This is a genomic window from Streptomyces rugosispiralis (genome assembly GCF_024505145.1).
Classification (GTDB): domain Bacteria; phylum Actinomycetota; class Actinomycetes; order Streptomycetales; family Streptomycetaceae; genus Streptomyces; species Streptomyces rugosispiralis.
Genome location: NZ_JANIAA010000001.1, coordinates 857,568 through 915,238, shown reverse-complemented (window position 1 = coordinate 915,238; position 57,671 = coordinate 857,568). Strand labels below are relative to the sequence as shown.

General features: G+C 73.5%; 22 protein-coding genes (2 of these 22 cut by a window edge). 13 read left to right on the top strand and 9 right to left on the bottom strand.

The window, feature by feature from the left end; translation table 11 throughout:
* Together NP777_RS03955 and NP777_RS03950 are read left to right on the top strand one after the other, a co-directional pair.
* Nucleotides 1–2,015, top strand: partial view of an NHLP family bacteriocin export ABC transporter peptidase/permease/ATPase subunit gene (locus tag NP777_RS03955; protein WP_391858449.1) — the 3' portion only. It extends 268 nt beyond the left edge of the window; only the last 2,015 of its 2,283 coding nucleotides appear in the window; its start codon lies off the left edge, out of view; it ends in the stop codon at nucleotides 2,013–2,015.
* 1 nt (nucleotide 2,016) lies between these two features.
* Nucleotides 2,017–4,890 carry an NHLP bacteriocin export ABC transporter permease/ATPase subunit gene (locus tag NP777_RS03950; protein WP_256648581.1) on the top strand — a complete coding sequence of 958 codons (2,874 nt, stop codon included), beginning with the start codon at nucleotides 2,017–2,019 and terminating at the stop codon, nucleotides 4,888–4,890.
* 109 nt (nucleotides 4,891–4,999) lie between these two features.
* On the opposite strand, the gene NP777_RS03945 is transcribed toward NP777_RS03950, so the two are convergent.
* Nucleotides 5,000–6,565, bottom strand: coding sequence for an MDR family MFS transporter (locus NP777_RS03945; protein WP_256648580.1), 1,566 nt, complete (start codon nucleotides 6,563–6,565; stop codon nucleotides 5,000–5,002).
* 156 nt (nucleotides 6,566–6,721) lie between these two features.
* On the opposite strand from NP777_RS03945, the gene NP777_RS03940 reads away from it, so the two are divergent.
* The 3 genes from NP777_RS03940 to NP777_RS03930 all read left to right on the top strand — a co-directional run bounded on the left by NP777_RS03940 (nucleotide 6,722) and on the right by NP777_RS03930 (nucleotide 9,944).
* A complete protein-coding gene (locus tag NP777_RS03940) occupies nucleotides 6,722–7,291 on the top strand; it encodes a TetR/AcrR family transcriptional regulator (RefSeq protein WP_256648641.1) in 570 nt (189 codons plus the stop codon).
* A gap of 218 nt (nucleotides 7,292–7,509) precedes the next feature.
* The gene (locus NP777_RS03935; RefSeq protein WP_256648640.1) at nucleotides 7,510–9,072 is read left to right on the top strand and encodes an ArnT family glycosyltransferase; all 1,563 of its coding nucleotides are present in this window, start codon (nucleotides 7,510–7,512) and stop codon (nucleotides 9,070–9,072) included.
* 350 nt (nucleotides 9,073–9,422) lie between these two features.
* Complete coding sequence (locus NP777_RS03930) at nucleotides 9,423–9,944, top strand: CAP domain-containing protein (protein WP_256648579.1); 522 nt, start codon at nucleotides 9,423–9,425, stop codon at nucleotides 9,942–9,944.
* 1 nt (nucleotide 9,945) lies between these two features.
* On the opposite strand, the gene NP777_RS03925 is transcribed toward NP777_RS03930, so the two are convergent.
* Complete coding sequence (locus NP777_RS03925; protein WP_256648578.1) at nucleotides 9,946–10,629, bottom strand: TetR/AcrR family transcriptional regulator; 684 nt, start codon at nucleotides 10,627–10,629, stop codon at nucleotides 9,946–9,948.
* Nucleotides 10,630–10,719: 90 nt separating this feature from the next.
* Here NP777_RS03925 and NP777_RS03920 point away from each other — a divergent pair, with 90 nt between their 5' ends.
* Together NP777_RS03920 and NP777_RS03915 are read left to right on the top strand one after the other, a co-directional pair.
* On the top strand, nucleotides 10,720–11,679 hold the full coding sequence (locus NP777_RS03920; RefSeq protein WP_256648577.1) for an NAD(P)-dependent alcohol dehydrogenase: 960 nt from the start codon (nucleotides 10,720–10,722) through the stop codon (nucleotides 11,677–11,679).
* A 137-nt stretch (nucleotides 11,680–11,816) separates the two neighbouring features.
* Nucleotides 11,817–14,111 (top strand): HelD family protein, encoded by a 2,295-nt coding sequence (locus NP777_RS03915; RefSeq protein WP_256648576.1) that lies wholly within the window; start codon nucleotides 11,817–11,819, stop codon nucleotides 14,109–14,111.
* Between the two features lie 116 nt (nucleotides 14,112–14,227).
* Here NP777_RS03915 and NP777_RS03910 read toward each other — a convergent pair whose 3' ends face one another.
* Nucleotides 14,228–15,745, bottom strand: a complete 1,518-nt coding sequence (locus NP777_RS03910; RefSeq protein ID WP_256648575.1) for a glycoside hydrolase family 28 protein — start codon at nucleotides 15,743–15,745, stop codon at nucleotides 14,228–14,230.
* Nucleotides 15,746–15,968: 223 nt separating this feature from the next.
* On the opposite strand from NP777_RS03910, the gene NP777_RS03905 reads away from it, so the two are divergent.
* From NP777_RS03905 to NP777_RS03890, 4 genes are all read left to right on the top strand, one after another.
* A complete protein-coding gene (locus NP777_RS03905; protein WP_256648574.1) occupies nucleotides 15,969–16,403 on the top strand; it encodes an SRPBCC family protein in 435 nt (144 codons plus the stop codon).
* Between the two features lie 186 nt (nucleotides 16,404–16,589).
* Entirely contained in the window at nucleotides 16,590–18,539 is a 1,950-nt protein-coding gene (locus tag NP777_RS03900; protein ID WP_256648573.1) for a beta-N-acetylglucosaminidase domain-containing protein, read from the top strand.
* Between the two features lie 73 nt (nucleotides 18,540–18,612).
* Nucleotides 18,613–19,959 (top strand): NAD(P)/FAD-dependent oxidoreductase, encoded by a 1,347-nt coding sequence (locus NP777_RS03895; protein WP_256648572.1) that lies wholly within the window; start codon nucleotides 18,613–18,615, stop codon nucleotides 19,957–19,959.
* 147 nt (nucleotides 19,960–20,106) lie between these two features.
* Nucleotides 20,107–22,791 (top strand): discoidin domain-containing protein, encoded by a 2,685-nt coding sequence (locus tag NP777_RS03890; RefSeq protein ID WP_256648571.1) that lies wholly within the window; start codon nucleotides 20,107–20,109, stop codon nucleotides 22,789–22,791.
* A 41-nt stretch (nucleotides 22,792–22,832) separates the two neighbouring features.
* On the opposite strand, the gene NP777_RS03885 is transcribed toward NP777_RS03890, so the two are convergent.
* Nucleotides 22,833–23,426, bottom strand: coding sequence for a TetR/AcrR family transcriptional regulator (locus tag NP777_RS03885; RefSeq protein ID WP_256648570.1), 594 nt, complete (start codon nucleotides 23,424–23,426; stop codon nucleotides 22,833–22,835).
* 132 nt (nucleotides 23,427–23,558) lie between these two features.
* Between NP777_RS03885 and NP777_RS03880 the strand changes: the two genes are divergently transcribed.
* Together NP777_RS03880 and NP777_RS03875 are read left to right on the top strand one after the other, a co-directional pair.
* Nucleotides 23,559–24,749 carry a cytochrome P450 gene (locus NP777_RS03880; RefSeq protein ID WP_256648569.1) on the top strand — a complete coding sequence of 397 codons (1,191 nt, stop codon included), beginning with the start codon at nucleotides 23,559–23,561 and terminating at the stop codon, nucleotides 24,747–24,749.
* A 5-nt stretch (nucleotides 24,750–24,754) separates the two neighbouring features.
* Nucleotides 24,755–24,970, top strand: coding sequence for a ferredoxin (locus tag NP777_RS03875; RefSeq protein ID WP_037953950.1), 216 nt, complete (start codon nucleotides 24,755–24,757; stop codon nucleotides 24,968–24,970).
* Between the two features lie 22 nt (nucleotides 24,971–24,992).
* On the opposite strand, the gene NP777_RS03870 is transcribed toward NP777_RS03875, so the two are convergent.
* The 5 genes from NP777_RS03870 to NP777_RS03850 all read right to left on the bottom strand — a co-directional run.
* The gene (locus NP777_RS03870) at nucleotides 24,993–25,856 is read right to left on the bottom strand and encodes an SAM-dependent methyltransferase (RefSeq protein ID WP_256648568.1); all 864 of its coding nucleotides are present in this window, start codon (nucleotides 25,854–25,856) and stop codon (nucleotides 24,993–24,995) included.
* A gap of 149 nt (nucleotides 25,857–26,005) precedes the next feature.
* A complete protein-coding gene (locus tag NP777_RS03865; RefSeq protein ID WP_256648567.1) occupies nucleotides 26,006–26,209 on the bottom strand; it encodes an MbtH family protein in 204 nt (67 codons plus the stop codon).
* A gap of 110 nt (nucleotides 26,210–26,319) precedes the next feature.
* Entirely contained in the window at nucleotides 26,320–27,570 is a 1,251-nt protein-coding gene (locus NP777_RS03860; RefSeq protein WP_256648566.1) for an MFS transporter, read from the bottom strand.
* Nucleotides 27,567–47,567 carry a non-ribosomal peptide synthase/polyketide synthase gene (locus tag NP777_RS03855; RefSeq protein ID WP_256648565.1) on the bottom strand — a complete coding sequence of 6,667 codons (20,001 nt, stop codon included), beginning with the start codon at nucleotides 47,565–47,567 and terminating at the stop codon, nucleotides 27,567–27,569. The genes NP777_RS03860 and NP777_RS03855 overlap by 4 nt, the downstream gene beginning before the upstream one ends.
* 11 nt (nucleotides 47,568–47,578) lie before the next feature.
* A protein-coding gene (locus NP777_RS03850; RefSeq protein ID WP_256648564.1) for a non-ribosomal peptide synthetase crosses the window boundary here: on the bottom strand, nucleotides 47,579–57,671 show its 3' portion. Its footprint extends 8,606 nt past the window's final position; 10,093 of the gene's 18,699 nt are visible here — the last part of the coding sequence; its start codon lies beyond the right edge, outside the window — the gene reads right to left on this strand; it ends in the stop codon at nucleotides 47,579–47,581.

Below are 57,671 nucleotides of genomic sequence, written 5' to 3'. Positions count from 1 at the left end.
ACGGCTCGCGCGCCAGCAATCTCCTCAAGGCCGCCCGGAGCTACGGCCTGCGCGCCAAGGGCATGCAGATGGAGCCCGAGGCCCTGGTGGAGGTCCAGGCCCCGGCCATCCTGTTCTGGGAGTTCAACCACTACGTCGTCTACGACGGCATGGGGCGGCGGTTCGGCAAGCGCGGCGTCCACATCAACGACCCCGACAAGGGGCGCCGCTTCGTCCCCATCGAGGAGTTCGACACCAGCTTCACCGGTGTGGTCCTGGTCTTCGAACCCGAGGACTCCTTCCGCCGGGGCGGGCGCCGCCCCGGGGTGCTGGGCGCCCTGCCCGCGCGCATGCGCGGCACCACCGGCACCCTGCTCGCGTCGCTGCTGGCCAGCCTGCTGCTGGTGGCGGTGGGCGCCGCGGTCCCGGCGCTCAGCCGCACCTTCATCGACACCTTCCTGATCGCCGGCCAGGACTCGACGCTTCAGCCGCTGTTCGCGTCCATGGCGGTGGCGGTGGTCCTCACCGCCGTGCTCACCGGTGTGCAGCAGGCGAACCTGCTGCGCGGGCGCATCATCTCCTCCACCCTCAGCAGCGCGCGGTTCCTGCGCCATCTGCTGCGGCTGCCCGTCACCTTCTTCGCCCAGCGCAGCCCGGCCGACCTGGTCCAGCGGCTGCGCTCCAACGACACCGTGGCCGAGACGCTCGCCCGTGATCTGGCCGCCGCGGCCGTCGACGGGGTCGTCGTGGTGCTCTACGCCGTGCTGCTGTGGACCTACGACCCCCAACTCACCGGCGTGGGCGTCGGGTTGGCGCTGCTCAACGTGGTGGCGATACGGGTGGTGGTGCGGCTGCGGGCCACCAGGACCCAGAAGCTGCGGGCCGACACCGCGCGGCTGACCACCACCTCGTACACCGGTCTCCAGCTCATCGAGACGGTCAAGGCCACCGGTGGCGAGGCGGGCTACTTCCGCCGCTGGGCCGGTCAGCACGCCATCACCCTGGAGGAGCAGCAGCGCCTCGGCGTGCCCAGCTCCGTACTGGCCGTGGTCGCCCCCACCCTCGCCACGCTCAACAGCGCCCTCATCCTCTGGATCGGCGGGCTGCGGGCCGTCGAGGGCCATATCTCCATCGGTCTGCTGGTCGCCTTCCAGGCGCTGGTGACCCGCTTCACCGCGCCCATCACCCGGCTCAACGGGGTGGCCGGGCGCATCCAGGACTTCTCCGCCGACGTGGCCCGGCTCAAGGACGTCGAGAACTTCCCGGTGGACTCGCTCTACACCCGCGACGAGCCGCGCGAGGACACCCGCCGGCTGACCGGGCAGGTGACCCTGGAGAACATCACCTTCGGCTACAACCCGCTGGACGAGCCGCTGCTGCGCGACTTCTCGCTGTCCGTCGGCCCCGGCCGGCAGGTGGCGCTGGTCGGCGCCTCCGGCAGCGGCAAGTCCACCGTCTCCCGGCTAGTCTCCGGCCTCTACGCTCCCTGGGAAGGGGTCATCCGCATCGACGGACAGCGCCTGGAGGACATCCCCCGCGGTGCGCTGGCCGCCTCCGTCTCCTTCGTCGACCAGGAGATCTTCCTGTTCGAGGGGACCGTGCGGGACAACGTGGCGCTGTGGGACCCGTCGATCCCGGACGAGGCGGTGGTGGAGGCCCTGCGGGACGCCGCGCTCTACGACGATGTGATCGCACGGCGCCCGGAGGGGATCCACTGCCGGGTGGAGCAGGACGGCCGCAACTTCTCCGGCGGCCAGCGGCAGCGGCTGGAGATCGCCCGCGCCCTGGTGCGCCGCCCCAGCGTGCTGGTGCTCGACGAGGTCACCAGCGCCCTGGACGCGCGGACCGAGCAGCTCGTCATGGACAACCTGCGGCGCCGCGGCTGTGCGTGTGTGGTGATCGCCCACCGGCTCAGCACCGTGCGGGACAGCGACGAGATCCTCGTCCTGAACCGCGGCACGGTCGTCGAACGCGGACGGCACGAGGACCTCGCCGCCGCCGGAGGCCCGTACGCCGAGCTGATGAAGGAGCACTGACATGGCGTCCGTTCACCCGGCCGCGGCGGTGGCCGCGGACGGCGGCGACGCGGTGGTGCAGGCGCTGGGCGCCCTCGGCACGCCCGTCGACTGCGCCGGGCTGCGCAGCCTCCCGCTGGAGGGCCCGCAGGTGCTCTGGCTCGTCGTCGGCGGCGCCCTGGACCTGTTCGCGGTGGACGCCGCCGAGGAGGGGCAATGGCACTTCCTCGGCCGCCTGGAGACGGGCGCGGCGCTCCCCGGCCCGGTCGAGGGACCGCGCCACACCCTGCTGGGGAGGCCCTCGCAGGACTGCCTGGTGCGCCGGATCCCGCTGCGCGAGCTGTACCGCCCGGAGGCGTACGACGCGTACGGCACGGCCCAGGCCCACGATCCGTACGGCGCCTACGGGGACGGCGGATTCCAGGACACCCCGCCCACCCCGCTGGAGCACGCCGTGGCGCTCGGGGTGAGCCGCAGCCTCGGCGTCCTCTTCCAGGCCCCGCTGGACGGTGGTGCCGCGTCCGAGGCGGAGGCGGCCGACGAGGATCTGCTGTGGCTTCCGGTGCCGCCCGGCAGTGTGCGCTACGGCGCCGAGTACAGCGCCCAGGCCGCCGGTGACCTGCTGATCGACGGCGCGCTGTGGCAGCGGATGGTCAACCAGCAGTACCGCCTCGGCACCGCCGTGGACCGCTGGATCGAGACCATGGAGCGGGCCCACGCCGACCGTACGGCGGCCGGCATCCGGGCCGGTGAGGCCGTGCGCACCCGCGCCGACCAGGCGCTGATCGCCTCCATCGGAGGGCCCCGGCGGGACCGGCGGCCGTCGGAGGAGAGCACCGACGACGCCGTGCACGCGGTGTGCCGCGCCGTGGCGGACGCCGCCGGGATCAACCTGCCCGACCCGCCGAGGGGCCGCGCCACCGACGACCGTACGGACCCGGTGGAGCGCATCGCCGCCCACGCCCGGATCCGCACCCGCGCCGTCCGGCTGGAGGGCCAGTGGTGGCGGGACGACGCCGGACCGCTGGTGGGCTACCGCGCCAAGTCCGGGGCGCCGGTGGCGCTGCTGTGGCGGCGCGGCCGGTACGAGGCGGTCAACCCCGCCTCCGGCCTGCGGATCCGGGTGGGCGGCGGCAACGCGGAGGAGTTCGAGCCGCGCGGCGTGATGTTCTACCGTCCGCTGCCCGACCGGCCGATGACGGTCTGGCGGCTGATGCGCTTCAGCGTGCGCGGCGCCGCCGGGGACGTCCGCAACCTCCTGATCAGCGGGCTGGTGACGGTGGCGCTCGGCGCGCTGGTGCCGCTCGCCACCGGCCAGGTGCTGGGCGGCTTCGTACCCCGCGCCGAGAAGAGTCCGATCGTCCAGATCTCCCTGGCCCTGATCGTCGCCGGTGTCGTCGCGGCCGCCTTCATGCTGCTGCAGAACCTGACGCTGCTGCGTCTCGAGGGGCGGCTGGAGTCCACCCTCCAGCCCGCGGTGTGGGACCGGCTGCTGCGGCTGCCCACCACCTTCTTCGCCCAGCGCTCCACCGGAGAGCTGGCCAGCGCGGCACTGGGCATCAGCACCATGCGCCGGGTGATGTCCGGGATCGCCCCGACGGTCCTCCAGGCCGGCACCGTGGGCGTGATGAACCTCGCCCTGCTGCTGTACTACAGCGCCTCGCTGGCGCTCGCGGTGATCGCCGTACTGCTGGTGGTCTCCGGGGTCTTCCTCGGCATGGGGCTGTGGCAGGTGCGCTGGCAGCGACGGCTGGTGGAGAGCGAGAACAAGCTCAACAACCAGGCGTTCCAGACCCTGCGCGGTCTGCCCAAGCTGCGGGTGGCCGCGGCCGAGAACTTCGCCTACGCGGCCTGGGCCCGTGGCTTCGCCCACTCCCGCGATCTGCACCAGCGCACCGGGCGCATCAAGAACCTCACCCAGGTGCTGGACTCCGTCTACCTCCCGCTGGTCTCCCTGGCCGTGTTCATGCTGCTGGCCGGTCCGGCGCGGGGGAGCATGTCGGCGGGCGCCTTCCTGACCTTCAACACCTCCGTGACCATGCTGCTCACCTCGCTCACGCAGCTCACCAACTCCCTGGTCTCCGTGGTTGCCGTCCTGCCCATGTTCGAGCAGGTCAAGCCGATCCTGGACGAGCCGCCCGAGGTGCGCGGCGGCAGCGCCCAGCCGGGGCAGCTCTCCGGTGACCTCCGGGCCCGAAGCCTCACCTTCCGCTACGGCGACGACGGGCCGCTGGTGCTCGACGACGTCTCGCTGGAGATCCGGCCGGGCGAGTTCGTGGCCGTCGTCGGCCCGAGCGGCTGCGGCAAGTCGACGCTGCTGCGGTTGCTCATCGGCTTCGAACGGCCGGTGTCCGGCAGTGTGCTCTACGACGGCCAGGACCTCGCCGCCCTGGACCAGGCGGCCGTGCGCCGCCAGTGCGGGGTGGTGCTCCAGAACGCCCAGCCCCTGGGCGGCACGATCCTCGACTGCATCCGGGGCGCCGAGCCGTACACCCCCGAGGAGGCCATGGAGGCCGCCGAACTGGCGGGTCTGGCCGAGGACATCCGGCAGATGCCCATGGGGCTCCAGACCATGATCTCCGGCAGCGGCGCCATCTCCGGCGGCCAGCGGCAGCGGCTGATGATCGCCCAGGCCCTCATCCGCCGTCCGCGCGTCCTCTTCTTCGACGAGGCCACCAGCGCGCTGGACAACGAGACCCAGCGCATCGTCATCGACAGCACCCGCCGGCTCAACGCCAGCCGGCTGGTGATCGCCCACCGGCTGTCGACCGTCATGGACGCCGACCGCGTACTGGTCATGGAGGACGGCCGGATCGTGGAGCAGGGCGCCCCGGCCGAGCTGATGGCCATCGCGGGCGGCAAACTGCACGAGCTGGTGCGGCGGCAGACGCTCTAGCGCGGCGCGGCGCGGCGCGGCGCGGCCCGGCCCGGCTCGGCCCGGTGCGGGCCAGCTCGGCTCGGTGCGGGCCAGCTCGGCTCGGCGAGACTACGGGCCGGCTGGGGCGCTACGGGGCGGCCGGGGTGGCGGCCTCCTCGGCCTGCTGCGGCTGGGCCGCCGGACCCGGCCTGCCCCGCAGCGGGACCTCCTGGACGCACAGGGCGGCGATGAAGGCCACGGTGCACACGACGGCCGCGGTCAGGAAGATCCGCTGGGTGCCGGTGGCCACCGCGTGGAGGTAGCCGTCCCGGACGGACTCCGGCAGCCGGGCCAGCGCCGCCGGATCGGGCCGGGCCTCGCCCGTCTCCGCCCCGGCGGGCGCGTGGCCCCGCACCGCGCCGGTGAAGAGCGACCCGAAGACCGCCACGCCCAGGGAGCCGCCGATGGTGCGGAAGAGGGTGACCGACGCGGAGGCGGCCCCCATGTCGCGCATCTCCACACTGTTCTGCGCGATCGTGGTGACCATCTGCATCTGGCAGCCCATGCCCGTGCCCACCAGGGCCATGAAGCACCCGGTGGCCGCGCGGGAGGTCGTGGTGTCCATGGTGGCCAGCAGGAACAGACCGACGGCCATGCAGACCGTGCCCACGATGGGGAACACCTTGTACCGGCCGGTGGCGGACATGACCTTGCCGCCGACCTGGGACATGATCACCACGGGGATCATCAGGGGGAGCAGCAGCAGACCGGAGCGGGAGGCGGAGACGCCCTGGACGGTCTGCTGGTACAGCGGCAGGTACAGCGAGCAGCCGAACATCACCACCCCGCCGACGAGGATCAGCGAGGACGCCAGGGAGAAGTTGCGGTGTCCGGTGAAGATGCGCAGCGGCATGAGCGGTTCGGCCGCGCGCCGCTGCCGCGCCACGAAGGCGGCCACGCCCACCGAGGCCAGGGCGAACAGGCCCAGGATCTGCCATGAGGTCCACGCGTAGGTGGAGCCCGCCCAGGTGGCGGTGAGGGTGAGGGCGCATACGGTCGTCGTCATCAGGGTGATGCCCGGCCAGTCGATCCGGGCCTTGGCGCGAGTGGCGGGCAGCCGCAGCATCAGCTGACACCAGACCAGCGTGAGCACGCCGAGCGGCAGATTGATGAAGAAGGCCCAGCGCCAGCCGAGGTGGCCGGTGATGAAGCCGCCGAGCAGCGGGCCGCCGATGGTGCCGATGGCCATGATGGAGGCGGTCATGCCCTGGTAGCGGCCCCGCTCCCGGGGCGGCGCCAGCGAGGCGATCAGGGCGAAGGCACCGGCGCCGATCCCGCCCGCGCCCAGCCCCTGCAGCGCCCGGAAGACGATCAGCTGGGTCATCGTGTGGGCCGCGCCGGACAGTGCCGAGCCGAGCACGAAGACGACGACGGCGATCAGATACATGTGCTTGCGGCCGTACAGATCGCCGAACTTGCCCCAGACGGGGGTGGAGGCGGCGGTGGCCAGGGTGTAGGCGGTCACCACCCAGGAGATGTGCTCCAGGCCGCCGAGATCGCCCACGATCGTCGGCATCGCGGTGCCGACGATCGTGGAGTCGAGCATCGACAGCAACATCGCGAGCAGCACACCGAGCAGGGCCGGACGGACGCTTTTCGGGGCGGTCTCCGGCGGGGCGGGACTGCCGGACGGCGGTGCGTCGGATACGGACATGGGTGATCACTTCCTTTTCACCGGGGTTCCGGAAGACGGGAGCCGAAGGGCCGGGTCCTCGCCCCGAACAGAAGAGCACACTGACTAAAAAAGTGCAACGACTCAACTTTTCAATTCGGTCCACCTGCGGGTAGGGTGGTCCCCGTGAGCGAGACGATGGGGCGCCGTGAGCGCAAGAAGGCCGCCACCCGCCAGGCACTGGCGGACGCGGCACTGAGGCTGTTCCTCGACCGCGGTTTCGACCAGGTGAGCGTGCGGGACATCGCGGAGGCCGCCGACGTCTCCACCACCACGGTCTTCAAGCACTTCCCCAGCAAGGAGGCCCTGCTCTTCGACCTGGACTCCGACCGGGAAGCCGCCCTCATAGCCGCCGTGCGCGACCGGCCCGAGGGGATGTCCGTCCCCCGCGCCCTGTGCGAGCACACGTTGCGGATGCACTCCGACGGCACGGACGACCCCGAGATGGCGCGGTTCGTCGAGCTGACGGAGAGCACCCCGGGGCTGCGGGAGTACGGCCGCCGCATGTTGATGCGCCACGAAGCCGCTCTCGCGGCCGCCATCGCCGAGACCACCGGCGTCCCCGCGGACGACCCGGGATGTGCCGCGCTCGCCCACTTCGCGCTGGAGACCGTCGGCTTCGCCCGGGGCCGGGCCGACGCCCGGCGGTCCATCGAGGCGGCCTTCGCCCTCCTCGAACACGGCTGGCCCGCGGCCGGTCAGCGATAGCCCACCGCAACGTCCGGACCGGTTTGCGGACTTGGCGCAAGTTTCGGGCGGATGCCGGATGCGGGGCCACGAGGGCGTTAGCGTCTGTCGCTATGCGGTGGGCCGGTGTGATCGACAGCGTGACCAGGACCGTCGGCGGGCCGAAGGGCCGGTGGTCGGCGGCGCCCGCCCGGCGGCGGTGGCCGGCGGTGGCCGCCGTCGCGGCGCTCCTCGTCCAGATGGCCGTCGCGATGGTCACCACGGCGGTGGAGCAGACGCCGACCATCGACGAACCCGTGTACGTCGGCGCGGCGGTGGACTCCCTGCACCATCACCGGGTGCGCTACAACCCCGAACACCCCCCGCTGGGCAAGCTCGTCATCGAGGTGGGGGTGGCGTTCGCCCGGCCGCACCTCGACGCCGGGTTCACCGGTGACCAGACGGCGCTCGGGCGGCATGTGCTGTACGAGGCGGGGAACGACCCCTGGCGGCTGATGCTGTGCGCACGGCTGCCGATGATCGCGCTGACGCTGCTGTTCGGGCTGGTGGTGTTCGCGTTCGCCCGCGAACTGACCGGCCCCGCGGGCGGGGCGGTGGCGCTCGCCCTGTACGCCTTCTCGCCGGACATCATCGCGCACGGCTCGCTCGCCACGCTCGACGTGCCGGCGGCCGGGTTCCTGCTGACATCGGTCTGGCTGCTGTGGCGGGCGCGGCGGCGGCCACGATGGCACCTTCCGCTCGCCGGGGTGGCGCTCGGCGCCGCCCTCGCCACGAAGATGAGCATGCTGGCCGCGGTCCCGGTGCTGCTGCTCCTGGCCGTGTTCTCCGTCTGGTACGCCCGCGGTACGCACCACCGCACACCGCGCGACCATGTGCGGTCGCTCGGGATCGGAGTGGCGGCGGCGGTGGCCATGGCGCTGATCGCGGTGGCCGTGGTGTGGGCCACCTACCTCCTCGTCGACCCCCGGCTGCGCTGGACGCCCACCGGGCCGGTGCCCGCCGTCCACGGGCTGCGCGGGCTCGCCGTCCGCTGGCTGCCGCTCCCGGAGGCGTACCGCGACGGGATGCGCATCCAGTTCGGTTTCGAGCAGGACACCTGGCATGGGTTTCTGCTCGGCCGCCGCTACCTCGGGTCGCTGTGGTACTACCTGCCCGTCGCGCTGCTGGTGAAGACGCCCCTGGGCATGCTGGCGCTCTGGTCGGCCGGGGCGGTCACGATGCTGGTGGTGCCCCGGCTGCGGCCCGCGGCGCCGTATGTGCTCGTCCCCGCGGCCGTGCTGCTGCTCGCCGCCCTGGACGGGGCCCGCAACCTCGGGGTGCGGTACGCCATCTTCCTGCCGATGTTCCTGGGGGTGGCGGCGGCCGGGCTGATGGCCGTGCGGCGGCGATGGGTGTACGGGGCCACGCTGGCGCTGGTCCTGTTCGTCGCGGTCAGCTCGCTGCGGACGTATCCGTACTATCTGCCGTACTCCAACGAGGCGTTCGGCGGCCCGTCCCGGACCCATCTGCGGCTGCACGACTCGAACGTGGACTGGGGGCAGGACCTGGGGCGGCTGGCCGACCGCCTCCGGGAGCGCTACCGGGGTGAGCGGATCTGGCTCGTCTACAAGGGCGGCGGTGTGCCGTCCGCCTACGGCGTCCACGCCTCCGACCCGCGCCGGGTCGCCCCGGACGAGGTGCGCGGGCTGCTGGTGGTCTCGGACTCCTCGATCGCCCAGGCCACCGGGCGGCTGGCGGCGCTGATCGACGGCAGCGAGCCGATCGACGAGGTCGGCCACTCGATCACCATCTACCGCCGCTGACCGCCCACCGCCATGTCATGACATCTCTCACATCGAGCGCAGGAGTAAAGAGGGCGTAGCGGTGCATAGCGACTAGGCGGCATAGTGGTTTTTGTCTGCGCTGTCGGACATGGTGGATTCCGTATCGCCGCGACCCACGCCACTTCGGTCCCGCCACCCACTCGCCTGGTTGTCGCGATTTCTGATGGCGAGTCGGGCCACCGTGGCCCTCCGCGGAAACCGCTCAGCATGACTCGCCGCTGAGCGCAAGTTCCGTCGTCGCTACGAAACTGTGTCGTACGAACACGTGTGTTGCCCGTGTGGCGGACGGCTCCAAGAATGACGGGCCTCAACCGAGTGTGAGGTCCCGAATGAGCAAGCACCGCAGCAGCACGACGCACCGCCGCAAGATAGCCATCGCCACGCTCGCCGTGGCCGCCGTGGGCGTTCCCTCGGCCGCGATGGCGTCGCAGTCCGCCGCACCCGCCGGAACCCGCTCCGCCACCTCCGCGGCCGCGAGCGACCAGCAGGAAGTGGTGGATCTCGTCAACAGCGAGCGCGCCAAGGCCGGTTGTGAGCCGCTGACCGTGAACGAGAAGCTGACCAAGGCCGCCCAGGACCACAGCGAGGACATGGCGGCCCACGGCAACATGTCGCACACCGGCTCCGACGGCTCCTCCCCGGGTGACCGGATCGAGCGCGCGGGCTACTCCTGGCGCGCCTACGGCGAGAACGTGGCCTACGGCTATGACTCGCCCAAGAGCGTCATGGAGGGCTGGATGAACAGCTCCGGTCACAAGGCCAACATTCTGAACTGCGACTTCAAGGAGATCGGCGTCGGCCTGGCGCAGCCCGGCAACTACTGGACGCAGGACTTCGGCACCGCCCGATAGCTCATCCCTCGGCTGTCCTGGGCAACCGGCCCAGCCCCAGCGGGGCGGGTGGCGGGAGGGGGCGGGCCGGTTCGGCCCGCCCCGCCTCGAAGGACCGCAGCAGGTGGGCGACCAGCCGCCGGGACGCGGCCGGTGCGGTCGCCGGGTCGCCGATGACACCCCGGTTGGCCAGGAAGACGAGGCTCAGGTCGGACACGTCGAAGTCCTCGCGCAGCCGCCCCGCGGCCTTGGCGCGCCGGACCACCTCGGCGAAGCCCTCTTCGATGCGCGGCAGCTCTCCCTCGAAGCCGGCCACGTCGGAAAACGACGACAGCAGGGCGTCGTTGAACTCCTTGTCCCGTGTCTGTGAAGCACACACCGTCTCGATGATCCGGCGGAAGGCCCGCCACGCGTCGTCGTCGGCCAGGGCGTCGTCGACGATCGTCGCACAGGCGGTGAACTCGTCCGAGAACACCTCCGTGACCAGCGCCTCCCGGGTGGGGAAGCGCCGGTAGAGCGTGGCCACCCCGACCCCGGCGTGACGGGCGATGGTGGCCATCGGCACATCGAGCCCACGTGAGACGAACAGCGCCCTGGCCGCCTCGAGGACACGCCGGCGGTTGGACGCCGCGTCGGACCGCAACCCCGGGCTCTCGGTGTCCCGAACACCGGTGGCGGACGCTATATGAGAGACGTCAGCAGGCATGTTTCTCACCTTACGCCGACCGGGCGGTTTCCCCCTTCGCGCGCATTAGCGTGACGACGACCCCGATGTGCGAAAGGGAAGATGAGGGCGATGAGCGAGATGCGCGCGGCGCGGTACGACCGGTACGGACCTCCCGAGGTGCTGTACGAGGGCACACTGCCGAAGCCGGTGGCCGGTCCGGGCGAGGTGCTGGTGCGGGTGCACGCCACGAGTGTGAACGGCGGCGAGCTCTCGGGCCGGGCGGGCAAGCTGAAGCTGGTGACCGGGCGGAAGTTCCCACAGCGCACCGGCATCGACATCGCCGGGGAGATCGCCGAGGTGGGCTCCTCCGTGCACCATCTCGCGGTGGGCGAGCGGGTGTGGGGCACCATGCCGCACTTGAGGTTCGGCGCGGCCGCCGAGTACGTGGCCGTCCGGCCCCGTCAGCTCTCCTACGCCCCCGAGGGCATCGACCTCGTCCGGGCCGCGGCCCTGCCCGGCGTCGGCACCACGGCCATCACGGCGCTGCGCGACAAGATCGGCCTGATGGGTGGCGAGCGGCTGCTGGTGCGTGGGGCGGCCGGCGGTGTCGGCAGCGTCGCCGTCCAACTCGGACACGCGCTCGGCGCCCATGTCACCGCGCTCGCCGGTGCGAAGGCGCTCGACTTCGTCCGGGAGCTCGGCGCCGACGAGGCGCATGACTACCGGACCACCGGCCCGGCCGACCTCGGGCCGTTCGACGCCGTGCTGGACACCGTGGGCACCGACCTCGGCGCCTATCGCGGGCTGCTGGCGCCCGGCGGGCGGATGGTGGGCATCGCCTTCGACACCGACCGCCCGCTGTCCTCGCTGGGCGCCGTGCTCCTCTCCACCGTGCACGGCACCCGGCGGGTGCGGTCCTTCACGGGAAACCCCCTGCACCAGCTCTTCGCGGATCTCGCCGCGTATGTGGAGAACGGGGCGATCCGGCCGGTCGTCGACACCGTCCATCCGCTCTCCGACATCGCAAAGGCCCATCGCGCCATGGAAGCGGGCGGTGTCCGCGGTAAACACGTCATCCAGGTGAAATGAGGCCGTAAAACAGAGAAACGCCCCGGCTGCCTTGACGGCCGGGGCGTTTCTCGGCGTATATTGGGGATTTCCTTGTGCCATTGAATTTGCGGCATGAGGAAACCTGATGAAGTCATCGTATCCCGGCGGGAGTCGAATTGTCAAACGAGGAATGGGCCCATGAGCAAGAATTCCTTGATCTGCTCAACGGGCGCCTCGCCGAGCTCAGGACACGAGCCGAGGAGTCGGTGACCGAGGCCCTGTCCTTGGAGGGCACCACCTTCCAGGCGCGGCTGGAGCGCGATGTGCTGGTGGCCGAGCGGTCCGGGCTGCTCGCCGCGTTCGAGGCGGGGGAGCGGGGGCTGTGTTTCGGCCGGCTGCTGTTCCGCGACGGCCACGACTACCACATCGGCCGCATCGGCATCCGGCGCGATGACGCGGACCGCACCCCGCTGGTCATCGACTGGCGGGCCGATGTGGCCCGTCCGTTCTACCTCGCCACCGGGCACACCCCCATGGGGCTGCGCCGCAGGCGCCACATCACCACCGAGGGACCCAAGGTCACCGGGTTGCACGACGAGATCCTGGACCTCTCGGACACCATACGGACCGGACATGAGGGATCCGACGCGGACGCCGTGCTGCTCGCCGCGCTCGACGCCGCCCGCACCGGCCGGATGCATGACATCGTGCAGACCATCCAGGCCGAACAGGACCAGATCATCCGCGCCCCGCACCACGGCGTCCACGTCGTGGAGGGCGGCCCCGGCACCGGCAAGACCGTCGTGGCGCTGCACCGGGCCGCGTATCTGCTCTACGCGCACCGGGAGTCGCTGGCCCGCCGCGCGGTGCTGATCGTCGGGCCCAACCCGGCGTTCCTCGGTTACATCGGCGAGGTGCTGCCGTCGCTCGGCGAGACCGGTGTGCTCCTGGCCACGCTCGGCGAGCTCTTCCCCGGGGTGACGGCCACCGGCACCGACACCCCCGAGGCGGCCGAGGTCAAGGGCCGCGCGGAGATGGCGGATGCGCTGGCCCGCTACGTACGGGACCGGCAGACGCTGCCCGACCCCGCGATCGTCATCGAGCACGACGACGGCGATCTGGTGCTGGACAAGGACATCGCGTCCGAGGCGGGCCACAAGGCCCGGGAGACCGGGCTGCCGCACAACCTCGCCCGTCCGCACTTCGCCTTCCGCGTCATCGACTCCCTCACCGACCAGCTCGTGGACCGGATCGGCGCGGACCCCCTCGGCGGGCCCAACCTCCTCGGCGCGGACGACGTCGCCCAGCTCGGCAAGGCGATCGCGGTCAACCCCGAGGTGCACGCGGCCATCGCGGAGCTGTGGCCGGTGCTCACCCCGCAGCGGCTCGTGGCCGACTTCCTCGGCGACCCCGTCCACCTCTCCGACGCCGACGCCGCCGCGATCCGCCGCACCGACGGCGAATGGACCCCCGCCGACGTGCCGTTGCTGGACGAGGCGGCCGAACTCCTCGGCCATGACGACGCGGCGGCCCGCGCCGCCGCGGAGGCCGAGCGCCAGGAGCGCATCGAGTACGCCCAGGGCGTCCTCGACCTCTCCTACGGCTCCCGCACCCTGGAGTTCGAGGACCGCGAGGACGAGGAGTCGGAGGTGCTGGCCGCCCACGACCTCATCGACGCCGAACGGCTGGCCGACCGCGCCGAGGAGCGCGACCACCGCAGCGCCGCCGAACGCGCCGCCGCCGACCGCACCTGGGCCTTCGGCCACATCATCGTGGACGAGGCCCAGGAGCTGTCCGCGATGGCGTGGCGGCTGCTGATGCGGCGCAGCCCGACCCGTTCGATGACGCTGGTCGGCGACCCCGCGCAGACCGCGGAGCCGGGTGGCTGCGGCTCCTGGTCCTCGATCCTGGAGCCGTACGTCGGCGACCGCTGGGAGCACAGCCGGCTCGGTGTCAACTACCGCACCCCGACCGAGATCATGGACGTCGCGGCGCGGGTGGCCCGTACCGTCGACCCCGCCTTCCAGCCGCCCCGCTCGGTCCGCGCCACCGGGGTGCGGCCCTGGGCGGAGCACACCGGCGATCTGCCCGGCGCGGTGGCCGCGGCCGTGGCGCGGGAGACCGGAGCCGAGGGCCGGCTCGCGGTGATCGCCCCCAAGGACCGCCATGACGTGCTGTCAGCCGCCCTTCCGCAGGCGTCCACCGGCCGGTCCCCGGACCTGACCAGCGCGGTGGTGCTGCTCGACCCCCGGCAGGCCAAGGGTCTTGAGTTCGACACCGTGATCGTGGCCGAGCCCGCGGAGTTCGGCACCAGCGACCTCTATGTGGCGCTCACCCGGGCCACCCAGCGGCTGGGCGTGGTGCACACCGGGCCGCTTCCGGAGGGCCTGCGCGACCTGGTCGGCGTGCCGGATCCGGCCGGTCTGCTCGACGCGGCCGGTCGGGAGGCGGCCGACGGCTCCGAGGGGTGAAGCCCACCGGCGAGACCGCCCCACGGCCGGCCCACACCCCCATGGCAACCCCGCCGAGCAGACGCTGCGCCGCCGGTGGCGGGGGATACCCGGGGGCGCGGGCCGGCCGCCGTGGGTCACGAGGAGCAGTTCTCGCCGGATCCGCTGGAACTCACCCGCAGCGCTCCGCCGGAGGTGTTGGCGCTGTCGGCGAGGCAGTAGCCGGACACGTTCTGGACGATGACGTCCGCCGGGCTGTCGCTGCCGCGCTGTGCGGTGAAGTGGTCGAAGCGCAGCGCGCTCCCGGAGTTGGCGATGACCGCCGGACGTCCGTCGTTCTTGGCGAACCGCACCGAGCTGTCCTTGAAGGTGATGTGATCCGCGTTGTGCAGATACCAGCCGAAGGCGGGGCGGGTGCCGATGCTCTTCGGGTTGTAGTCGTCGGAGTCGTTGCTGGGAACACCGGTGGACATGGTGGCGTTGCCGCCGGGCACGGTGAGATTGACGTTGTCGAAGGTCACACCGCTGATGTGGTTGCCACCGGACTCACCCCACAGCGTCGGGCTGAAGGAGGGGGTGTTCCCGGTCCCGGTGATGTTGTCGTAGGTGATGTCGCTGATGTGGCCGACTCCCGGATTTCCCCCACACCGTTTTCTCGTCCCGATCTTCTGCATGATGGGGGAGTGCACATTGGTCATGGTGATGTCGCGATAGTGCACATCGGAGATGTTGGCGCCGTCCATCGAGACCATGCCGAGCCCGGACTTGTCCGCACCGTTGATGGTGATGCCCTGGAAGTCGTAGTCCGAGAAGTCACCACAGGTCTCGGAGCCGAACATCAGGGCGTTGCAGCACTTCGCGGAGAGCCGTGAATCGGTCACCTTCACATGGCCGTTGGACAGCTTGGCACCCAGGGCGTAGTCGCTCTTGAAGACGAGCGCGTCGTCGTTGGCGGCGATGTCGGCATGGGTGATGGTCACATTGGTGGTGCTGATGATGTTCCAGCCGTCGCGGTCGCTCGCCGTGTCGATGGTGAGATGGTCCGAGGTCACGTTCTTGCAGCCGTTGATGAGGGCCGCGAAGTGGCCACCGCGCCGCAAGGTGATCCCGTCGAGGGTCAGCCCGTCGCAGCGGGTCAGCGAAATGATCTTGTCCGCCTCGCCGGAGTCGGGGTTGCCGGTGATGAGGTTGCCCGCGCCGTCGATGGTGCCCGAACCGGTGAACCCGATGTTGGTGAGCTTGTCGCCGTAGAACATCGCGTTGTGGAAGTGACTGTGGCCGTAGTCCTGGTAGTCGTCGTTCGGATTGGACTCGGGCTTGTCATAGGTGTCCGCGCTCGACCCGAGGATCGTGGCCCCGGAGTCCAGCTGGAGCGTCACCTCGCTCTTGAGGTGGACGGTGTTCTTGGACTTGTACTGTCCGGACGGGAAGCGGACGATTCCGCCCCCGGCGCCGTTGGCCGCCGTGATGGCCTTCTCGATGGCGGCCGAGTCATTGGACGAACCGTCGGCCTTCGCGCCGTAGTCCATCACGCTGAACACGGGTGCCGCGGTGGTGGCCGTCTCCGGTGTGGGGGCGGCGGCCGCCTGGGGCACCTGGGATAACCCGAAGACGGCGGCGAGGGCGAGCGCCGCGCCTGCGGCGAGTCTCTTCATCTCTCGTTCTCCTTCTCCTGCGGAGCCATGGAGATCCGACGTGTTGGAAGGTCTGGACCTGCTTGAGCTGGGAGGATCCCTCTGGCGGGGCGGTATTGGTCTGCGCCGAGCCAGAAAGGTAGGATCTCTCTCCTGCTGTGGAAGGTAACAGGCAGATCCGAGCTGTCAATGGCCTCAGCCGCCACGACCGCCTCCCCGGCCGTCGATCGCCTACGATCCCGCCGTGGCCACCTTCCGCATCGAGCGGCGCTCCCCGCTGCCCGTCGACGAGACCTGGCGACGGCTCACCGACTGGCCGCGCCACGGCGCCCATGTGCCGCTGAGCGGCGTCACCGTCCGCCCGGCGGGGCCGACCCGGGTGGGCACCGTGGTCGTGGTGCGCACGGGCGTCGGCCGCGCCGGATTCGACGACCCCATGGAGGTCGTGCGCTGGGACCCGCCCACCGGCGACGCTCCCGGCGGCTGCAGGCTCGAGAAGCGCGGCTCGGTGGTCCTCGGATGGGCCGAGATCGAGGTGCGCCCCCGGGACGGCGGATCCGAGGTGGTATGGCGCGAGGAGGTGCGACTCCGGGGACTGCCCCGCCTGTTCGACCCGCCCACGGTCTGGTCCGGCCGCCTGTTCTTCGGCCGAGTGGTCGACGCGTTGCTCAGGGGGTGACGGCCACCTCGGGTTCGCCGGTGGCCCCGCTCCCGCGCCGATCATCCGGGCTCATCGCTGGGTAGGGATAGGCCGGGCCCGGCCGCGGGCCCGCTCCGGGTACGGCACACCGCGCACCACCCCGGCATCACCGCACGGCACCGCACCGCCCCCGAAGGCCACCGAACGCCACGGAGGAGATGTCCCATGCGCAGTCGCTTCAGAACCCTGGCACCCGTCACGGTGTTGTTCACCCTCCTCGCCCTGCTGCTGCCCACCGGCGCGGTCGCCACCGCGGCCGCCACCACCCCCGGGCCGCTGCCGGTCGTCACCCCGCGCCCGCAGGAGATGTCCCGCGTCGGAGCGGACATCCAGGTCCCCTCCCGCGTCCGCCTCGTCATATCGGACGGTGTGGACCGTCCCACCCGCGATCTCGTCACCTCCGTGCTGCGCCGCGCGGGGGCCGCGCGGATCCAGGACGGCCCCGGGCCGAAGCTGACCGTGACCGTCGGCCGGATCGCCGATCCACGGGTCGCGCGGGCGCTTCGGGCCGCCGGGGGCCGGGTGCCCGCCCAACTGCCCGCCGAGGGCTACGCGCTCGCCGCCGGACGCGCCTCGGTGGCGCTCGCGGGCGCCGACTCGGACGGGACGTACTACGCGGCGCAGACGCTGCGTCAGCTCGTGTCCGGCCACCGCACGATCGCGTCCGTCTCGGTCACCGACCATCCGCTGATGCCGCTGCGCGGGGTGATCGAGGGCTTCTACGGAAGCCCCTGGACCCACGCCGAGCGCATGGACCAACTGGCGTTCTACGGGGACGTCAAGATGAACACCTACATCTACGCGCCGAAGGACGACCCGTACCACCGCGAGAAGTGGCGCGAGCCGTATCCGGCCGCCAAACTCGCCGAACTCGGCCGGCTCGTCCGGCAGGCCGCCGACCACCATGTGCGGTTCACCTTCGCCGTCTCCCCGGGCAACTCCATCTGCTACAGCGACCCCGCCGACCTCGCCGCGCTGGAGGCCAAGCTGGACGCGGTCCACGGCCTCGGGGTGCGCAGCTTCTCCATGCCGCTGGACGACATCAGCTACACCCGCTGGAACTGCGAATCCGACCGCGCCGTTTACGGAAACCCCTCGTCGGAGGCCGCCGCCAAGGCCCAGTCCGACCTGCTCAACACGGTGCAGAAGACCTTCCTGGACGAGCGGGCGGACACCAATCCGCTCCAGATGGTGCCGACCGAGTACGGGGACGTCACCGACACCCCGTACAAGCGTGTCCTGCGCGAGCGGCTGGACTCGCGGGTCGAGGTGATGTGGACCGGAACCGATGTGGTGCCGCCGCGGATCACCGTGGCCGACGCGGAGCGGGCCGCCACCGTGTGGGGGCGCAAGGTCTTCGTCTGGGACAACTACCCGGTCAACGACTACGGCCAGGCCGAGGGCCGGCTGCTGCTCGCTCCTTACGACGCCCGTGAGTCCGGGCTGCACCGGCAGCTCTCCGGTCTGGTCCTCAATCCGATGAACCAGGCCGCCGCCAGCAAGGTCGCCCTCTTCGGCGGCGCGGACTTCGCCTGGAACGACACCGGCTACGACGCCACCCGCACCTGGGAGGCCGCCGCCCGCTACCTCGCCGGGGACGGCCCCGGCGCGCACCCGGGCCGTACGGACGGGACCGTTCGCTCACTGCTCGCCTTCTTCGACACCCAGCACCTCGCGCCCACCTTCGGCGCCGAACCCTGGCAACCGCAGGCCCCCGAACTCGCCGCCCGGCTCGACCGGTTCCACACCGCCTGGGAGGCGGGGCACGAGCGCGCGGCCCTGCGGGAACTGCGCCCGTACGCCCGGCTGCTCGCCGCGGCGCCCGAGCGGATCAGAGCCGGTGTCGCGGACCCGGGATTCGTGGCGGACTGCGCGCCCTGGCTGGACGCGCTGTCGCTGTGGGGGCGCGCCTTCGAGCGCACCCTGGACGCACTGGGCGCCCGTCTCGACGGCCATGACGCCCAGGCGGCACAGTGGTTCGCCGAGGCGGCGGCCGACGCGCGGCGGGCCGGGGAGATCCGCACCATCCCGGGCGAGACCCGCCCCGAGGGTCCGGTGCGCATCGCCGATGGGGTGCTCGACACCTTCCTCACCGAGGCGGCCGGAGGCGCCTGAGCCGTCGAAGCGCTTGAATTCGCCACCCTTGGAGGTGGTGACGCTCGGATGGTTCTGCACTACGCTCCGTAGCATGGGGGTGCCGGGGGAAGGTACGGAGCGAGGGACCGCGGTGGTGATCGGCGGAGGTCTCGCCGGGCTGCTGGCCGCATGGGCGCTGCGGGGATATGCCGAGCGCATTGTCATGGTCGAGCGTGACCGCTATCCCGAGGGGCCCGCGTTCCGCTCGGGCGTTCCGCAGGCGCGGCACGCACATCTGCTGCTGGAGGCCGGGCATCGGGCGCTGGATGAACTGATGCCCGGCGCACGCGAGGAGTTGCTGGCCGCCGGCGCGGTGCGGGTGCCGATGTCGGGCGTGCGCTGGCTCAGCGCGGCCGGGTGGCTCGCGGAGTACGAGAGCGAGGTCGCGTTCCTCTCCTGCACCAGACCGCTGCTCGACCACGCGGTGCTGCGCCGGGTGCGCGCCGAGCCCTCGGTGCGCTGGCTGGAGAACACCGACGTCGTCGGAGTCCTCGGCACCCCGGGCGAGCTGACGGGCGTCCAGGTCCGGGCGCGGGGTGACGCCCGCGCCCGGGTGCGCGAGCTGCGCGCGGAGATGGTGGTCGACGCCTCCGGGCGCACCTCCTCGGTCCCCGCCTGGCTGGCCCGGCTGGGCTGTCCGCCCACCCCCGAGGAGCGGGTCGACGCGGGGGTGTCGTACGTCAGCCGGATGTACCACCGCCCCGCCGGGGCGGATCCGGGCTTCGACGCGCTCTATCTGCAGACCAAGGCCCCCGGCGCGCCCAGGCTCGGCGTGGTGCTGCCCGTGGAGGACGGCCGGTGGATCGCCAGCGTCGGCAGTATGCGGGGAGCGCAGGCCGAGCCGGGCGCGGCCGGTTTCGACCGGCAGTTGCGTCTGCTGCGCGACCCGAGCCTGCGCGAGCTGCTGGCCGGGGCCGAGCCCGCCGGTGCGGTCCGCGGCTTCTGGCCCGGCCCCGGTCTGCGGCGGCACTACGAGCGCCGGGCGCCGCGCGGGCTGGTCGTCATCGGTGACGCCGTATGCACCTTCAACCCGGTCTACGGCCAGGGCATCACCGTGTCCGCGCTCGGCGCCCGCGCCCTGCGGGCCGCGGCCGAGCGCCACGGCGGCATCGGCCACCGTACGGCGCACACCGCCCGTAAGGGCATCGCGGCCGCCGCGGACACCGCGTGGATGCTGTCCTCCAGTGAGGACGTGCGCTTCCCCACCACCACGGGCGGTCCCACCGGAGTGGGGGTGCGGGCCCAGCACCGCTATCTGGACCGGGTCATCCGGCGTGCCACCGTCGACCCGGGGGTCTGCAAGGCCCTGCACGAGGTGATGTCGATGGTCGCGGCGCCCACCGCGCTGCTGCGCCCCGCCGTCCTCGGGGCCGTGCTGCGCGGGGGAGGGAGGGGCTGACCCGCATCCCCCTAGTGATCGTCGCGGATCACGGACGGTGCCGGTCGGCCGCCCTAGCATCGGCAGCATCCGGGTGTTGTGAGACCACCCGCACCCATGCCCCGACGACATGTCAATGGACCAGACGGCCCTATCAGGAGCACAGCGTTGCGAGCGACTTTTGCGGATTTCACCATCGATCCGCCTCGATTCGGCAATGGCACGGCCCGGTACATCCGGTGCCATCCCGACCGGGACCGGCTCGCGATCGGCGCGGGCGGACGTGTCGAGCTCGACTTCGCGCTGGACGGCGGCGAACTGCCGGAGCAGCTCACGTTGACCCTGATCGCGCGGGTCTCACCGCTGGGGGAGTCCCTGGGATGGGCGCCCATCGACATCACCGTCAACGGGCATGCGGTGATCTCGCGGTTCACCGTGCCCGGTGGTGCCCGCCGCCGGGAGGTGGCCTTCGCGGTTCCCGGTGAGGCGCTGGTGGCGGGCGTGAACACGCTGTGCGTCCAGGGGCGCGCCGAGGCGCGCGGGCTGCTCTGGCTGTACCGGATCGCCGTCGAGCCGTCCCGCATCTGCGCCCGGATGCACCTCATGGCGGAGGAGCGGCCCGCCGAGGCGGCGGTGTGCGCCTACCGCACCGAGTGGCGCGCCCCGGGCTCCGCCGAATGGCGGCCCGCCCCACGGCTGCTGGTCCATCTCGACCGGGGCGAGGGCTCGCTGCCGGTCCGGCTCGCCTGGCGCGGGCAGGACGGCGCGGAGGCGTCGATCGGCTTCCCGCCGGCGATGACGGAGTTCTACGGGCACCGCAGGGCGGCCGACGGCACGCTCACCGAGTACCGGGGGGTGCTGGAGGGCCGCTCACCGCTGCGGGACAGCGCGCTGGAGGAGGTGATGCACCGCTTCCACACGGTGGAGGGCTGTGGCGCCGGGGGTCCGGGCGCCCGTCAGGAGCTGCGCCTGCTGATCGAGGACGGGGGGTCGCCCGTCGAGCGGGTGATCTGGGGCGATCCGTCGGGGCACTCGGGCACGGTGTCGCTGCTCGCCGCCGAACCCGGTCCGGAGGCCGAGGTGACCGACCTGGTCACCAAGGTCCGGGCGCACGGCGAGTTCGCCGAGGTGGGCGAGGTCGCGGAGAATCTGCTGCACGACTCATGGCACAAGTGGCTGGGCCATGGCGACCGCGCCTGGCTGGAGTTCACCCTGCGGCGGCCGGTGGCGGTCGGCCACTACGTCCTGACCTCGGCCAACGACGTCCCGGGCCGCGACCCGAAGGACTGGACCCTCAAGGGCTCGAACGACGGGGAGCACTGGGTGGACCTGGACTCCCGCGTCGAGGAGGGCTTCGCGCACCGCCATCAGCCCCGGGGATTCACCTTCGCCGCCACCACGGCCTACCGCCACTACCGCCTGGAGATCACCCGGAACGCGGGGGAGGACCAGATCCAGCTCTCCCAGGTCCGCCTCTTCACCTCCGCCCCCCAGCCGAAGGGCTTCATCGGCCACTACCAGCGGGCGGGCGAGGCGCCCACCCGGTACCGGGGCACAGCGGTGTCGGCCACCCCGGACCGGGAGTCCATGACGGCGCCGCCGCGCACCGTCGAGCAGTGGCGGTCCTATCTGGCCGATTACAGCGCGACCATCCTGCGGGTGGCCGACGAGGAGGAGCTGAGCCAGGTCGACGACGGGCAGCGGGCGGCCGGGTGGCTGGGGTTCGAGGGCGCGGACGAGGAGAGCGTCCTCGCCCTGGAGGAGCGGCTCGGCACCCGGCTCCCGCCGAGCTACCGCACCTTCCTGGGCGCCTCCGACGGCTGGCTGAACATCAGCCCGTTCATGTGGCGGATGCGCCCGGCCAAGACCGTCGGCTGGCTGCGCGAGGCCGACCCCGAGACCTGGAGCGTCATCCGGGGCGGCGACGGCGAGGACTGGGACGACACCGCGTTCATGGACCGGGCGCTGCTGGTCTCCGAGGAGGGCGACGCCCAGCACTGGCTGCTGGACCCCGCCGATGTGTCCGAGGACGGGGAGTGGGCCGCGTACATCTGGGCGAGCTGGTACCCGGCCCTGGGGGACCGGCACGCCTCGTTCGCCGAGTTGGTCGCCGAGGAGCGCAAGGGCTTCGAGGACCAGGTGGCCCATGAGGTGCGCATGGGGCGTCCCGAGACCGCCGAGGATCTGGTGGCCGAGGGCAGGGCGCAGGCCCTGCGGGGCGAGGTGCGCAAGGCGATGGCCACCTTCGAGCAGGCCGCGGTCAAGGGCTCGGGCGCCGGTGCGTATCTGGGCATCATCCTGGGGGCGTTCCTCGACATCAGCGCAGCCCACCACTGGATACGCACCGGCATCCTCGGGGACCCGCGGGTTCTCGAGGCGATCGGCATGGAGCAGTTACGCGCCGAGGCCGCCCCGCTCTATCTGCGCTGCGCGGCCGAGGAGTGGACCGGCGCCCCCGGTGGCTATCTCTCGGCCCTCGGCGACATCCTGCCGCGGCTCCCGGCCGGCGTGGACGGTGTCGTGGGCGTGGGCGGTGTGGCCGCGAGCGGCGCCGCCGCCGAGGGCGCCGACACCGCCGCCTGGATGGCCAGGGCCGCCGCCTTCGCCCCGCCCGCCCTGCCCGAGTCCCGCACCTTCCAGCAGGCTCTGGACCTGGCCAGGGCGCTGGCCGACCGTGGCGCCACCGATCAGTCCTGGGCCGTGATCGAGGCCGCCCTGCCGCACTGGCACAGCGACTCCCCGCACCGCATCGCCCCGGTCGTCCTGCTCACCGATCCGGCCTTCCGCGAGGTGGTCACCCCGGCCCGGGCCCGGCGCGTGGTCACCACGCCCCGCGGGGAGTTCCGCGAGTAGCGCCCGGCCTCCAACGCCACGGCCCGCTCCGACATGGCGTTCTACCGCCTGCCGTCCGCCGCCGGAAGGCCGTCCAGGAGGGTGCCGAGCGCGGCCGTGACCAGCGCGCACACCTCGTCCGGGTCCGCGTCCGCCAGCGGCTCCTTGCCCACCAGCACCCGCATCATCCCTATGCCGAGCAGCCAGGACAGCGCCAGATCCGCCCGCAGCTCGTGGTTGTCGGCGCTGGACAGGGAGGCCAGCACCCGCGCGTAGTCGTCGCTGATGGCGCGCACCGCCGTACCGATCTCGTCGCCGCTGTCCACCGAGCGCAGCAGCGTGGCCAGCGCGCGGCTGCCCGGTTCCCTGCCGCCGTGGCCCAGCAGCCCGCGCAGGGCGGCCTCCAGCAGCTCATCGGGTGGGGTGGTGCGCAGCTGCTCCTCCCCGTTGTGCGAAATCACCTCGCCGAACAGCGCTCCCTTCGAGCCGAAATAGCGGAACAGCAGCGCCTGGTTGACCCCCGCGCGATCGGCGATGTCCCGGACCGTCGCCCGTTCATAGCCCCGCTCCGCGAACAGCGCCGCCGCGGCCTCCAGCAGCCGCCGACGTGTGTTCCGCGCGTCCCGGCGCTGCCCCTCGGACACGGTCGTCCCCATCACGACACCCCTCTCGTCTGCCTCCGGCGATTACCCTCCGGCCCGTCGGATCAACGGCGCAAAGGGGCCGTTGACCGTACCAGCAGCCGCCTCCTACGTTTGTAAGCACGTGCTTACGCAAGGGAGGTCACGGTGACCACAGCGGAGACGACACCCATCGCCTATCCCTTCAACTCCGCCGAGGGGCTCGCGCTCAGCGAGGCGTACGACCAGGCCAGGAACCACACCGGATTACTCCGGGTGCGCATGCCCTACGGCGAGCCCGCCTGGCTGGCCACGCGGTACGCCGACGCCCGGCTGGTGCTCGGGGACCGGCGCTTCAGCCGGGCCGCGGCGCTCCACCACGACGAGCCACGGCAGTCCGAGGGCCGGCGCGACAGCGGCATCCTGACCATGGACCCGCCCGACCACACCCGGCTGCGCACCCTCGTCGCCAAGGCGTTCACCGTCCACCAGGTGGAGAAACTCCGCCCGTGGGTCCGGCAGTTGACCCATGGCCTGCTCGACCAGCTCGAGGCCGCCGGGCCACCCGTCGATCTCGTCGACCGCTACGCCCTGCCCATTCCGGTCGGGGTCATCTGCACCATGCTCGGCGTCCCGGAGGAGGACCGGCCCAAGTTCCGCGCCTGGAGCGACGCCGCGCTGTCCACCAGCTCCCTGAGCGCGGAGGAGTTCAGCCGCAACACCGATGAGCTGCGCGCCTATATGGCCGGGCTGATCGAGGACCATCGCATCAGCCCGCGGGACGACATCATGACCTCGCTGATCGAGGCGAGGGACGCGGGCGACCGGCTGTCCGAGCTCGAGCTCGTCGATCTGTGCGTGGGCATCCTGGTGGCCGGGCACGAGACCACGGCCACCCAGATCCCCAATTTCGTGCTGACGCTGCTGGACCACCCGGACGAACTGCGCCGGCTGCGCGAGGAGCCCGCTCTCCTCCACGGCGCCGTCGAGGAGCTGTTGCGCTTCGTCCCGCTGGGCATGGCGGCCTCCATGCCCCGTTACGCCACCGAGGACGTCGAGGTGGGCGGCACCCTGGTGCGCGCCGGGGAGCCCGTGCTCGTCGCCGTCGGCTCGGCCAACCGCGACGCGCTGCGCTTCGACGAGCCCGGCACCCTGAACGTCGCCCGCCCCGCCACCCAGCACCTGGGCTTCGGCCACGGTGTGCACCACTGCCTGGGCGCGCCCCTGGCCCGGCTGGAGCTCCAGGAGGCGCTCGGCGCGCTGATCGCCCGCTTCCCGACCCTGCGGCTGGCCGGGGATGTGGAGTGGAAGGGCCGGATGCTGGTCCGCGGGCCCCGCGTCATGCCCATCGGGTGGTGAGCCGGATGACCTGGAAGGCGGAGGTCGACGGCGGCCGGTGCATGGCGTCCGGCATGTGCGCCGGTATCGCCCCCGACCTGTTCGCCCTGGACGAGGAGCACGCCCGGCCGCGACGCGAGGAGGTCCCGGAGGAGGAGCGGGTGCTGGACGCGGCGGACTCCTGTCCCGCGCTGGCGATCACCATCCGCGACGGCACCACGACCGTCGGACCGCGTCCCTGAACCCTGTCCGGGAGACCCCGCGTCAGGACTTCCGCGCGACGCCCGCCCAGAAGGAGACCTCTTCGTCGGTCACATCGCCGGTCTCCACATGGGAGTCCCTTTCGGCCAGGTCGGTGCGCCAGCGGTGCGGCACCTCCAGACCCGGTTCGACCAGCTCCAGACCGGTGAAGAAGCGCTCCACCTCGTCCCTGCTGCGGATCTGCCCCTGGATGCCGCCGCTGTGGTAGACCTGCACGGTCTTCTGGGTGGCCTCGGGGTCGAAGTCCGGGGTGATGTGGCTCAGCACCAGGAACGAGCCGGGGGCGAGCGCGTCGACCAGCCGCTGGACGAGGTCGTACGGGCCCCACTCGTCGGGCACGAAATGCAGGAGCGAGACCAGGCTCAGCGCGACCGGCTGGGAGAGGTCCAGCACCTCGGTGAGGTCGGGCGAGGCGAGGATGGCCTCGGGCTCGGTGACGTCCCCGTGCACATAGGCGGTGCGGCCCTCGGGGCGGCTCTTGAGCAGGGCCTGGGCGTGGGCGAGGACGATGGGGTCGTTGTCCACGTAGACGACCCGGGCCTCCGGGGCGATCCCCTGGGCGACCTCGTGCAGATTCGGCCGGGTGGGAATGCCGGTGCCGATGTCGAGGAACTGGCGGATGCCCCGCTCGGCGGCGAGGAACCGGATCGCGCGGTGCATCCAGGCCCGGTTGGTCCGGGCGGCGATCATGACACCTGGCCACAGGGTGAGCACCTTGGCCGCGGCCTCACGGTCGGCGACGTAGTTGTCCTTGCCGCCCAGGAAGTAGTCGTACATCCGGGCGCTGTGCGGTCGTCCCTGGTTGAGGGGGGTGTTGGGGGGCTCCGGCCCGCTTCCGGTCTGGGATGCTACCCCTTGCGCGGTCACGTGGTGTTCTCCTCCGTATCCGGGCGTGATCCCTCACGCCGCGGCCGACTGTCCAAAGGATGGTAACCGCGTGATCGTACGGGGAAGTTGAGGGGCCCGGTGCGGCCGGCGCCGGCACGCGCCGGCCGCGCCGTGTTACGAGGCCCGGGTCAGGAGGCCGCGTTGTCCATGCGTTCGCGCAGGCTGCGCGGCCGCATGTCGGTCCACACCTCGTCGACGTACGCGGAGCACTCGTCCTTGGTGCCCTCCTTGCCGACGGCGTGCCAGCCCTCGGGCACCTCGAGGTTGGCGGGCCACAGCGAGTACTGGTCCTCGTCGTTGCGCAGCACCTGGTAGCGGGCGTTGTCGTCCATGGTCGGTCTCTCCTGTCGATGATCGGTCAGGTCGGTCAGGTCGGTCAGGTCGGTCGGATCGGTTGGATCGGTCAGGCCGGGAAAATGGTCGGTGAAGTGGCGGATGGCGGTCAGTCGGCCGGCCGCCCGGCCTCATGGCGGCGGGACAGCGTGCGCAGGGTCGGGCTGACGGTGGCCAGGACGGCCGCGACGGCCATCCCCGCCGAGCAGAGCAGGATCGCCCGGTCGCCCGGCAGGGCCTGGGCGAGCGATCCGCCCAGCGCGGGGCCCGCCGCGCCCGCGGCACCGCAGGCCAGGACGAGTGTGCTGGTGAGCCTGCCGCGCAGCTCGTCCGGGGTGCGCAGCAGTTGGTCGGTCATGATCGCGGTGTTCGCCGTCGGCGGGAACAGCGCGATCAGGGCGAACAGCACCCCGATGAGATAGCCGCTGTCCATCAGCACGGTGACCGGGGCGAGCACGGCCAGCGCCCAGAACGCCGCGATGATCCCGCCGTACGCCCCCAGCCGGCGGTGCAGTACGGGCGCCAGCAGCGCGCCCGCCACCCCGCCCACCCCGAGCATGGCCGCCATCACGCCGACCTCCCCGGAGGGCACCCCCCGGGACTCGGCGAGCACGATGACGACGAGGTAGAAGGCGCTGAAGAACAGGTTGAGCACCACCGCGCACACCACCGTGACCCGGATCCGGCGCTCCCGCCACACCCACCGCAGCCCGGCCAGCGCCTCCCGGCCCAGCGGGCCCGCCCCGACCGCGGACCGCTCCCGCCGGGGCAGCCGGACGAAGAACAGCGCGACGAAGGAGAGCGTGTGCGTCACGGCGTCCACCAGGAAGGGCACGAACCGCCCCACGGCGAACAGGAACCCGCCGGTCGCGGTGCCCGCCAGCTGCCCCATCGAGGCCCGTGCCGTGTTCATCGCCACCGCCGTGGGCAGATGCTCCTCCGCCACCAGACCGGGCAACGACGCGCTCTCCGCCGGTTCGAAGAGGGCCGCGCTCGCCCCGAACACCGCCGCCACGACGACCATGTGCCAGACGGTGACCGCGCCCGCCCACACGGCGGCCACCAGGCTGATGGCCGAGACCGCCTGGGCCGCCTCACAGCCCAGCATGATGGCCTTGCGGTCGTAGCGGTCCACCAGGACACCCGCCGGGAGCCCGGCCACCATCTGCGCGGCGGCGATGGTGCCCATGACCAGACCGGAGGCGGCGCCCGAACCGGTGAGCGCGAGGACCAGCAGCGGAAACGCGATCAGCGCCGTGTGGAAGCCGAACTCCGAGAGCGCCTGACCGCCCCACAGCAGCCGGTAGTCCCGGTTGCGCGACAGCGGAACCGGCGGGGACACCGGCGGGGCCGCGGTCATACGGCGCCCCGGCAGTCCCCGGCGATCCGGCGCAGTGCCTCCGCGAAGTCCCCGGCCACCGCCTCCACGGTCCGCCTCTCGTGCACATCGGGGCGGTAGCGCCAGGTGAAGCCGAGCCGGCCGTCCTGCACCGCGCCCACCACCTCCAGCAGATGGGAGCCGCCCTCGCGTGGATCGTGGTCCTGGCCGAACGAGCCGTGCTCGGCGTGGACCAGACCGCCCTGGGACTCGGCCGACCGGGCGTCCCACTGGCCGAGGTAGTTGAACACGATCTGCGGCCCGGTGCCGTGCCGGGACAGCCGCTCGCGCGGCTCGGGCGGGCCGAAGGCGCGCAGCGCCCCGAAGCCGAAGCCGTTGCCGGGGACGGTCCGCAGCCGCCGCCGCACCGACTTCACCAGCCCTCGCCAGTCGGCGGGTCCGCCCTCGGGGATGTCCGGCAGCTCGAAGGAGACCGGATACATGGTGGTGAACCAGCCCACCGTACGGGAGAGATCGACACCGTCCAGGATGTCCTCGCGCCCATGGCCCTCCAGCTCCACCGACACCCGCTCCTGGCCCGTCCAGCGGGACAGCGCCAGCGCGAGCGCGGCGAGCAGCACATCGTTGATCCGGGTGCGGTAGGCGGTGGGCGCCGAGCGCAGCAGCGCCTCGGTGTCCCGCTCGTCGAGCTCGACCGGCACCGTACCGATCTCGGGCCCAGGCGCGGCCACTTGATGGTCGACCGGCAGCGGCCGGGCGTCGAGGGCCTCGCACCAGTGGTCGGCCTCGTGGTCCAGGCCGCCCCCGGCCACATGCTCCGCGAGCCGCCGCGCCCAGTCGCGGAAGGCGGTGGTCTTGGTGCCGAGGTCCACCGGTTCGCCCCGTACGCCCTGCTGATAGGCGATGTCCAGGTCGTCCAGCAGGATCCGCCAGGACACCCCGTCGATGACCAGATGGTGCGCGGTCAGGAAGAGGAACGGCCGCCTGGCCTCGCCGAAGCGGAACAGCGCGGCTCGCAGCAGCGGCCCCCGGCCCAGGTCGAAGCCCGCGTGGAGGGCGTCGGCCGCCTGCTCCATGGCCGCGTCCGCCTCCCGGGCCGGCAGCCCGGACAGGTCGTGGCGGTCCAGGACGGCGCCGTCGCCGTCCGGTTCCGGGACGTGGCCGTGCCACTCGCCGCCCTCCTCGGTGAACCGGGTGCGCAGCGCGTCATGGTGGGCCAGGAGCGCGGCCAGCGCCCCCTCCAGCGCCTTCTCGTCCGGCTCCTGGTGCAGCTCCAGCAGTGTGGACTGGTTGAAGTGGCGCGGGTTCACGGTGTGGGTGGCGAAGAACCAGCGCTGGATCGGGGTGAGCGGAAGCGACCCGGTCACCGGCTCCGCGCGGCCCTCGTCCCGCTCGGCCGTGGTCACGGTGGCGAGCGCCGCCACCGTCTGATGGGTGAACAGGTCCTTGGTGGTCATCCGCAGCCCGGCCTGCCGGGCGCGGGAGACCACCTGGATGCTGAGGATGGAGTCCCCGCCGAGTTCGAAGAAGTTGTCCTCCACGCCCACCCCCTCCAGGCCGAGCACATCGGCCCAGATGTCCGCGATCCGGTGCTCCATCGGGGTGCGCGGGGCGACATGTCCCGCGCCGGAGGTGACGGGCACCGGGTCCGGATCGGGCAGTGCCCCGCGGTCCACCTTGCCGTTGGCCGTGAGCGGAAGGGCGTCCAGGGTGGCGAACGCCGACGGCACCATATGGGACGGCAGGGTCCGCCCCAGGACGTCGCGCAGCGAGGCGGCGGTCGGCGAGGTGCCCGGCGCCGGGACCACATAGCCCACCAGGCGCTTCCCGCCGGAGGGCTGCTCCGGTGTCGGGGCGGTCTCCCGTACGGCGACCACCGCTTCCCGCACCTCCGGGCTGCGCCGCAGCGCGCTCTCCACCTCGCCCAGTTCGATCCGGAAGCCCCGCACCTTGACCTGGTCGTCGGCCCGGCCCAGGAACACGAGTTCACCGTCGCCGGTCCACCGCACCACATCGCCGGTGCGGTACATCCGGCCGCCCGCCGGGCCGAACGGATCGGCCACGAACCGCGCGGCGGTCAGCCCCGGACGGCCCAGATAGCCGCGCGCCAGGCTCGTGCCCGCCACATACAGCTCCCCGGCCACACCCACCGGCACCGGGCGCAGCGCCTCGTCCAGTACGTAGACCCGGGTGTTCGGGATCGGCCGGCCGATCGGCGGCACCCCCGACCCGGCGGTCAGCGGTCCGGACCAGGTGCTCACCACCGTGGCCTCGGTCGGGCCGTAGGAGTTGACCATCCGCCGCCCAGGTGCCCAGCGGTCCACCAGCTCGGCGGAGCAGGCGTCGGCGCCGACGATGAGGGTTCGCAGATCCGGCAGCGCGGTCCGCCGATCCGTCTCCTCCACGGTGGCCAGCGCGGCCGGGGGGATCAGCGCATGGGTGATCCGCTGCCCGCCGAGCACCTCGGCCAGCCGCTCGCCCAGCAGCGGGCCCTCGTCGCCGATCACCAGCGTCGCGCCACGGGGCAGCGAGACACACAGCTCCAGGACGGAGGCGTCGAAGCTGGGGGAGGAGAACTGCAGCACCCGGTCCCCGGCCCGTACGTCGTAGTGCGCGGCCGCGGCGGCCGAGAAACCGGCCAGCCCGGCATGGGTGACCACGACCGCTTTGGGCACACCGGTGGAGCCGGAGGTGTAGATGACATACGCCGGATGGTCCGGCGTCAGACCACGGAGTGGCGGCGGCCCGGCGGGGCCCTCCTCGGCCCACACCGAGGCCGCGTCGCCGAGCACCACCGAGGGCGCGGCGTCCCGCAGCATGAACGCCACCCGCTCCTTCGGATAGCCGGGGTCGACCGGCAGGAACGCGCCGCCCGCCTTCGCCACGGCCAGCTGCGCCACCAGCATCTCCACCGAACGCGGCAGCACCAGCGCCACCAGCCGCTCCGGCCCCACGCCCCGGCCGATCAGCCGGTGCGCCAGCCGGTTCGCGGCCGTGTCCAGCTCGGCGAAGGTGAGATCGCCCTTCCCGTACCGCACGGCCGTGGCATCCGGCGAGACGGCCACCTGCCGCTCGAACAGCTCGCGCAGCGTGGCCCGGTCCGCCTCCAGCCGGGTGTCGTTCCACTCGACCAGGGTGCGCCGCAGCTCGGCCGGGGTGGCCAGCGGCAGCGCGCCCACCGGCCGCTCGGGATCCTCCGCGATCCCGGCGAGCAGCGCCCGCAGGGCCGTGCCCATCCGCTCCACGGTCGAGGCGTCGAACAGATCGGTGCTGTAGCCGATCAGCCCGCGCAGCACACCTCCCTCGGCCTCGGCGAACTCGAAGGTGAGGTCGAAGGCGGCGGTCCGGCTGTCGAGCTCCACGTCCGCCAGCTCCAGACCGGGCAGCTCAAGCGCCTGCCCCGGGGCGTTCTGCAACACCACCATCGCCTGGAACAGCGGTGTCCGGCTGGTGTCCCGCACCGGCCGCACCTCGTCCACCACCCGCTCGAACGGCACCGCCTGATGGGCGAAGGCGTCCAGCACGGTGCCGCGCACCTCGGCCAGGAAGTCGCCGAAGCGGGCGTGCGGATCGACCGTGGAGCGCAGCACCAGGGTGTTGACGAAGAAGCCGATCAGCCGCTCCACCTCGGGGCGCTCCCGACCCGAGGTGACGGTGCCCACCGCGATGTCCCGTCCGCCGGACAGCCGGGCCAGCAGGATCTGGGCCGCCGCCACCAGCGTCATGAACAGGGTGGTGCCCCGCGCCTGCCCGAACTCCTTGAGGCGTGCGCTCACCCCGGCGGGCACCGTGAACTCCACGGTGTCGCCGTTCTTCGTCCGCACCGCGGGGCGGGGCCGGTCGGTGGGCACCTCCAGCGGCGGCACCCCGGTCAACTGCCGTGTCCAGTAGGCCAGTTCCTCATCCGCCCGGGGAGCCGTGAGTTCGGTCCGCTGCCAGGCTGCGAAGTCCGCGTAACTCACCGGGAGCGGGGGCAGCGCCACGGGCTCGCCGCTCAGCGCCGCCCGGTACAGCTCCCGCAGATCGCCGGTGAGCACACCGGTGGACCAGCCGTCCGTGATGATGTGATGCAGCGTCAGGCTCAGCATGTGCTCCTGGGCGCCGAGCCGGATCAGCCCGGTCCGCAGCAGCGGGCCGCGCCGCAGATCGAACGGGCGCGCCCGTTCGTACGCCAGCAGCTCCCGCAGCTCCGCCTCCCGCTCGGCGGCGGGGAGATGGGACAGGTCGTACGGGTCGAGCCGGATCTCCCGGGGGGCGTGCACGATCTGCACCCCACGGCCGTCCACCGCGTCGAAGGTGGTCCGCAGCGACTCGTGCCGGGCCACCAGCGCGGTCAGCGCCGCACTGAGCGCGGCCACATCGAGGGCTCCCCGCATCCGCAGCGCCAGCGGGGTGATGTACTCGGCGCTGTCGGGGGCGAAGGAGTCCAGGAACCACAGCCGCTGCTGCGGATACGACAGCGGCAGCTCGCCGTCCCGGGCCACCGGTGTGATCGGCGCGGGCCGGTCCGCGCCGCGGCCGTCCGCGCCACCGAGCGCCGCGGCCAGGGCGGCGACGGTCGGATGGGTGAACACCAGACGGGGCGACGGCTCCACCCCGAGCACCTCCCGCAGCCGTGAGGTGAGCCGGATGGAGAGGATCGAGTCGCCACCCAGCTCGAAGAAGTTGTCCCCGGCGCCGACGCGTTCCACCTCCAGCACCTCGGCCCAGACCGCCGCCACGGCCCGTTCGGCCCCCTCGCGCGGCGCCCGGTAGGGCGTCCGGCGGGTGTCCGGGGCGGGGGCGGGCAGCGCCGCGCGGTCCAGCTTCCCGGTGGGGCCGAGCGGCAGCGCCTCCAGCGGGACGACGGCGGACGGCACCATGTAGTCCGGCAGGCGCTCGGCCGCGTACGCCCGCAGCCGGTCACCCTCCACCGGAGCGTCGCCGGCGGCCACCACATAGGCCACCAGCCGCTTGCCGCCGGGGCCGTCCGCGCGGGCCACCACCGCGACATCCGCCACCTCGGGATGCCCGGCCAGCACCCCCTCCACCTCGCCCGGCTCGATCCGGAAACCACGCACCTTGACCTGGTCATCGGCGCGGCCGAGGAACTCCACCGTGCCGTCCGGCCGCCGTCGCGCCAGATCGCCGGTGCGGTACATCCGCTCCCCGGCGGGCCCGTGAGGATCGGGGAGGAACGCCGCGGCGGTCGGTCCTGGGCGGCCGAGGTAGCCACGGGCCACCCCCTCACCGGCGACGAAGAGCTCGCCGACCACACCCGGCGGCACGATCCGCATCCTGGAGTCCAGGACGTGGACCCGCATGTTGTCCAGCGGCCGGCCGATCGGCACCACCTCGGGCACCTCGTCGGCGCGGGACATCGGGAAGTACGTGGCGAAGGTCGTGGTCTCGGTCGGCCCGTAGCCGTCCACCACGGTCAGCCCCGGGCAGCGCTCCAGCACCCGGCGCACCGAGGCCGCGGGCACCACATCGCCGCCGGTCCACACCTCGCGCAACCCCGTGAAGCAGTCCGGCGCGTCCCTGGCCAGCAGCCGGAACAGCCCGGCGGTCAGCCAGAGCCCCGTCACCCCCTGCCCGGCCACCAGACGGCGCACCGCGGCGGCGTCCAGCTCGCCCGATGTCACCACCACCCGGCCACCGTTCAGCAGCGGCACCCACATCTCGTAGGTGGCGGCGTCGAACGCGACCGGCGAATGCAGCGGCACCCGAGCGTGCCCGCCACCGGCGAAGGCACGGTCGAGGGCGAGCGCCGCCACATCGCGATGGCGCACCCCCACGGCCTTCGGCACACCGGTCGACCCGGAGGTGAACATCACATACGCCAGCTGGTCCCGGTGCACCGGCACCGCGGGCGCCACCGGCTCGCCCTCCCGGGCGGCGGCCACCTCCTCCGGCGTCAGCACGACCGCCGCGCCCGCCTGGTCCAGTAGCGTCCGCCGCCGGTCGCGCGGGGCGCGGGCGTCCACCGGTACGTACACCCCACCGGCCCTGACCACCGCGAGCTGGGCCACGACCAGTTCCACCGACCGGTCCATGAGCAGCGCCACCCGGTCCTCGGGACGCACCCCGGACCGCAGCAGATGACCGGCCAGCCGGCCCGCCCACTCGTCGAGTCGGGCATAGCTGAGCGAGGTGGCGCCGTCGGCGACGGCGACGGCGTCCGGGGTGTGGCGGACCCGCTCGGCGAACAGCTCGGCCAGCGAGCCCTCCGGCAGCGGCCGGGCGGTGGCGTTCCACTCGCCGGCCGCCCGCAGCCGCTCCGCCTCCGTCAGCAGCGGCAGCTCGTCCAGCGACCGCCCGGCGCCGTCCGCGATCCCGGTCAGCAGCGTCTCCAGCTGGGCCGCCGCCCGCTCGACCGTGGCCGCGTCGAACAGCGCCGGATCGTAGGCGAGGTCGAAGCCCAGCCGGTCGCCGAGATAGGCGCGCAGACACAGCGGGAAACTGGTGGAGTCCTCGGCCCGCACCTCCCGAACCCGGATCCCGGCCCCGGCCGCCGACGCCTCGTCGAAGGGGTAGTTCTCGAACACCACCATGCTGTCGAAGAGCGCCTCACCGGCCGGGATCGCGCTGAGCGCCTGGATCCTGGGGAGGGCGACGAAGTCGAAGCGGCGGGACTCGCTCTGCTGCTCCTGGAGTTCCCGCAGCCACGCCACGACCTCACGGCCGCCCTCGGCCACGGCCCGGGTGGGGACCGTGTTGATGAACATGCCGACCATCGTCTCCACGCCCGGCAGCCCCTCCGGACGGCCCGAGACGGTGGTGCCGAACACGACGTCGCGCACACCGCCGTACCGTGAGAGCAGCAGCGCCCACGCGCCCTGCACCACCGTGTTGACCGTCAGCCCGCCACCGCGCGCGGTCTCCCGCAGCCGGGCGGACACCTCCTCGGTCAGCTCCAGCCGGGTCAGCGCGGTCGAGGTGGTGCGATGCGCCTCCCGGGGCGGCCGGTCGTACGGCAGCGGCGTGCGGGTGCCGAACCCGGCCAGCACCTCGCGCCAGTGGCGCTCCGCGCGCTCCTGGTCCTGCTCACCCAGCCAGCCCAGGAAGTCCCGGAAGGCCCGGCGCGCGGGCGGCCGGGGCGAACGCCCGGCCACGAGTGCCGCGTAGGTCCCGCACACCTCGGCGAAGACCTGGCCGGTGCTCCAGCCGTCGAGCATCAGATGGTGCGAGGTCCACACCAGCATGACCTCGTCGTCGGGCAGCCCGGCCACCGCGATCCGGCTCAGCGGGGCCGAGGTGAGTTCCATCCCGGCGGCGCGGTCCTCGGCCAGCAGCCGCCGCAGCGCCTCCTCCCGCGCGGACGGCGTCAACTCCCGCCAGTCCAGCCGGACGGTGGGCAGCTCGGCCCGGCGGTGGACGACCTGGACCGGTTCGGCCAGCCCCTCCCAGCGTACGGAGGTGCGTAAGCCCGGCGTACGGTCCACCACCCGCCGCCAGGCGGCCGCGAACGCGTCCGGGTCGGCGATCCCGCCGATCCGGATGGCGATCTGGTCGAAGTAGGCGCCACCGGTGTCCACCAGACCGTGGAAGAGCATGCCCGCCTGGAGCGGGGTCAGCGGATACACGTCCTCCACCGCGCCGCCGTCACCGGCGATCAGATCCACCTGGCGCTGGTCGAGCCGGGCGAGCGGGAAGTCGGACGGGGTGCGCCCGCCCGCGCCGGGCTCCGCGCAGTGCGCGACGATCTCCTTCAGCGCGGCCAGGCAGTCGTCAGCGACCCGGCGCACGGTCGCCTCGTCGTACATCCGGGCCGGATAGCTCCAGCCCAGCTCCAGCCGGCCGTCCTGGACCGCCCCGGTGACCTCCAGCAGACACGGGCGGGTCTCCCCGGGCGCGGCGTCCTGGCCGGTCACCGGGAGGGCGGCGCGGTACAGGCCCGGGGCGCTCTCGTCGGCCGCGGCCACGTCCCACTGGCCGTGGTAGTTGAAGACGATCTGCGGCGACGGACCGTCGCGCAGCTCCGCGGCCGGGGAGCCCTCGGGGGCCGGCTGGCGCAGCGCTCCGTGGCCGAGCCCGTGGTGCGGAACGGCCCGCAGCTGCTCCTTGACGGACCGGAGGGTCTCGCGCCACCCCGCCCCGGCGTCGACGGCCAGCGCGAGCGGGTACTCGGCGGTGAACCAGCCGACCGTACGGGAGAGGTCCAGGTCCTCGAAGAGATCCTCGCGACCGTGTCCCTCCACGCCGATCAGCACGGTGTCCCCGCCGGTCCAGCGCGCCAGGCTGCGGCCGAGCGCGGCGAGCAGTACGTCGTTGATCCGCGTCCGGTAGACGCCGGGGACCTGGCGCAGCAGCGCCTCGGTCTCGGCCCGGCCGAGGACCGTGGTCACCGTGGCCGCCGTCTCATGGGTGTTGGGACCCTCGCGGTCGACGGGGAGCGCGGCGGGCGCGGAGCGCGCCACGCCCGTCCAGTACGCCAGGTCGCCGTCGAGCCCGCCGGAGCGCACATGGTCCGCCAGCCGGGCGGCCCACCGGGTGAAGGCGCTGCTCGGCGGGGGCAGGGCGGGCGCGCCACCGGCGGCGGCGCCCCGGTACGCGGTTTCCAGATCTCCGAGCAGCACCCGCCAGGAGACGCCGTCCACCACCAGATGGTGGGCGGTGAGCAGCAACTCGGGCGCCTGCCCGGGGCCGAAGGTGAACAGCAGCGCCCGCAGCACGGCCCCCTCGGCGATGTCCAGCCCCGTCTGGGCCGCGACCGTGGCCTCCCGTACGGCTTCGGCGCGCCCCGCGTCGTCCAGTCCGGACAGATCGTGCCGCTCCAGAACGCCACCGGGGGCGGTGGGCAGAACCTCCTGCCGCCACTGCCCGTCGACGACCAGGAAGCGGGTGCGCAGCGCGGCGTGGTGCGCCACCAGGGCGTCCACCGCCTGCCGCAGGGCGCCCTCGTCGAGGTCGCCGGTGAGCTCCAGCCGGTGGCTCATGGTGAAGTGGTGCCGGTCCCCGGGCCGCCGCCCGTCCAGGTACCAGTGCTGGATGGGCGTCAGCGGCGCCGGTCCGGCCACCGCCCCGGCCGTCTCGGCGGGCGGCTGCCGCCGGGCCGTCTCGACGCTCAGCGCGAGCTCCGCGACGGTCTGGTGGCGGAAGACGTCCTTGGAGGTGAGCGTCAGCCCGGCCTGGCGGGCGCGGGAGACGATCTGGATGCTCAGGATCGAATCGCCGCCCAGGGCGAAGAAGTTGTCCTCCACCCCCACCGCGGGGACGCCCAGCACCTCGGCCCACACGCCCGCCAGCACCGTCTCGGCGGGGGTCCGGGGCGCCACGTACGGCGAGCCCTGCTCCGGGCGGTCCGGGGGAGCGGGCAGCGCACGCCGGTCCACCTTGCCGCTGTCGGTGCGGGGCATCCGGTCCAGCGTCACGAAGGCGGCCGGGACCATGTAGTCGGGCAGGGTGCGCTTGAGCAGGGCGCGCAGCTCCACCGGGTCGGGAGCGTGGGTCGGGACGCCGGAGCAGGTCACCAGATAGGCCACCAGCCGCCGGTGGCCGGTGTCCTCGCGGGCCACCACCACCGCCTCCTGCACCGCCGGATGGCCCAGCAGCGCGGCCTCGATCTCGCCGGGCTCGATGCGGAACCCGCGGATCTTGAGCTGTTCGTCCGCGCGGCCCAGGAACTCCAGCGTCCCGTCCGCCGTCCAGCGCGCCCGGTCGCCGGTGCGGTACATCCGGCTGCCGGGAGGGCCGTACGGATCGGCGACGAAGTGCGCCGAGGTGAGCCCGGGGCGGCGCAGATAGCCGCGGGCGACCTGCGCCCCGGCCAGATGGAGTTCACCGGGGACACCGGGCGGCACCGGCCGCAGCGCGCCGTCCAGGACGTACGCCCGCAGATTGCGGCCGGGCCGTCCGATGAGCGGACGGTCACCGAGACCGGCCAGCTCGCCGTAGACCGCGTCCACGGCGCATTCGGTGGGCCCGTAGAAGTTGTACGCCGCCACGCCCGGCACCGCGCGCAACTCCCGCCACAGCGCCGCCCCGAGGGCCTCGCCGCCCACCATGACGATCCGGGGACGGTGGCGGTCCCCGGTGAACAGCCCGGCCGCCATCAGCTCATGCAGGTACGACGGGGTGACGTCCAGGAAGTCCAGGCCACGGTCCTCGACCAGCGCCACGAGGGCGGCCGGGTCGAGCCGTATCGCGTCGTCCACCAGATGCACCTCCTGGCCCGAGGCCAGGAACACCGCGCCCTCCCAGGAGGTGTCGAAGGAGAACGCGGCGGTCAGCGCCGAGCGCAGCGGACGGCCCGCCTCGGCCTGGTGTGGGGCGATGAGCCCGGCCCGGTGGTCGAGGCAGAGGTTGACCAGCTGGCGGTGTTCGACGGCGACCCCCTTGGGGCGGCCGGTGGACCCCGAGGTGTAGGTGATGTACGCGGTGTGCTCGGGCAGCAGCGGGGACAGCCGGTCCGCGTCGGTGGGATCGGTGTCCGGCAGCCCGTCGAGGGGCGCGTCGCGCAGGGTTTCGGGGGTGAGGACGACCTCGGGCGCCGCGTCGTCCAGCAGGAACCGCGCGCGTTCGGCGGGCAGTCCGGGGTCCACGTACAGCTGCGTACCGCCCGCCTTGAGGACCGCGAGCAGGGCCACCATCAGATCGGCGGTGCGCGGAAGCCGGACCGCGACCACCTTCTCCGGGCCCACGCCGAGGGCGATCAGATGGTGGGCCAGCCGGTTGGCGGCCGCGTTCAGCCCCGCGAAGTCGTAGGAGGCGTCGGAGGCCACCAGCGCGGTGGCTCCCGGGGCGCGGGCGGCCCGCTCCTCGAAGAGCCCGGGGAAGGTGGTGTCCGGCACGGCGAGCGCGGTGCCGTTCCACTCCTCCAGCACCGTCCGCCGCTCCCCGGCGGTCAGCAGCGGCAGTTCGCCCACCCGCCGCCCGGTGTCCTCGGCCACCGCTCGCAGCAGCAGCCGGAGCTGACGGACCATCCGCTCCACGGTGGCCGCGTCGAACAGATCGGTGTTGTACTCCACGAAGCCGGTCAGGCCGCCGGGGCCCGTCACGAAGTCGAAGCCCAGGTCGAAACCGGCGGTCCGGCCCGGGACCCGTACGGCCTCCACGGTGAGACCGGGCAGGTCGGGCACCTCGGCGCCCAGGTTGTGCAGCGCCACCATGACCTGGAAGAGCGGGGTGCGGCTGGTGTCCCGCTCCGGCTGGAGCGCGTCCACGATCCGCTCGAACGGCACGTCCTGGTGGGCGAAGGCGTCCAGCACGGTGCCCCGCACCCGGGTGAGCAGCTCCTCGAACGGCTCGTCGGCGGCCACCCGGGTGCGCAGCACCAGCGTGTTCACGAACATCCCGACCAGATGCTCCAGTTCGGCCCGCTCCCGCCCCGAGGTCACGGTGCCCACCGCGATGTCCTCCTGCCCCGACCAGCGGGCCAGCAGCACCTGGCAGGTGGCGAGGAGCGTCATGAAGAGGGTGCCGTCGCGGCGCCGCCCGGCCGCGCGCAGCCGCTCCACCAGCGCGGCGGGCAGGGTGAACTCCAGCAGCGCCCCGCATCTGGTCTGCACGGCCGGCCGCGGACGGTCGGTCGGCAGCTCCAGCGGCGCCAGATCCGCCAGCCGCTCCCGCCAGTACTCGAGCTGCGGCTCCATCCGTGCCGCGCCGCCGAGCGGATCACGCTGCCACGCCGCGTAGTCGGCGTACCCCAGCGGCAGCGGGGCGAGCGCGGGCCGCCGCGCCATGACCGCCGCGCCGTACAGCTCGCTGAGGTCGGCGCTGATGACGGCCGTGGACCAGCCGTCCGTGACGATGTGGTGCATCGTCAGGGTGAGCACGTGCTCCTCGTCGTCCAGCCGGATCAGGGACGCCCGCAGCAGCGGCCCGGTGCGCAGGTCGAAGGGGGTGGCGCCGTCCCGCTCCAGCAGCCGCTCCAGCTCCCGCTCGCGCTCGGCGGCGGGGTGGTCCGTCAGGTCGTGCACCGGCAGTGCCACCGGATACGGGGCGTGCACCCGCTGCACCCCGCGGCCGTCCACCTCGGCGAAGGTGGTGCGCAGCGGCTCGTGCCGGGCCACCAGGGCGTCCAGTGCGGTGCGCAGCGCGGCGGTGTCCAGGCGGCCGCGCAGCCGCAGCGCGAACGGCGTCACATACTCCGTGCCGCCGCCGTCGAAGGAGTCCAGGAACCACAGGCGCGCCTGCGCGAAGGACAACGGCAGCTCACCGTCCCGTGGCACGGCCGGGATGGCGTCCGCCGCCCCGCCGTCATCCGGCGTTCCGTCCGTCTCCGGCGCGCTCAGCGCGGCGGCGAGCTCGGCCACGGTGGTGTGGGTGAACAGCGCGCGGGGGGTGACCTCGGCGCCGAAGGCCGCCCGCAGCCGGGAGGCCACCCGGATGGCCAGGATCGAATCGCCGCCCAGGGCGAAGAAGTCGTCCGTCGCCCCGGCCTCCTCGACCGGGAGCACCTCGGCCCACACCCGCGCCACCGTGCGTTCGGCCTCGGTGCGCGGGGCGATCCGCTCGGCGCTCGCCGCGAAGCCGTCGAGGCCGGGCGCCGGCAGCGCACGCCGGTCCAGCTTGCCGTTGGCGGTCAGCGGCAGCGCGGCCAGCGCCACGAACGCCGCCGGGATCATCTGCGCGGGCAGCGACCGCTGGAGGAACTCCCGCAACTCACCGGCCTGTGGTGGCGCGGCCGAACCGGCGGCCACCACATGGGCCACCAGCCGCCGCACCCCGGGCTGGTCCTCCCGCACGGTCACCACCGCGTCGCCGACCCCCGGATGGGCGGCCAGCGCGGCCTCGATCTCCCCGGGCTCGATCCGGAAGCCACGGATCTTCACCTGGTCGTCGGCGCGGCCCAGATACTCCAGCTCGCCGTCCGCGCTCCAGCGGGCCAGGTCGCCGGTGCGGTACATCCGGCTCCCGGCGGGTCCGTACGGATCGGCCACGAAGCGGGACGCGGTCAGGCCCGGACGGCGCAGATAGCCCCGGGCGAGCCCGGCCCCCGCCACATACAGTTCGCCGACCGCCCCCGGTGGCACCGGCTGCAGCGCCTCGTCCAGCACATGGACCCGCAGATCGGGGATGCCGGTGCCGATGGCGCTCGCCGCGACGGACGTGGCGGCGCGGTCCAGCGGGGCGTAGGTGACATGCACGGTGGTCTCGGTGATCCCGTACATGTTGACCAGCACCGGCGAGGTGTCCGGATGCCGGGCGTACCAGCCCGCCAGCCGCCGCGCGTCGAGCGCCTCACCGCCGAACACCACCCGGCGCAGGGCCAGTTGGGCACCCGGACGCTCCTCGTCGGCGCGCATCAGCCCCTGGAAGGCGGACGGCGTCTGGCTGAGCACCGTCACCCCCTCGTCCGCCAGCAGCCGCAGGAAGTCCTCGGGTGAGCGGGAGACGGCGTACGGGACGACCACGAGCCGGCCGCCGTGCAGCAGCGGCCCCCAGATCTCCCAGACGGAGAAGTCGAAGGCGTAGCTGTGGAACAGCGTCCACACATCGCTCGTGTCGTACGCGAACCACTCCCGGGTCCGGGAGAACAGCCGGACCACATTGGAGTGCGGGATCACCACGCCCTTGGGCAGGCCCGTGGACCCGGAGGTGTAGATGGCGTAGGCGGGGCTCTCCGGCAGTGGCCCGGAACCGGCCGGGAGAGTGGCGGGGCGGCGCTCCAGATCGGCGAGCAGGGCGGGGTCGTCCAGGCACAGCCGGGTCACGCGGGGGTCCGCGCCGTCGTCCCCACCCAGCCGTGCCGCGAAGGCCGCGGTGGTCAGCAGGGTCACCGGTTCGGCGTCGGCGAGCATCCGCGCGATCCGGCCGGACGGCTGGTCCGGGTCGAGGGGCAGATAGGCCGCCCCCGTCTTCAGCACCGCCACGATCGCCACGATCATCTCCGGCGAACGGGGCAGCGCCAGCGCCACATACCGCTCCCGCCCGGCGCCCTCGGCGATCAGCCGATGCGCCAACCGGCCCGCCCGCGCGTCGAGTTCGGCGTACGAGAGCGACACTCCGGCGCAGGAGACGGCGATGGCCCCGGGGGCGCGGGCGGCCTGCTCCTCGAACAGCTCCACCAGCGTCCGCTCCGGCGCCTCACCGGCCGCGTCGCCGCCGCCCCAGTCCACCAGGATCCGCCGTCGCTCCTCGGCGGTGGTCCACGGCAGCGCCCGCAGCGGACGGTCGGGGTCGGCCGCGATCGCGGTGAGCAGCCGGCACAGCCGGTCGGCCAGCGCGGCAGCGGTCCGGGCGTCGAACAGCCCCGGGTCATAGCCGAGGTCGAAGCCCAGCCGGTCGGAGAGATGGGCCCGCAGACTCAGGCCGAAGTTGGTGGCGTCGATCGAGCGGACCTCGACGATCCGCAGACCCGCCTCGCGCGCCGAGGAGTCGTCAAAGGGGTAGTTCTCGAAGGCCACCATCGAATCGAAGAGCGGAGTCCCGGCCGGGATCTCGCTCCAGCCCGCCACCTGTGCCAGCGAGACGGATTCGTGACGCCGGGACGCGGACTGCGCCATCTGAAGGTCCCGCAGCCAGTCCCCGGTGTTGCGGGCGGTGTCCACCCGCACCCGGGTCGGCAGGGTGTTGATGAACATCCCCACCATCGACTCGACCCCGGCGAGCTCCGCCGGGCGGCCCGAGACGGTGGTGCCGAAGACCACGTCCTCCTCACCGCCGTACCGGGACAGCAGCAGCGCCCAGGCGCCCTGCACGATCGTGTTGACGGTCAGGCCGCCGCTCCGGGCCGTACGGCGCAGCTCCTCCGACACCTCGGGGGTGAGCGACACCGCCACGGTCGCCGAGGACCGGGCCCGGTGGGACTCCATGGCCTCGCGGTCGGCGGGCAGCGGGGTCGGGGCGGTGAAACCGGCGAGCACATCCCGCCAGTGGCGCTCGGCCTCCTGTCCGTCCCGCCCGTCCAGCCACTGCAGGTAGTCGCGGAACGGGCGGCGGGCGGGGAGCGCCGGAGCACGTCCCTGAGCGGCCGCGGTGTACCGCTCGCACACCTCGGTGAACACCTGCGCCAGGCTCCAGCCGTCCAGGACCAGATGGTGCGAGGTCCACATCAGCGCCACCCGGGCGTCGGTCAGCCGGGCGACGGCCAGCCGCATCAGCGGCGGCGCGGCCAGATCGATGCCCCGGGCCAGATCCTCGGCCCGGAACCGCTCCAGCTCGGCCTCGCGCCGCTCCTCCGGCAGCCCGCGCCAGTCCAGCAGGGTCACGGGCACCCCGGCCCGGTGGCGCACGATCTGCAGCGGCCGCTCGACGCCCTCCCAGACGACGCCGGTACGGAGCACCGGTGTCCGGTCCACCGTCTCCTGCCAGGCGCGGGCGAACGCCTCCGGGTCGCCCACCCCGTCCAGGATCAGCGTGGCCTGGTCGAGGTAGACGTCCTCCTCGCCGCCGACCAGCCGGTGGAAGAGCATGCCCTCCTGAAGCGGGGTCAGCGGATAGACGTCCTCGATCTGGCGTCCGTCGCCCACCAGCCGGTCGACGGCGGCCTGGTCCAGCCGGGCCAGCGGGAAGTCGGAGGGGGTCCGGCCGCCCGCGTCCGGTCCGTCGCAGTGCGCCACGATCTCCCGCAGCGCCGTGAGCATCCCGTCCGCCAGCCCCCGCACCGTGGCCACGTCGTGGACCCGGTCGGAGTACAGCCAGGTCAGCTCCAGCTCACCGTCCGACACCACGGCGGACACATCGAGCGGATACACCGACGGCTCGTCGGCGGCCAGATCCCGCCCCAGGCTCTCCCCGGTGAGCGTGAACGCGCCGCCGTCCCCGCCCGAGTCCCACTGGCCGTGGTAGTTGAAGCAGATGCCCGGCAGCGGCGCGCCGGCGAGCGCCCGCGCGGGGGAGTCCGGGGCGCTGAGATACGCCAGCGCCTCATGGCTCAGCCCCCGGTGCGGCACCGCGCGGAGCTGCTCCTTCACCGACTTCAGCACCGCGCCCCAGCCGTCCCCGGGCAGCGTCAGCGCCACCGGGTACTGGGTGGTGAACCAGCCCACGGTCCGGGACAGGTCGACGGCCGCGTCCAGCTCCTCCCGGCCGTGGCCCTCCATGGCCACCAGCACCCGGTCCTCGCCCGTCCACCCGGCGAGCACCCGCCCCAGGGCGGCGAGGAGCACATCGTTGATCTGCGTGCGGTACGCCCCGGGCACCCGGCGCAGCAGCCCGTCGGTGACCTCGCGGTCGAGCGTCACGCGCACGGTGCGGGTGGACCCGGCGGTGGCCGTGCCGGGACGGTCCACCGGAAGGTCCGTACCGCCCGCCCGCAGTACCCCCTCCCAGTACGGCAGATCGCCGTCCAGCTCGCCCCGCCGCACCCGCTCGCCGAGCCGATGGGCCCAGGTGGTGAAGGAGGTGGAGGCGGGCTCCGGACGCACCGGCTCCCCGGCGGCGGCCTGCCGGTAGGCGCTCTCCAGATCGCCCAGCAGAACGCGCCACGAGACGCTGTCCACGGCCAGGTGGTGCACGGTGAGGAACAGCCGCGGCCGGGCCCCCGCCCCGCGCCGCAGCAGGGCGCCCCGCAGCAACGCCCCGGTGGCCAGGTCGAGTTCGGCACGGGCGGCCTCCGCGGCCGCCTCTGCCGCCGCCGTCCCCTCCGCGCCGCCCAGCCCGGACAGATCGTGGCGGCGCAGCACCGGACCGCCCGGCGCGCCGTCCGCGAGCTGCCGCCACCCGCCGTCCTCGCCCTGGACGAACCGGGTGCGCAGGGCCGGGTGGTGCGCGACCACCGCGTCCAGCGCGGCCTCCAGCGCGCCCTCGTCCAGCTCGTGCGGGAGATCGAGGACCATCGACATGGTGAAGTGGCGCAGCGGGCCGTGGGTGGCGAAGAACCAGTGCTGGATCGGTGTGAGCGGCGCCGGACCCGCCACCTCGGCCGGCTCGTACGCGGCGGCTTCGGGCGCGTCGCGCGGCGCCACGGCCGCGGCCAGCTCGGCGATGGTCTGGTGCAGGAAGACATCCCGCGAGGTGAGCGCGAATCCGGCCTGGCGGGCGCGGGAGACGATCTGGATGCTGAGGATCGAATCGCCGCCCAGCTCGAAGAAGTTGTCGTTCACCCCCACGGTCCGGGCGCCCAGCGCCTCGGCCCAGATCCGCGCCAGCTCCCGCTCCGCCTCGGTACGCGGCGCGGTGGTGTCCCGCTCCGGCCGGTCCGCGTCGAGCCGCGGCGCGGGCAGCGCCCGGCGGTCCAGCTTGCCGCTGGTGTTGAGCGGCATGGCGTCGAGGGCGACGAAGGCACCGGGGACCATATGGCCGGGCAGGGTCCGCCCGAGGGCCGCGCGCAACTCACCGGAGGCGGGCGGCTCACCGCCGGGCGCGGGCACGTAGTAGGCGGCCAGCCGGACGTGGCCGCGGTCGTCGGTCACCGCGACGACGGCCGCCTCGGCGACGGCCGGCAGATCCAGCAACGCCGCCTCGATCTCGCCCGGTTCGATCCGGTGGCCCCGGATCTTCACCTGGTCGTCGGCCCGGCCGAGGTAGTCCAGCTCCCCGTCCGCGGTCCAGCGGGCCAGGTCGCCGGTGCGGTACATCCGGCTCCCGGCGGGCCCGTACGGATCGGCCACGAAGCGGGCCGCGGTCAGCCCCGGACGGCCCCGGTAACCCCGGGCCACCTGCTCACCCGCCAGATACAGCTCACCCGCCACCCCCACCGGCACCGGCTGGAGCCGGGAGTCGAGCACATGGGCGCGCAGATTGCCCAGCGGGCGGCCCACCACCGGGCGCCCCGCGCCGCCGATCCGGGCGGCGAGCGCGTCGACGGTGCACTCGGTCGGACCGTAGAAGTTGTACGCCGTCGTCCCCGGCGTGTCCGCCAGCCGCCGCCACAGCGACGAGCCGATGGCCTCGCCGCCCAGCATCAGCACCCGCGGCCGGTGCCGGGGGTGGTCCAGCAGCCCGGCCGGGAGGAGCTGCCGCAGATACGAGGGGGTGAGGTCGAGGAAGTCGATACGGTGCTCGGCGACGCGTGCCACGAGCGCGGCCGGGTCGAGCCGGGTGGCCTCGTCGATGAGATGCAGCTCATGGCCGTCGGCCAGCAGCAGCAACCCCTCCAGCGAGGTGTCGAAGGAGAACGACGCGGTCAGCGCCGCGCGCAGCGGTCCGCCGCCCGCCTCGGCCACGAAGCCCTCGCGGTGGCCGACCAGCAGATTGACCATCGACCGGTGCTCCACGGCCACCCCCTTCGGGCGGCCGGTGGAGCCCGAGGTGTACAGGACGTAGGCGGCGCCGTCGGGGCGCAGCGCGGCGGTACGGTCCGCGTCCGTGGGATTCGCCACCGGCAGCGTGGCCGGGACGGCGCGCAGGGCGGCCTCGTCGAGCACCAGCGCGGGCTCGGCGTCGGCGAGGAGGAACGCGAGGCGCTCGGCGGGGAGTTCGGGATCGAGCGGCAGATAGACCCCGCCCGCCTTGAGCACACCCAGGATCGCCACGATCATGTCGGAGGTCCGGGGCAGCCGCACCCCGACCACGCGCTCCGGGCCCACGCCCCGGGCGATCAGATGATGCGCCAGCCGGTTGGCGGCCGCGTTCAGCTCCGCGAAGCCGTAGCTGGCATCGGAGGCCACCAGCGCCGTGGCTTCCGGGGTACGGGCCGCCGCCGCCTCGAACACCGCCGGGAACGTGGCCGGTTCGACCGCGAGCACGGGGCCGTGCCCGGCGGCCGACATCCGCCGCCGCTCCCCGTCCGTGAGCAGGGGCAGCTCGCGCACCGGCCGGTCCGGTTCGGCGGCCACCCCGTCGAGCAGCACCAGCAGATGTCCCGCCATCCGCTCGGCGGTCGCCTGGTCGAACAGCTCGGTGCTGTACTCCAGCAGCCCCCGCAGCTCCTCCCCGTCCTCGACGAACTCGACGCTGAGGTCGAAGGTGGCCGACCGGCGCGGCACGGCCACGCCCGTCGCGGCCAGGCCGGACAGCCGGGGCGCGCCCCTCGGCGCGCTGTGCAGCAGCACCATCGCGTCGAACAGCGGATTGCGGCCCGCCTCCCGGCGCGCCCCCACGGCCTCCACCAGCCGCTGGTACGGCGCCTCGTCATGGGCGAAGGCGTCCAGCACCGTGGCCCCGGCGTCGGCCAGCAGCTCGCGGTAGGAACGGGCCGTGTCCACCGCGGAGCGCAGCACCACCGTGTTGACGAAGAAGCCGACGGCGCGCTCGAGTTCGGTGCGGCCACGGCCGGAGGTGACGGTGCCGATGGCGATGTCGTCCTGCCCCGACCAGCGGGCGAACAGCCCCTGGCAGGCGGCGACCAGCGCCGTGAACAGCGTGGTCCGCTCGTGCGCCGCGAGCGCCCGCAGCCGGTCCGCGGTGGCGCGGCCCACGGTGAACTCGTGGATCGCCCCCGCCGAGGTGGGCGCCGCGGGCCGGGGCCGGTCGGTGGGCAGCTCCAGCGGGACGACCCCGTCCAGCCGCCCCTTCCAGTAGTCGAGCTGACGGTCCAGGGCGGCCCCCGAGAGCCGCTCCCGCTGCCACACGGCGAAGTCCGGGTACTGCACCGGCACCGGGGGCAGCGGGTCCGCGCCGGGCCCGGCGTCGTACAGCGCGCACAGCTCGTCCTGCAGCACCCCCATCGACCAGCCGTCGGTGACGATGTGATGGGCCGTGAGCAGCAGTACGTGCGCGTCCTCGGCCAGGCGGATCAGCAGCGCCCGCAGCGCCGGACCGGTCCGCAGCTCGAACGGCCGGGCGTACTCGGCCAGCAGCAGCCGGTCCAGCGCCTCGGCGTCCCCGTCCGCGCCGGTGAGGTCGGCCACCGGCAGCGGGACGTGCGCCGCCGGGCGCACCACCTGGGCGGGCCGTCCGTCGAGGTCGTCGAACGTGGTCCGCAGCGCCTCATGGCGCTCCACCAGGGCGTCCAGCGCCCGGGAGAGCGCCGCCACGTCCAGGGCGCCGGTCAGCCGCAGCGCCAGCGCGCTGTTGTACCCCGCCTCCTCCGGCTGGAGGGTGTGCAGGAACCACAGCCGCTCCTGGGCGAAGGACAGCGGCAGCGGCCGCGCGCGGTCCGCACGGGGGATGGCGTCGGCGCGCCCGGCCTTGCCCGCGAGGCGGCGGCGCAGCGCCTCCCGCAACTCCTCGGGCAGGGCGGATGCGCGATCCTTCCTCGAAGACGTCATGTCGTCCTTCCTCACCGGTCGTCGTGGTCGCTGCCGCCGGAGGCGGCGTCTTCGAGTTCGCGCAGGATGTGCTCCTCGACCAGGTCGGCGAGGGCGGAGACGGTGCGCGCGGTCAGAATGTCCCGCGGGGTCAGCTCGACGGCGAACGCCTCCTTGGCGCGGGAGGCGATCAGCAGACTGCGGACCGAGTCACCGCCCAGGGCGAAGAACTCGTCCTCCGCGCCGACCGGCGACACCTCCAGCACCTCCGACCAGATCTCCGCGATGACCTCCTCGGTGGGGGTGCGCGGGGCGATATGGCCGGCCGGCGTGGCGGTGGTGGTGGCGGGGCCGGGCGCGGGCAGCGCCGCGCGGTCGGTCTTGCCGTTCTCGGTGAGCGGCAGCCGGTCCAGCACGGCGAACGCCGACGGGACCATCGGGCCCGGAAGCGTCCGGCCCAGATGGGTGCGCAGCTCGGTGTCGGCCGGGGCACCGGCCCCGGGCGCGAGCACCAGATGGGCCACCAGCCGGCGCGCCCCGGGCTCGTCCTCCCGCACCGTCACCACGGCCTCCGCGACGGCGGGGTGGCCGCACAGCGCGGTCTCCACCTCACCGGCCTCGATGCGATGACCGTGCAGCTTGAGCTGGTGGTCGCCGCGCCCCAGATGGTGCAGGCGGCCGTCCGCGTCGTAGCGGGCGAGGTCACCGGTGCGGTACATCCGGGAGCCGGGCGGCCCGAACGGGTCGGCGACGAAGCGGGCGGCGGTCAGCCCGGCGCGGCCCAGATAGCCGCGGGCGAGCGACGGACCGCTGACCCACAGCTCACCGGCCACCCCCACCGGCACCGGACGCAGCCGCGCGTCGAGCAGACGCACTCGGGTGTTGGGGATGGGCCGCCCGATCGGCGGCGGGGCGCCGTCCGGGTCGAGCGGCTCGGACCAGGTGGCCACCACGGTGGTCTCGGTCGGCCCGTACGCGTTGATCATGCGGTGGTACGGCGCCCAGCGGGCGGCCAGGTCCGCTCCGCAGGCGTCCCCTCCCACGATCAGCGTGCGCAGATCGGGCAGCTCCCGCTCGGTGCCGGGAGGCAGCGTCGCGAGGGCGGCGGGCGGGATGAGGGTGTGGGTGATCCGCTGCCGCCGCAGTACGTCCGCGAGATGGCCGCCCAGCAGCGGGCCGGGCTCGGGCACCACCAGCGTGGCCCCGGACGGCAGCGCCATGCACAGCTCCAGCACGGAGGCGTCGAAACCGGGCGAGGAGAACCGCAGCACCCGGTCGCCGGGCCGCACCTGGAAGTGCTCGGCCTCGGCGGCGGCGAACCCGGCGATCCCGCGGTGGGTGACCACCACGCCCTTGGGGGTCCCGGTGGACCCGGAGGTGTAGATGACATATGCGGGGTCGTCCGGGTGCACGGCGGTGAGCCGGTCCCCGTCCGCCGGGCGGTGTGCCGGGCCGTCCGGCGCCTCGACCTCGGCGGCCCGCTCGATCACCAGATGCGGGGCGGAGTCCTTGAGCATCAGCTCGACGCGCTCGGCCGGGTAGTCGGGGTCGATGGGCAGATAGGCGCCCCCGGCCTTGGTCACCGCGAGCCGGGCCACGACGGACTCCACCGAGCGGGGCAGCACCAGCGCCACGATCCGGCCGGGGCCCACGCCCTGCCCGATGAGGCGGTGGGCGAGGCGGTTGGCCCAGCCGTCCAGCTCCGCGTAGGTCAGCCGGAGGCCGGGGGAGTCCACCGCGGTCGCGTCGGGTTGCCGGTCCGCCGCCGCCTCGACGAGCTCGGCCCAGGTCGCCCGGGGCACCTGCCGGGCGGTGTCGTTCCAGTCCACCAGGAGGCGGTGGCGCTCGGCGGCCGGGAGGATGTCGATCCGGTCCAGCGGCAGCTCGTCGGGGGCCGCGGCCAGCGCGCCGAGGAGGTGGGTGAGCCGGTCGGCCAGCGCCCCGGCGGTGGACTCCTCGAAGAGCCGCGGGTCGTAGCCGAGTTCCACGGACAGTTCGGAGCCGGGCGAGACCACCACGGTCAGCGCGTAGTTGGTGGACTCCAGGGCGTTCAGATCGCGCACCCGCAGCCCGTGCTCGGCCGCGGCGGAGCTGTTGATGGGGTAGTTCTCGAACACCACCAGGCTCTCGAAGAGGTCCACCCCGGCGGGCAGTTCGCTCCAGCCCCGCAGCTGGGCCAGCGGCACATGGCCGAAGCCCCGCGCGTCCGCCTGCTCGGCCTGGAGCCCGCGCAGCCAGGCGGCGGTACCGGCGGTGCCCTCCACCGCGCACCGCACCGGGAGGGTGTTGATGAAGATGCCGGTGATGTCGTCCGCGCCGGGCAGCTCCGCCGGCCGCCCGGAGACCGTCGTCCCGAAGCAGACGTCCGACTCGCCGCTCAAGCGAGATACGAGCAAGGCCCAAGCGCCCTGCACGATCGTATTCAGCGTGAGCCGATGCCGCCGCGCGAACTCCTGGAGGGCGGCGGTGTCCCGCTCACCCAGTCGGTGCGACAGCCAGCGCGAGGACCGGGTGGCGATCTCCGGCGTCGGCCTGCGGTCATAGGGGAGGGGAGTGGGAGAGGTGAATCCTGCCAGAGCTTGCCGCCAGTGCGCCTCGGCACGCGTGCGGTCCTGTCGGGCGAGCCACGCCACATAGTCGGCGAACGGCCTGCGGGCCGGCAGCCTCGGCCGCTCACCGGCGGCCAGGGCGGCATGGGCGGCGAAGACATCGCCGAGCACCTGGAAGACGCTCCAGCCGTCCAGCAGCACATGGTGGAAGGTCCACAGCACCCGCACCTCACCGGGGGAGAGCCGGGCCAGGGTGACGCGGAGCAGCGGGGCCGCGGTGAGATCGATCCCGCGGGCGCGGTCCCGGTCCAGCAGCCGCTCCAGCTCGGCCGTGCGCTCGTCCTCCGTGAGGCCGCTCCAGTCGAGCTCCTCGACCGGTACGGCCGCCGTGCGGCGCACGATCATCAGCGGTTCGGGCACATCGTGCATCACCACCGCGCCGCGCAGCACCGGGGTGCGGTCCACGACATGCTGCCAGGCGGCGGCCAGCACTCCGGAGTCGCCGACCCCGTCCAGGACGAAGGTCGCCTGCTCCACATAGAGCCCCTGGTCCCGCTGGGCCAGGGCGTGGAAGACCAGCCCGGACTGGGTCGGGGTCAGCGGATGGATGTCGGCCACGTCCCGGCCGTCGCCCGCCAGCCGGTCGACGGTCTCCTGGTCAAGACCGGCCAGTGGGAAGTCCGACGGCGTCCGCCCGCCCGCGTCGGGGCGGGTGCACAGCCGGACGATCGCCCGCAGCTCCTCCGCCATCTCCTCGGCGAGCCGGCGCACCGTGGCGCGTTGGTGCAGCGACCGGGAGTAGGACCAGTTCAGCTCGAGCCGACGGTCCGCCACCCGGCCGATCACATCGAGCAGATGCGGCCGGGCCGCCTCCGGGCTCATATCGCCCTCCAGCCCACCGGCCAGGGCGTGCAGCAGACCACCCGCCGGGGGCTCCCAGTCCTGCTGGCCCAGGTAGTTGAAGCTGATCTTCGGGGCGGCGGGGAGGCCGGAGGCGGCCGTGCCGGGCAGATGGCGCAGCGCGCCGTAGCCGAGGCCGTTCCCGGGGACCGCCCGCAGCCGCTCCTTGACGGCCTTCAGCGTCCGCTCCAGCCCCCAGTCGGCGGGGGCCTCCAGCGCGACGGGGAACATGCTGGTGAACCAGCCGACCGTACGGGACAGGTCGACCCCGTCGAAGATCTCCTCCCGGCCGTGCCCCTCCAGGGCCACCGCCACCGTGTCCCGGCCGGTCCAGCGGGCCAGCACCCGTCCCAGGGCGCACAGCAGCACATCGTTGACCCGGGTCCGGTACGCCCCCGGCACCTCCTGCAGCAGCAGCCGGGTCTCCTCGGCGCCGAGCCGGACGGTCACCTCCTCCTCCGAGGCGGCGGTGTTGGGGCCCTCGCCGTCCGTGGGGAGGTCGCTGCCGCCGTGGGAGGCAGCCCAGTGGCCGCGCTCGGCGTCGAAGCCCCCGGCGGCGGTGTGCTCGGTCAGCCGCAGCGCCCAGGTGCGGAACGACGTGGTCTTGGGGCCCGGCTCCGGCGTCCGGCCCGCGACGATCTGTCGGTAGGCGGTGTCCAGGTCCTCCAGCACGATCCGCCAGGAGACGGCGTCCACCACCAGGTGGTGGGCCGTCAGCAGCAGTACGGGACGTTCCGTGTCGCCGCGCGTGAACAGCACCGCGCGCAGCAGCGGTCCCCGGGCCAGGTCGAATCCGGCCCGGATCCGCCCCGCCGCCTGCCGCATCACCGCGTCCCGCCGCTCCGGCGCCACGGTGGACAGGTCGTGGACGTCCCAAGCCGGCTCCGCGTCCGGCGGGGCGTTGTGCTGGCGTACGGTACCGCCCTCGGTCCGCTCGAAGCGCAGCCGCAGGGCGTCATGGTGGGTCAGCACCGTGGCCAGGGCGGTGCGCAGCGCGCTCTCGTCCACCGGCGCGGTCAGCTCGGCAGCGACCGACTGGGTGAAGTGCCCGGCCGTGGCGCCGAGTTCGTCGAAGAGCCAGTGCTGGATGGGGGTCAGCGGCACCTCGCCGACCACCGGACCCCGCTCGGCCTCGGCCACCGTGGCCGGGGCCTCGAGCGCGGCCGCCGCCAGGTCCGCCACGGTCTGGTGGACGAAGAGATGGCGCGGGGTCAGCTCGATACCGGCCCGCCGGGCGGCGGAGACGATCTGGATGCTGAGGATGGAATCGCCGCCGAGGGCGAAGTAGTTGTCCTCCACGCCGATCCGCTCCACGCCGAGCACCTCCGCCCAGATGGCGGCGAGGGCCTTCTCGGTCTCCGTGCGCGGCTCCACATGGCCGGTGGCGCGGGCCGCCCAGACGGGCGCGGGCAGCGCACGCCGGTCCAGCTTGCCGCTGGACCCCAGCGGCAGCCGGTCCAGGACGACCACGGCCGAGGGGACCATATGGTCCGGCAGGCTCGTGGCGAGGAAGGCGCGGACCGCGGCGGTGTCCACCGGCGGGGAGCCCGGGACCCGCACCACATATCCGGCCAGCCGCTTGTGACCGCCGGTGTCCACGACCGCCGCGGCCGCCTCGGCGACACCGGGATGGCGCGCCAGCGCCGCCTCGACCTCGCCCAGTTCGATGCGGAAACCGCGCACCTTGACCTGGTCGTCGGTTCGGCCGAGGTACTCCAGCTGTCCCCGCTCGTCCCAGCGGACCAGGTCGCCGGTGCGGTACATCCGGCCGCCCGCGGGCCCGAACGGATCGGCCATGAACCGCTGCGCGGTCAGCCCCGGCCGGCCGAAGTACCCCCGGGCGAGGCCAGGACCCGCCAGATACAGCTCTCCCGGCACCCCGACCGGCACCGGCCGCATCCGCGCGTCCAGTGCGTAGGCCCGGGTGGCGGCCACCGGGGCGCCGATGGGCGGGGTGCGGTCCGGATCGGCGGGGTCGCAGGTCCAGGCGGTGGCGTAGACGGTGGCCTCGGTGGGCCCGTAGACGTTGGCCACCCGGCAGCCGGGGATGGCGGCCCGGACCTCCTTCACGGTGCGGGCGGCGAGCCCCTCGCCCGCCAGCACCACGGTGCCCGCGGTCACCGCGACCGACCCCTTGCCGAGCACCTGCCCGAGCGCCGACGGCACGGCGCTGATCAGGCTCGCGGTCCAGACCCCCGTCCGCTCGGCCAGGGTGAGCAGATCGCGGACGATCTCGATGGCGCCACCGGCCAGCAGCGGGCAGAGGATCTCGAAGACCGACACATCGAAGTTGAGGGAGGTCGAGGCCACCACATGGGAGAGCCCCTGGGCGCCGAACTCCTCCCGCGCCCACGCGGCCAGCGCCGCCACGCTCTCATGGGTGACCACGACGCCCTTGGGCGTACCGGTCGACCCCGAGGTGTGGATGGCGTACGCCGGATGGCCGGGGAGCAGCGGGCCGCGCCGCTCGGCGTCGCCGATGTCCCGCGCGGGCAGTTGAGCCAAGCGCCCCCGGAACTCCGCGTCCTCCAGCAGGATCCGGCCGCCACCGGTTCCGGCGGGGATCCGGTCCGCCACCTCCCCCGTGGTCACCACCGTGTCCGGGGCGATGTCGCCGAGCATGAAGGCGATCCGCTCCGCCGGATACGCCGGGTCGACCGGGAGATAGGCCGCCCCGCTCTTGAGCACCGCCAGCACCGCCACCACCAGCTCCGGTGTGCGCGGCAGCGCCAGGGCCACGAAGCCCTCCGGTCCGGCGCCCGCGGCGATCAGCAGCCGGGCCAGCCGGTTGGCGCGCCCGTTCAGCTCCCGGTAGGTCAGCGGCCCGCCGTCGCCCAGCACCGCCACCGCGTCCGGCGTACGGGCCGCCCGCGCCTCGAAGAGCGCGGGCAGCACCGCGTCCGGCGCGGCGGCGACCGGGCCGCTGAAGCGGTCGAGGATACCGCGCGTCTCGGCCGCGCCGACCAGCGGCAGTTCATCCAGCCGCCGCTCCGGATCGGCCGCCATCTCCACCAGGAGATTCCGCAGACAGCCGCCCAGCCGCTCGATCGTCGGGGCGTCGAACGCGTCGGGGTCGTAGTCCAGGCAGATCGACAGCCGCTCCTCGGGCGCCACCACCACGCTGAGCGCGTAGTTGGTCGGCTCCACATCCCGCTCCTGCCGGATGCCCAGGCCGTGGGCCGCGATGGCCTCGCTGTCGAACGGGTAGTTCTCGAAGACCACGATCGAGTCGAAGAGGCTCACCCCGCCGGGCACCTCGCTCCAGCTCCCCAGTTGCGCCAGGGACACGAACTCGAAGAGCCGGGACTCCGACTGCGCCGACTGCAGCTCCCGCAGCCAGTCCAGCAGCCGGCTCTCCCCGGCCACCCGGACCCGGGTGGGGATGGTGTTGATGAACACCCCGACCATCGACTCGACGCCCGGCAGCGCGGCCGGCCGCCCCGAGACGGTGGTGCCGAAGCACAGGTCGTCGGACCCGCTGTACCGGGACAGCAGCAGCGCCCAGGCGCCCTGCACCACCGTGTTCATGGTCAGCCCGCCCTGCTGCGCGGTCGTACGGAGCCGGGCGGACTCCGCGGCGCCCAGCGTGACCCGGTGCGAGCCCGAGGATGCGCTGCGGTGCGCCTCCGGCGCGGGCCGGTCCCGCGGCAGTTCGGTGGGCGAGGTGAACCCCGCCAGTGCCGTACGCCAGTACCGCTCGGCCTCCGCCGTGTCCTGTTCGCCGAGCCAGCCCAGATACTCGCGGAACGGCCGGCGGGCGGGTACCACGGGCGCCCGTTCCGTCGTCAGCGCCGCGTACCGCTCGCAGACCTCGTCGAAGACCTGTGCCGCGCTCCAGCCGTCGAGCAGCACATGGTGGAAGGTCCAGACGATCCGGACCTCGTCGGCGGACAGCCGGATCAGCGCCAGCCGCATCAGCGGCGCCGTGGCCAGGTCGATCCCCTCGGCCCGGTCCTCGGCGAGCATCCGGAGCAGCTCGGCCTCGCGCCACTCCTCGGGCCGCCGGGTCCAGTCGTGGTGGACGATCCGCAGCGCCGCCCGGTGCGTCACGACCTGGAGCGGCTCCGGGGTGTCCGCCCACACCAGATGGGTGCGCAGGATCGGATTGGCGTCCACCGTCCGCCGCCACGCGGTGGCCAGCGCCCGCGGGTCGTCCGCCCCGGTCAGCGTCAGCTGGACCTGGTTGACATACGCGTCCGACGCCGGATCCATCAGCCCGTGGAACAGCATCCCGGCCTGGGTCGGAGTCAGCGGATAGATGTCCTCCACCGCCCGGCCGTCGGCCGCGATCCGGTCCACCGCGGCCTGGTCGAGCCGGGCCAGCGGGAAGTCCGACGGGGTACGGCCGCCCGCCGCGGGGTCGGCGCAGTGGCCGATGATCTCCTCCAGCGCGCGGAGCATCCCCCGCGCCAGCCCGGCCACCGTCTCCTCGGTGTGGGTGCCAGAGCCGTAGTACCAGGTGATCTCCAGGCACCGGCGCTCCACCCGGCCCACGACGTCCAGCAGATGTGCCCGGACCGTGTCGGGCGCGGCGTCACCGCCAAGACCGTCCCGTACGGTGCGGACGAGACCGGTGTCGTCATCCGCCGCCGACCAGTCGAACTGCCCGAGGTAGTTGAAGCTGATGCCGGGCTCGGCGGCGCCCCGGAGCCCGGATCCGGGGGAGAGGTGGCGCAGCGCGCCGTAGCCGATGCCCCGTGCGGGCACCGCCCGCAGCTGCTCCTTGACGGACTTGAGCGTCTCGCCCCAGCCGCCGCCCGGGACCTCCAGGGCGACCGGATAGAGGCTGGTGAACCAGCCGACGGTGCGGGACAGGTCCACCCCGTCCAGCAGATGCTCCTCCCGGCCGTGGCCCTCCAGGTCCACGGCGATCCGGCGGTGCCCGGTCCAGTCGCCGAGCACCCGGCCCAGCGCCGCGAGCAGCACGTCGTCCACGCGGGTGCGGTAGACCTCGGGGACCTGCCGCAGCAGCGCCTCGGTGCGCTCCCGGTCAAGACGGACGGTGACCGACGCCATGGAGGCCACCGTGTCGTCCCCCTCGCCGTCCACGGGCAGCCCCGCGGCGCACTCCGCGGTCACCGCCCGCCAGTGGGGGAGTTCGGCGTCGAAACCACCGGCGGCGGTGTGCTCGGTCAGCTTTCGGGACCAGTCCCGTACGGAGGTGGTGCGCGGGCCGAGGTCGGCCCGCCCGCCCGCGAGCAGTTGCTGGTAAGCGGTGTTCAGATCCTCCAGCAGCACCCGCCAGGAGACGCCGTCCACCACCAGGTGGTGGACGGTGAGGAAGAGCGTCGGCCGCTGTCCGTCACCGCGGTGGAACAGCCGTGCGGCCAGCAGCGGACCCCGCGCCAGGTCGAATCCGGCCTGTGCCTCCGCCATCGCCGCGTGCTCGGCGGCCCGGCACAGGTCCGCGTCCAGCCCCGACAGATCGTGCTCCCGCAGGGGTGCCGGGGCCGTCAGGTCCGGCTGCGGGCAGTACTGCCGCGGGCTTCCGTCGGCGCCGGGCTCGAACCGCATGCGCAGCGCGTCATGGTGGAGCAGCAGCGCGTCGAGCGCGGCGCGCAGCGCGCGGAGGTCAGGTTCGCGCTGGAGTTCCACGACCACGGACTGGTTGAAGTGGCCGGGCCGGCCGGTCCGCAGCCCAAAGAACCAGTGCTGGATCGGGGTGAGCGGCACCTCGCCGGTCACCGGCCCGGTGTCGGCGGCCGGCGTGGCGGTGGGCGTGGTGACGGCGGCGAGCGCGGCGATGGTCGGGTGCCGGAAGAGCTCGCGGGGGGTGAAGGCCAGCCCCGCCTGCCGGGCGCGGGAGGCCACCTGGATGCTGAGGATCGAATCCCCGCCCAGATGGAAGAAGTTGTCCTCGGCGCCGATCCGCTCCCGGCCCAGCAGGGTGCCCCAGATCTCCGCGAGGGCCCGCTCGGTGTCGGTGCGGGGCGCCACGTACCCGGCGGTCCCGGCCGCCGCCGGGTCGGGCGCGGGCAGCCGGTGGCGGTCCACCTTGCCGTTGCGGGTGAGCGGCAGCGCGTCGAGGGCGACGAACGCCGAGGGCACCATGTAGTCGGGCAGCAGGCCGCCCAGGAAGGACCGCAGCTCCCCGGCGTCCGGCACCTCGGCCCCGGCCACCGGTACCGCATAGCCGGTCAGCAGCGTGCGGTCGCCCACCCGGGCGAGCACGACGACCGCCTCCGCCACGGCCTCGTGGCGGGTCAGCGCGGCCTCGATCTCGCCCGGCTCGATGCGGAAGCCCCGCACCTTCAGCTGGTCGTCGGCGCGGCCCACGAAGCGCAGTTCACCGTCGTCGGTCCAGGCCACGATGTCCCCGGTGCGGTACATCCGGGAGCCGGACGGCCCGAACGGATCGGCGAGGTACCGCTCGGCGGTGGCGCCGGGGCGGCCGTGGTAGCCGCGCGCCACCCCGGCGCCCGCGATGTACAACTCGCCGGGAACGCCGGGTGGTTGCGGCTGGAGGGCGCCGTCGAGGACGTACGTCCGGGTGTTGTCCAGCGGCCGTCCGATGGGCAGCGAACGCGGCAGCTCCTCCCCGGCGCGGAAGGGGCGCCGGGTGGCGAAGGTCGTGGTCTCGGTGGGCCCGTAGCCGTCCATCACCGTCAGCTCCGGGCAGGCCGCGAGCACCCGGCGCACCGCGCCCGGGGGCACCGCCTCACCGCCGGTCCACACC

Coding starts and splice junctions, on each gene's coding strand:
- NP777_RS03950 (WP_256648581.1), top strand. CDS start 2,017: ATGGCGTCCGTTCACCCGGCCGCGGCGGTGGCCGCGGACGGCGGCGAC.
- NP777_RS03945 (WP_256648580.1), bottom strand. CDS start 6,565: ATGTCCGTATCCGACGCACCGCCGTCCGGCAGTCCCGCCCCGCCGGAG.
- NP777_RS03940 (WP_256648641.1), top strand. CDS start 6,722: ATGGGGCGCCGTGAGCGCAAGAAGGCCGCCACCCGCCAGGCACTGGCG.
- NP777_RS03935 (WP_256648640.1), top strand. CDS start 7,510: ATGGCCGTCGCGATGGTCACCACGGCGGTGGAGCAGACGCCGACCATC.
- NP777_RS03930 (WP_256648579.1), top strand. CDS start 9,423: ATGAGCAAGCACCGCAGCAGCACGACGCACCGCCGCAAGATAGCCATC.
- NP777_RS03925 (WP_256648578.1), bottom strand. CDS start 10,629: ATGCCTGCTGACGTCTCTCATATAGCGTCCGCCACCGGTGTTCGGGAC.
- NP777_RS03920 (WP_256648577.1), top strand. CDS start 10,720: ATGAGCGAGATGCGCGCGGCGCGGTACGACCGGTACGGACCTCCCGAG.
- NP777_RS03910 (WP_256648575.1), bottom strand. CDS start 15,745: ATGAAGAGACTCGCCGCAGGCGCGGCGCTCGCCCTCGCCGCCGTCTTC.
- NP777_RS03900 (WP_256648573.1), top strand. CDS start 16,590: ATGCGCAGTCGCTTCAGAACCCTGGCACCCGTCACGGTGTTGTTCACC.
- NP777_RS03895 (WP_256648572.1), top strand. CDS start 18,613: ATGGGGGTGCCGGGGGAAGGTACGGAGCGAGGGACCGCGGTGGTGATC.
- NP777_RS03885 (WP_256648570.1), bottom strand. CDS start 23,426: ATGGGGACGACCGTGTCCGAGGGGCAGCGCCGGGACGCGCGGAACACA.
- NP777_RS03875 (WP_037953950.1), top strand. CDS start 24,755: ATGACCTGGAAGGCGGAGGTCGACGGCGGCCGGTGCATGGCGTCCGGC.
- NP777_RS03865 (WP_256648567.1), bottom strand. CDS start 26,209: ATGGACGACAACGCCCGCTACCAGGTGCTGCGCAACGACGAGGACCAG.
- NP777_RS03860 (WP_256648566.1), bottom strand. CDS start 27,570: ATGACCGCGGCCCCGCCGGTGTCCCCGCCGGTTCCGCTGTCGCGCAAC.
- NP777_RS03855 (WP_256648565.1), bottom strand. CDS start 47,567: ATGACGTCTTCGAGGAAGGATCGCGCATCCGCCCTGCCCGAGGAGTTG.